Origin of the sequence: Pinirhizobacter soli (genome assembly GCF_015905305.1) — a bacterium.
GTDB classification, from domain to species: Bacteria; Pseudomonadota; Gammaproteobacteria; order Xanthomonadales; family Rhodanobacteraceae; genus Pinirhizobacter; species Pinirhizobacter soli.
The window spans coordinates 519043-576713 of the sequence record NZ_JADZLQ010000003.1 but is presented as its reverse complement, the minus strand read 5'-3'; the positions used below and the strand labels follow the sequence as shown (position 1 = coordinate 576713).

43 protein-coding genes (2 of these 43 only partly in view) are annotated in these 57671 nt (G+C 62.7%); 14 read left to right on the top strand and 29 right to left on the bottom strand.

Annotation, left to right across the window (positions count from 1 at the left end):
- The 7 genes from NDK18_RS15830 to NDK18_RS15800 form a co-directional block, all read right to left on the bottom strand.
- Positions 1-700, bottom strand: partial view of a DNA/RNA non-specific endonuclease gene (locus NDK18_RS15830; protein WP_250628329.1) — the 5' portion only. The gene continues 74 nt to the left of window position 1, outside the view; 700 of the gene's 774 nt are visible here — the first part of the coding sequence; the start codon lies at positions 698-700; the stop codon falls past the left edge of the window.
- 129 nt (positions 701-829) lie between these two features.
- Positions 830-1438, bottom strand: a complete 609-nt coding sequence (locus tag NDK18_RS15825; protein WP_250628328.1) for a 2OG-Fe(II) oxygenase — start codon at positions 1436-1438, stop codon at positions 830-832.
- Between the two features lie 91 nt (positions 1439-1529).
- On the bottom strand, positions 1530-1913 hold the full coding sequence (locus tag NDK18_RS15820) for a carboxymuconolactone decarboxylase family protein (protein WP_250628327.1): 384 nt from the start codon (positions 1911-1913) through the stop codon (positions 1530-1532).
- Between the two features lie 118 nt (positions 1914-2031).
- Entirely contained in the window at positions 2032-2775 is a 744-nt protein-coding gene (locus NDK18_RS15815; protein ID WP_250628326.1) for a nuclear transport factor 2 family protein, read from the bottom strand.
- An 84-nt stretch (positions 2776-2859) separates the two neighbouring features.
- Entirely contained in the window at positions 2860-3165 is a 306-nt protein-coding gene (locus NDK18_RS15810; RefSeq protein WP_250628325.1) for a hypothetical protein, read from the bottom strand.
- Complete coding sequence (locus NDK18_RS15805) at positions 3162-3368, bottom strand: tautomerase family protein (RefSeq protein WP_250628324.1); 207 nt, start codon at positions 3366-3368, stop codon at positions 3162-3164. The genes NDK18_RS15810 and NDK18_RS15805 overlap by 4 nt, the downstream gene beginning before the upstream one ends.
- Positions 3369-4252: 884 nt before the next feature.
- The gene (locus tag NDK18_RS15800) at positions 4253-5008 is read right to left on the bottom strand and encodes a DeoR/GlpR family DNA-binding transcription regulator (RefSeq protein ID WP_250628323.1); all 756 of its coding nucleotides are present in this window, start codon (positions 5006-5008) and stop codon (positions 4253-4255) included.
- Between the two features lie 81 nt (positions 5009-5089).
- Here NDK18_RS15800 and NDK18_RS15795 point away from each other — a divergent pair, with 81 nt between their 5' ends.
- Positions 5090-5677 carry an NUDIX hydrolase gene (locus NDK18_RS15795; RefSeq protein WP_250628322.1) on the top strand — a complete coding sequence of 196 codons (588 nt, stop codon included), beginning with the start codon at positions 5090-5092 and terminating at the stop codon, positions 5675-5677.
- Positions 5678-5703: 26 nt separating this feature from the next.
- Here the strand turns inward: NDK18_RS15795 and NDK18_RS15790 are convergent, their stop codons facing one another.
- Together NDK18_RS15790 and NDK18_RS15785 are read right to left on the bottom strand one after the other, a co-directional pair.
- On the bottom strand, positions 5704-6084 hold the full coding sequence (locus NDK18_RS15790; RefSeq protein WP_250628321.1) for a hypothetical protein: 381 nt from the start codon (positions 6082-6084) through the stop codon (positions 5704-5706).
- Between the two features lie 47 nt (positions 6085-6131).
- Positions 6132-7097 carry a helix-turn-helix transcriptional regulator gene (locus NDK18_RS15785; protein WP_250628320.1) on the bottom strand — a complete coding sequence of 322 codons (966 nt, stop codon included), beginning with the start codon at positions 7095-7097 and terminating at the stop codon, positions 6132-6134.
- 124 nt (positions 7098-7221) lie between these two features.
- Here NDK18_RS15785 and NDK18_RS15780 point away from each other — a divergent pair, with 124 nt between their 5' ends.
- Complete coding sequence (locus NDK18_RS15780) at positions 7222-7857, top strand: LysE family translocator (RefSeq protein WP_250628319.1); 636 nt, start codon at positions 7222-7224, stop codon at positions 7855-7857.
- On the opposite strand, the gene NDK18_RS15775 is transcribed toward NDK18_RS15780, so the two are convergent.
- Both NDK18_RS15775 and NDK18_RS15770 read right to left on the bottom strand, forming a co-directional pair.
- Positions 7858-8169 carry a hypothetical protein gene (locus NDK18_RS15775; RefSeq protein WP_250626373.1) on the bottom strand — a complete coding sequence of 104 codons (312 nt, stop codon included), beginning with the start codon at positions 8167-8169 and terminating at the stop codon, positions 7858-7860.
- 62 nt (positions 8170-8231) lie between these two features.
- Positions 8232-11213, bottom strand: a complete 2982-nt coding sequence (locus NDK18_RS15770; protein WP_250628318.1) for a beta-galactosidase — start codon at positions 11211-11213, stop codon at positions 8232-8234.
- 333 nt (positions 11214-11546) lie between these two features.
- Here NDK18_RS15770 and NDK18_RS15765 point away from each other — a divergent pair, with 333 nt between their 5' ends.
- From NDK18_RS15765 to NDK18_RS15755, 3 genes are read left to right on the top strand one after another with little or no spacing between them, the layout of a single operon-like run.
- Positions 11547-13523, top strand: a complete 1977-nt coding sequence (locus NDK18_RS15765) for a CocE/NonD family hydrolase (RefSeq protein WP_250626371.1) — start codon at positions 11547-11549, stop codon at positions 13521-13523.
- A 4-nt stretch (positions 13524-13527) separates the two neighbouring features.
- On the top strand, positions 13528-14709 hold the full coding sequence (locus NDK18_RS15760) for an FAD-dependent oxidoreductase (protein WP_250626370.1): 1182 nt from the start codon (positions 13528-13530) through the stop codon (positions 14707-14709).
- A gap of 16 nt (positions 14710-14725) precedes the next feature.
- On the top strand, positions 14726-15343 hold the full coding sequence (locus tag NDK18_RS15755; protein ID WP_250626369.1) for a DNA-3-methyladenine glycosylase: 618 nt from the start codon (positions 14726-14728) through the stop codon (positions 15341-15343).
- A gap of 4 nt (positions 15344-15347) precedes the next feature.
- Here NDK18_RS15755 and NDK18_RS15750 read toward each other — a convergent pair whose 3' ends face one another.
- Positions 15348-15827, bottom strand: a complete 480-nt coding sequence (locus NDK18_RS15750) for a nuclear transport factor 2 family protein (RefSeq protein WP_250628317.1) — start codon at positions 15825-15827, stop codon at positions 15348-15350.
- 11 nt (positions 15828-15838) lie between these two features.
- On the bottom strand, positions 15839-16318 hold the full coding sequence (locus NDK18_RS15745; protein ID WP_250628316.1) for a nuclear transport factor 2 family protein: 480 nt from the start codon (positions 16316-16318) through the stop codon (positions 15839-15841).
- Between the two features lie 205 nt (positions 16319-16523).
- On the opposite strand from NDK18_RS15745, the gene NDK18_RS15740 reads away from it, so the two are divergent.
- Positions 16524-18530, top strand: coding sequence for an OPT family oligopeptide transporter (locus tag NDK18_RS15740; RefSeq protein ID WP_250626366.1), 2007 nt, complete (start codon positions 16524-16526; stop codon positions 18528-18530).
- Here NDK18_RS15740 and NDK18_RS15735 read toward each other — a convergent pair.
- The 11 genes from NDK18_RS15735 to NDK18_RS15685 form a co-directional block, all read right to left on the bottom strand.
- Positions 18527-19669 (bottom strand): CaiB/BaiF CoA transferase family protein, encoded by a 1143-nt coding sequence (locus NDK18_RS15735; RefSeq protein ID WP_250628315.1) that lies wholly within the window; start codon positions 19667-19669, stop codon positions 18527-18529. The two genes, NDK18_RS15740 and NDK18_RS15735, sit on opposite strands and share 4 nt — an antisense overlap.
- A 121-nt stretch (positions 19670-19790) precedes the next feature.
- Positions 19791-21614 (bottom strand): glycoside hydrolase family 127 protein, encoded by a 1824-nt coding sequence (locus tag NDK18_RS15730; protein WP_250628314.1) that lies wholly within the window; start codon positions 21612-21614, stop codon positions 19791-19793.
- Positions 21611-24418, bottom strand: coding sequence for a ThuA domain-containing protein (locus NDK18_RS15725; protein ID WP_250628313.1), 2808 nt, complete (start codon positions 24416-24418; stop codon positions 21611-21613). The genes NDK18_RS15730 and NDK18_RS15725 overlap by 4 nt, the downstream gene beginning before the upstream one ends.
- A 47-nt stretch (positions 24419-24465) precedes the next feature.
- Positions 24466-26634: a formylglycine-generating enzyme family protein gene (locus tag NDK18_RS15720; protein WP_250628312.1), complete on the bottom strand. Its 2169-nt coding sequence runs from the start codon at positions 26632-26634 to the stop codon at positions 24466-24468.
- Positions 26631-27575 carry a ribokinase gene (locus tag NDK18_RS15715; protein ID WP_250628311.1) on the bottom strand — a complete coding sequence of 315 codons (945 nt, stop codon included), beginning with the start codon at positions 27573-27575 and terminating at the stop codon, positions 26631-26633. The genes NDK18_RS15720 and NDK18_RS15715 overlap by 4 nt, the downstream gene beginning before the upstream one ends.
- Entirely contained in the window at positions 27572-28816 is a 1245-nt protein-coding gene (locus NDK18_RS15710; RefSeq protein WP_250628310.1) for a serine hydrolase domain-containing protein, read from the bottom strand. The genes NDK18_RS15715 and NDK18_RS15710 overlap by 4 nt, the downstream gene beginning before the upstream one ends.
- Before the next feature lie 6 nt (positions 28817-28822).
- Positions 28823-31072, bottom strand: coding sequence for a TonB-dependent receptor (locus NDK18_RS15705; RefSeq protein WP_250628309.1), 2250 nt, complete (start codon positions 31070-31072; stop codon positions 28823-28825).
- A gap of 154 nt (positions 31073-31226) precedes the next feature.
- Positions 31227-32102 (bottom strand): LysR family transcriptional regulator, encoded by an 876-nt coding sequence (locus NDK18_RS15700; RefSeq protein ID WP_250628308.1) that lies wholly within the window; start codon positions 32100-32102, stop codon positions 31227-31229.
- Positions 32103-32169: 67 nt separating this feature from the next.
- Positions 32170-34593: a sodium:solute symporter gene (locus NDK18_RS15695; protein ID WP_250628307.1), complete on the bottom strand. Its 2424-nt coding sequence runs from the start codon at positions 34591-34593 to the stop codon at positions 32170-32172.
- A complete protein-coding gene (locus tag NDK18_RS15690) occupies positions 34590-35438 on the bottom strand; it encodes an HpcH/HpaI aldolase/citrate lyase family protein (RefSeq protein ID WP_250628306.1) in 849 nt (282 codons plus the stop codon). The genes NDK18_RS15695 and NDK18_RS15690 overlap by 4 nt, the downstream gene beginning before the upstream one ends.
- A gap of 208 nt (positions 35439-35646) precedes the next feature.
- Positions 35647-37863, bottom strand: coding sequence for a sensor domain-containing diguanylate cyclase (locus NDK18_RS15685; RefSeq protein WP_250628305.1), 2217 nt, complete (start codon positions 37861-37863; stop codon positions 35647-35649).
- Positions 37864-38074: 211 nt separating this feature from the next.
- Between NDK18_RS15685 and NDK18_RS15680 the strand changes: the two genes are divergently transcribed.
- The 3 genes from NDK18_RS15680 to NDK18_RS15670 all read left to right on the top strand — a co-directional run bounded on the left by NDK18_RS15680 (position 38075) and on the right by NDK18_RS15670 (position 41792).
- Positions 38075-39727, top strand: a complete 1653-nt coding sequence (locus NDK18_RS15680) for a putative bifunctional diguanylate cyclase/phosphodiesterase (RefSeq protein ID WP_250628304.1) — start codon at positions 38075-38077, stop codon at positions 39725-39727.
- A 143-nt stretch (positions 39728-39870) separates the two neighbouring features.
- A complete protein-coding gene (locus tag NDK18_RS15675; protein ID WP_250628303.1) occupies positions 39871-40425 on the top strand; it encodes a GNAT family N-acetyltransferase in 555 nt (184 codons plus the stop codon).
- 56 nt (positions 40426-40481) lie between these two features.
- Complete coding sequence (locus NDK18_RS15670) at positions 40482-41792, top strand: Nramp family divalent metal transporter (protein ID WP_250628302.1); 1311 nt, start codon at positions 40482-40484, stop codon at positions 41790-41792.
- Between the two features lie 39 nt (positions 41793-41831).
- Here NDK18_RS15670 and NDK18_RS15665 read toward each other — a convergent pair whose 3' ends face one another.
- Together NDK18_RS15665 and NDK18_RS15660 are read right to left on the bottom strand one after the other, a co-directional pair.
- Positions 41832-42266, bottom strand: coding sequence for a hypothetical protein (locus tag NDK18_RS15665; RefSeq protein WP_250628301.1), 435 nt, complete (start codon positions 42264-42266; stop codon positions 41832-41834).
- A 498-nt stretch (positions 42267-42764) separates the two neighbouring features.
- Positions 42765-43535 carry a HEPN domain-containing protein gene (locus NDK18_RS15660; RefSeq protein ID WP_250628300.1) on the bottom strand — a complete coding sequence of 257 codons (771 nt, stop codon included), beginning with the start codon at positions 43533-43535 and terminating at the stop codon, positions 42765-42767.
- Between the two features lie 634 nt (positions 43536-44169).
- Here NDK18_RS15660 and NDK18_RS15655 point away from each other — a divergent pair.
- A complete protein-coding gene (locus tag NDK18_RS15655) occupies positions 44170-46701 on the top strand; it encodes a hypothetical protein (protein ID WP_250628299.1) in 2532 nt (843 codons plus the stop codon).
- An 87-nt stretch (positions 46702-46788) separates the two neighbouring features.
- Here the strand turns inward: NDK18_RS15655 and NDK18_RS15650 are convergent, their stop codons facing one another.
- Positions 46789-47127 (bottom strand): helix-turn-helix domain-containing protein, encoded by a 339-nt coding sequence (locus NDK18_RS15650; protein ID WP_250626348.1) that lies wholly within the window; start codon positions 47125-47127, stop codon positions 46789-46791.
- Between the two features lie 267 nt (positions 47128-47394).
- Between NDK18_RS15650 and NDK18_RS15645 the strand changes: the two genes are divergently transcribed.
- On the top strand, positions 47395-48303 hold the full coding sequence (locus NDK18_RS15645; protein WP_250628298.1) for a hypothetical protein: 909 nt from the start codon (positions 47395-47397) through the stop codon (positions 48301-48303).
- A gap of 41 nt (positions 48304-48344) precedes the next feature.
- Here the strand turns inward: NDK18_RS15645 and NDK18_RS15640 are convergent, their stop codons facing one another.
- Positions 48345-49508, bottom strand: coding sequence for an MFS transporter (locus NDK18_RS15640; protein ID WP_250626346.1), 1164 nt, complete (start codon positions 49506-49508; stop codon positions 48345-48347).
- A gap of 113 nt (positions 49509-49621) precedes the next feature.
- On the opposite strand from NDK18_RS15640, the gene NDK18_RS15635 reads away from it, so the two are divergent.
- A complete protein-coding gene (locus NDK18_RS15635; RefSeq protein ID WP_250626345.1) occupies positions 49622-50530 on the top strand; it encodes a LysR family transcriptional regulator in 909 nt (302 codons plus the stop codon).
- 3 nt (positions 50531-50533) lie between these two features.
- Here the strand turns inward: NDK18_RS15635 and NDK18_RS15630 are convergent, their stop codons facing one another.
- Positions 50534-55309, bottom strand: coding sequence for a hypothetical protein (locus tag NDK18_RS15630; RefSeq protein WP_250628297.1), 4776 nt, complete (start codon positions 55307-55309; stop codon positions 50534-50536).
- A 721-nt stretch (positions 55310-56030) separates the two neighbouring features.
- On the opposite strand from NDK18_RS15630, the gene NDK18_RS15625 reads away from it, so the two are divergent.
- Together NDK18_RS15625 and NDK18_RS15620 are read left to right on the top strand one after the other, a co-directional pair.
- Positions 56031-56345, top strand: a complete 315-nt coding sequence (locus NDK18_RS15625) for a hypothetical protein (RefSeq protein WP_250628296.1) — start codon at positions 56031-56033, stop codon at positions 56343-56345.
- 4 nt (positions 56346-56349) lie between these two features.
- Positions 56350-57671 carry the 5' portion of a GGDEF domain-containing protein gene (locus NDK18_RS15620; RefSeq protein WP_250626342.1) on the top strand. 496 nt of this gene lie beyond the right edge of the window, so the window shows 1322 of its 1818 coding nt (coding positions 1-1322); the start codon lies at positions 56350-56352; its stop codon lies off the right edge, out of view.

Here is a 57671-nt window from a genome sequence, read left to right as displayed (position 1 = left end):
TTTCGTCGATGATCGCCTGCACGGAGACTACCTCGCAGGTGGGCACGTCGACGTTGGTGCACTCCCATGCCGCGGCGCCGCCCTGGTCGGCGTCGTAGATCGCCTTCCACGTGTAGTTGGGCACCACCACGGCATCGGCACCGATGGTGTCGGGCGTCGGTCCGTCGAAGGCGGGGCCGGTCACTACGTAGACCTCGCCATCGCTGGTGGCCATGTTGCGCACGGTTGTCTCGATGCGCTCCCACTTGCCGGTGTTCAACACGTGCGACTGCGGCACCATGTTGGCCAGCGAGAAGCTCTGTTTCTGCGAGGCGGCATCCGGCTCGTCGCCCGCTGGTGTCATATGGCCACGGTCGTAGCCGCTGCCTTTGTAATCGGCCAGTTCCGAACGGTCCGCCACCGGGATGCCGGTTTCGGCATGGAATGAATCCTTGCGCGAGATATTCCCGGCGTCGGCAATCTGTTCGGCGGTGAGGTGCTCGGCGGACCACAGCGGTCCCTTGGTGACGCCGGAGGCATCCATGGAATACGCGCCATAGCAGATGGTGGTGGTGCGCTCGGCGAGCGAGGTATCGATCAGGTCCGGGGCCTTGCCGCCCTGGAACAGCGATGGACAGTTGGTGTCGGCGGCGTGGCCGGCGAAAGGCAAGACGAGAAGCAACAGCGCCGCATGCACGACGCGAAGGTGACGCTTGGACATTGGCAGTTTCCCCACGCAAAATCCCCCTGCGTGATCGAGTGTGCCGCGCGAAGTGTTGCAGCCGGTTACGTATTCACCCGCGCATGTCCGCAGTTGGGACACGCGTCACATGATCGCAAGATCATGCGTTCAGCGATGTCGAGGACGTTGCCGCATCCAGCAGGCGATGCTCATCCGCGCGCGGGTGGCCGGCAGCACTTCGTGCAGAGTGTCCGAAGACATGAACAAGGCCAGCGTTCCCGCTCGCGGGAATATGTCGCGTGTGATGTTGCCGGCGAGGTGCAGTCGCAATGCGCCGCCTTCGTCGTCGAGCCAATCATCATTCAGGTAGAACACCGCCGATACCACCCGCTCGTCGGAATCGCGCAGGCGATCCACGTGGGGCACATAGCCCGTGCCGATGGCGTACACCGCATAGTGCGATTCGCTTTCCACCATGGTGAACATCAGGGCGCGGTTAAGCGAATGCATCAGTGCATCGATACGCGCCACGAAGACCGCCTGCGCGGACGTGGGCGCGAGCATGTCGAACCATTGCGTCACGTCGCCACGCAACAGGCCCGCACTATGCGAGGATCCCGTAGCCGCTACCCGCATGGCTCCACGCGCATGCTCGGCTGTGCATTCGACGCCCAGGGCACCGGTCTGCGCCGCCGTCAGCAGCCCGTCGGCCACGCACCACCCGTCGGTAGCCAGCGCCGCCGCCACAGGCGCAAAGCCATCCCGGGAGATATCCATGCCCGCAGTCTACGCCCAACCCACTAGGGGTCAGAGTTATCTCTCGTCTGACAGACACGTAGGCCGCCAGACACTGCAATGACTCTGACCCCTAGTGCGGTTCGGCGAGGATATCCTTCAGTTCCACCAGGCTGTTGCGCACGGACGGACCGCTGGCGTACAGCACCAGCTGCAGGATGGTCTCGGTGACCTGCTGGCGGGTGGCGCCCATTTTCAGCGCCGCTTCCGCGTGCGCCCGCAGCTGTGGCATGGCGTGGCCAAGCATCACGCAGGCCGCCACCAGGATCAGTTCGCGCGTGACCAGGTCCAGGCCCGGGCGGCTCATGATCGTGCCCATCGCCACGTCGACGGTGATTTCGGCAAAAGCGGGGCAGACATCGGCAACCTCGGCCATCATCGCCTCGCCGGCGTGGCCGCCATGCAGCTTGTCGATCAAGGCCAGGCCGCGGCGTCGAAGTTCGGTTTGCTCGGTCATGCGGGGGTGCTCCAGGGGACACCGCCAGCTTGCCCGTGACATCGAAGGCAATAAACTCAAGCCTGGTACGAATTCTTTGAACCAGGGGTTCGTAATACCGGACTGCGTGGCCAGCCGATCAGACTCGATCCTTCGTCAGTTTCAGATCGTTGAACTTGCGCCGCTCGATCAGCGCATCTATCTTGCCGTCCGCGCCACGATGGAAGATCAGAAGGTTTCGTTCGTCATCGCTGCCCATGAACACGTCGTGGGCGATGGGCTGCAAGATGTTGGGCGTGCCGCCAGCATGTGTGGTGTAGCTGACCACGCCGCCTTTGTTGACCACCGTCCACGCGCGGGTCGGCGCATAACGGAAAGAGCCCACGTAATCCTCCGGATGCATGTTTGCCACGGTGAGCTTGGGTGGATCGGTGGGCAACGTTGAATCGGCATAGCCGGCAAGCTTCCAGCCGTCAGCCTGTTTGACATAAGTCCATAGCGACTCGTAGCGCACCACGAGCTTTTGGCCGAACACCGTTTCCTGTTCGTATTCTTCCACCTGCAGCAAAGCGGTGTCGCCGTGAAGGGTCACGTGCGGATCGCGCAATTGGATGCTGCCGGCGAACCCGGGCGGGAAGGCGTGCAACGAATCGATGGTGTCGGCCTTGTGCGCGATGCGGCCGAATTCATCCACCAGCACTGCGTCGTCGGTCAACAGTCGCTGCCAGGTTGCCTTGTCGCCGGTGGGAAGGCCATCCACCAGCGCCTGGGTTGATGCGAGCAATTCCTTCTGCAAGGAAGCCGGGGCATCGGTGGCCGGTGTGGGCATGGCGATGGCCGCCGCGAGTAACCCAAGCGCAAGAACAGGCGTACGAACTGACATGGCGGCGTCTCCCCGGGGATGGCCGCGAGCATGCACCGCACTCGAGCATCGCTGCCCGTGCATGAAGTCACATGCCTTTTCTTGTCAGCCTTCCGGATGTCGGACCTTGCCGAAGTGAGAAGCCGTGTACAGGCCGATGGCGAGTGCGCCGAGCAGGGCCGTGACGTGCAATGTCCAGCCGCCAGCCAATACGGCCGAGAATTCGGCAATCGCCGCTGCCGCCATGACGTTGGCCAGCCCCCACAGCACGTTCACCACAGGCGACGACAAGCCTATGCCGCGAGGCTTGGCAAACGGCGTCTGGAAGGGTTCACCGCTCAGGCCATTGGCCAGGTGCGGGATGGCATTGCAGAGAAAGGCGCCGAGGAAGAAGGCAGCCACGTAGCTCATGAGCCGGATTTCTCCGCCTGCACCTCGGCCATTGTGCGCAAGCCTGTTCCCCAATGCGTGGGCTCGACTTCAGTGACCACGATGGTGACGGCGTGCTCAGGCACGCCCAGCACGCGGACGGTGGTTTCGGCCAGAGCCTTGATGTATTCGGTCTTTTTCTCAGGGGTTCGGCCGCTGAGCATCTGTATGGAGAGGACGGGCATGTTGGATTCCTTGAGGGGTGGGATCGGCGCACTTTAGCTTGTCGTGAGCCGATTTTGACGTGTGCGCAAGGCTTGGGCCCAGAGTGGCGCGCGGGCGCATTCTTCGCGCATGCGCGCGATCTCTGATTTCCACGGCCCAGTTCTTCGCACGAACGTGCGGCTTTCAGCACCTGGTGCACCAGGTCGTTACGCCGTTCACGGATGCGCTTCAGGCGCCGCAGCCAGCGGCGGAATTCCACCAGCGTCGTGTCGCGCCGGCTATACATGCCTTGCACCAACTCATTCAGGATCGCCAGTTGGTTGGTGAAGTTGAGCCTTCGCAGGACCGGCTCGGAAGCGACGGGACTGGTTTCGGGTAAGCAGGCGGCGATGCATGATTCCAGGCTCGCCTCGATGCGCGCGGAGAGCACCATGACCTCGCCGACCACGACGTAGATTTCGTTTTCTTCCATGACTGACATCGACACTCCAGGCGATGCGCCACCCTCGCGATGAGGGTGGCGGCGTGCCGGGTTCGAAAAGCCGTACGAAATGACAAGAACGGCCCGGGATAAGCCCGCACCGACACGCCGCCAGAGGCGACGTACGAGGCGCCGCGACACTTTCGCGGCGCCTTTATCAAATCAATTCGTAAACGGGTTTTCGAAGCCCGGTTGCCTCATTGAAGGCAACCCGTCGATGGTGCCGGCCGCGACGCTGACAGTCGATAGTAAGCGTCGCAAAGTTCGGTAGCTCTTTTCTATCGCACCTTTCTCAATCTGCTGGCACGTTCAACCATAACCACTAGGGGTCAGGGTCATAGTGCGCCATGCATTTCCTACTATTCACTATGACTCTGACCCCTAGTGGCTCTGACCCCTAGTGGCTCTTGTCTTGTGGCTTGATCAAGTGCGAACGATGCCAATGCCCAACGCCGCAAGGTCATTGGTGGCTGATGCCGGTGTATCGCGCTCGACCACGACGGTCGTGGCCATCGTGGCCGGGCCGATCACGAAAGGCGACGCGGCATTGATCTTCTCGCGCGAGGCCAGCACCACCACCTCGGCCGCGCGCGCGGCGAAGGCGCGCTTGACCAGGGCTTCTTCCAGGTCGCCGGTACTCAGGCCCGCGTCGGCGTGGACGCCGGTCACGCCCATGAAGTAGAAGTCCGCGCGGATGTCAGCGATCGCCTGGATGGTGGCGGCGCCCACCGACACCATCGAATGCTTAAAGAGCCGGCCGCCGATCAGGATCACCTCGATATGCGGGTGGTTCATCAGCTCAACGGCGACGCTCGGGCTGTGTGTCACCACCGTGGCGGCCAGCGACAGCGGCAGTTCCCTGGCCACGCAAACGCACGTGGTTCCGCCGTCCAGGATCACCACCTGCCCCGGCTGCACCATCCAGGCGGCGCGGCGGGCGATGGACGATTTATCAGCAGGATTAATGGCCTGCCGCTGCACGAAATCGCCGGTGGCTGGCGAAGCTGGCAGGGCGCCGCCATGCACGCGCTGCAGGTGGCCTTCGGCAGCCAATTCCCGCAGATCGCGGCGGATGGTGTCTTCGGAAAGGCCAAATTCCTCGCTGAGGGCCTTGGCCACGACCTGCCCGTCCCGGTGAAGCCGGGACAGGATCACTTGCTTGCGCTGGGTCGTTAGCATGGCATCTGCACGAAAATAATTGACATTGCACGCAACTGCACGATACGCTCCATCCCCCCGCTTGTCCATGGGAGCTTCGCCATGATTCCCACAGCCGACCGCGTGCGCGTGATCGACACCCAGATCCTGTCGAACGACTGGTACGTGCTGAAGAAGACCGTATTCGACTTCCAGCGGGCCGATGGCAGCTGGCAACGCCAACGGCGCGAAACCTACGACCGCGGCAATGGCGCCACCCTACTGCTATATCAGCTGGCAACGCGTCGGGTTGTGCTTACGCGCCAGTTCTGCTTCCCCGCCTTCGTCAACGGCCATCACGGCATGCTGGTGGAAGCCTGCGCGGGCCTGCTGGATCAGGCCACGCCGGAAGAGCGCATCCGCGCCGAAGTAGAAGAAGAAACCGGCTACCGCATCGGCCAGGTACAGAAGGTGTTCGAGGCCTTCATGAGCCCGGGCTCGGTAACGGAGAAGCTTTACTTCTTCGTCGCTGCCTACGACGCCTCGCACAAGGCCAGCGACGGGGGCGGCCTGGCGGAGGAAGGCGAGGATATCGAGGTACTGGAAATCCCCTTCGACGAAGCCATGGATATGGTCAGCCGCGGCGAGATCGTCGACGGCAAGACCATCATGCTTTTACAGCACGCGGCGCTGCATATCTTCAAACACTAAGGAAAACTTGGGGATCAGACATCTACCTAACCCATGCCCATTTGAATAACGAACGGCAGAAAGGGCGAGACCTTTGTGCTGATGCCGCGATATGTTTTCTTGAAGCACTGCGCCTTTGGGCTATCAGAGTCAGAGAGCACTTCCTCGACCAAGGCATAGTCCCCCTTGTCTCGGTGCGTGATCACAAGCATAAGTTGCACTGGCCCACCTGGAAGCGCGTAACAACCATCCTTTTCGTCGAGATGGTAGTGATTGTTGAACTGGGCAAACTCCCCTGCGTAAGTTTGGTAGTCCTTGCCACTATTCTTTTCCCAGTACGCACGCGCTTCGCTGTAGGTTGATACCGCAGGGCCTGCGGCAGCGGCGGTCGCTACAGACAAAGCCAGAATACTTATTTGGATTCGCATAGGTGCTCCCCTGGCGCCTGATTATTGATTGTACGTACACAGCTTACTCAATCCGCCGCCATTGCCATGGCGCGCAGCCGAACAGCCAGCCGCGCCAGCGCGGTGCGCAAGGTGTCCGGGGTAAGTATCTCGAAATCGAAGCCAAGCGACGCAAGTTGCCGCGCGAACCAGCCCATGTCGCTGTCGCTGGCGCTGCTGCGCAACAGCACGCCGCCGGCTACGGGCTCGAACAGGCCGATCGCCGGGGTGAAGGAGCGCCGGGCGGTGTCCAGGTCGGTGTGCAGAAGCACTTCGATCGTGCGGCCGTGCGGCAACGTGGCAATGTTGCGTATCAGCTGAGCGAGTGGATCGAAACCCTGCGGGCGTTGGAAGGTGATTTCCAGCGCCTGCACACCCACCACACGATCCACCCGGAAAGAGCGCAGGCCGCGCCTCAGGTGGCACATGCCCACGACATACCAGGCGCCCGCTCGCCAGGCCAGGCCATAAGGATCGAAGTCGCGCTCGGTTTTCCCGCCGCCGGGAGCGAGGTACCCAAGGTGCACGCGCTGGCGCGACTGTGCGGCGGCTATCAGCGTCATCAACGAGGCATTGCTCGAGGGCGTACTCAACGTGGGCAGGTGCTCGAGCTTCACCGTATCGGTGATGGCGCCCACCTGCCCTTTCAGGCGCGCAGGCATCACCCGCGTGAGTTTGGCATGCGCGCTTTCCAGGGCAGGCGCACCTTCGGCAAGGCCCAGGCCGCGCGCTGCCACCATGCCCACCGATAGCGCCACTGCTTCGTCGTTGGTGAACATCATCGGCGGCAGTTTGAAGCCGGCCACCAGCATGTACGCGCCGTGCCGTCCGCGCTCGGTGGTGATGGGGATCCCCAAGTCTTCCAGGGTGGTCATGTAGCGGCGCAAGGTGCGCACATCCACGCCCACCCGCGCCGCCAGCGCCGGCCCGCTCATGCGGCCGTGCGCCTGGAGCAACTCCAGGACGGCAAGTACGCGGGTGGTGGGAGCGGCCATGGGGCGATTCTAGGTCTGAATCAGGACGGAAATTGTCCTGATTATCACCTAGTGTCCTTCCCGACGGGGCGCCTGGCCTCGGGGGATACGGATCACTTCGATCCAATCAGGACAAAGGTGCGCCATGACCGACCCGAACCATCTTTGGCTGTTCGTACCGCTGGCTTTCGGCATCATCGTGCTGCCCGGCGTGGATATGGCTTTCATCGTCGGCAGCGCGATCACCGGCGGCCGCTCGCGCGGGATGATGGCGCTGGCCGGCATCGCCAGTGGCGGCGTGTGCCATGTGGTGATGACGTCGCTGGGCATCGGCATGCTGGTGAAGGTGCTGCCCGGTGCCTTCAACGCCTTGCTGATTGCCGGCGCCGCCTACATCGCATGGATCGGGATAAGCCTGCTGCGCAGCCGCCACGGCATCGCCATGCAGCCGGAACAGCAAGTGCGTGATGACTGGGCCACTTTCCGCCAGGGGCTTGCCACCAGCCTGATGAACCCAAAGGCTTACCTGTTCATGCTGGCCGTGTTCCCGCAATTCCTGCGCCCGGAATATGGCGGGGTGTGGATCCAGGCGCTGATCCTGTGGCTGGTGATCGCCGGCAACCAGTGCATCGTCTACGGTGGCTTGGTGTTGCTGGCCGGGCGTGTGCGCGGTTGGCTTCAGGGCAGGCCCGGTGCCAGCGCGCTGGCAGCGCGCTGCGTTGGCGTGCTTCTGGTGGGCACCGCGATGTTCACCGGGTTTACCGGATGGCAGCGGATCTAGTCAGGTGATTGCGATCGACTCGTGTTCGACCACTATCACGCCGTCAACCAGATAGATGTAAGTCGTTCCCGCCTGCAGCGCAGGTGACCAATAGTTGATGTTCCCGGCACTGGAATGATCCTCCATTGCGAGGAAATCCATATTCTGGGTGAACTGCTTCACGCCCTTGAAAAGCAAAGTTAGCTTGGTCCTGGTGTTGGGCGAGACGCCGACAAAGGCGCGGACGGAGACAGCAACCTCGCGCGCTGTGGGACGCACCTCCACGCCAGTGAGTTGTGCATCATGAAGTTCCAGGCCTTGGGCAGCAATCACGGGCACACTCCGTCCGGTGGAAACGGGCTTTGAATCTAGCACGCGAATTCATACCGGGCATGTCAGCGCCCGGACGACGCCTTCATCTTCCCCTCAAGATCCCGATAGCCCGGCGCCGCCACGTCGTCGATCTTCAACGACGTGATGACATTGCCCTGCACCACCAGTGACACCTTGCCCAGGCCACCGCCCGCCGCGGTACTCCACGACGCAATCGCAATGGTGTTCGGACCGTGCGCATGCAGCAGCCCCGCGGGCAATTCGAACTCATGTTGGGGGCCGACATCGGAGATATAACGCCCGACCTGCCAGCCATTGATGATGATCAACGCACGGTACGGACGTTCGGATGCGTCATCGATTTTCAGGGCGATGGGAATATCCTGGCCCGTCGGGAGGTCGAGGGTGACGTTCGTGCGATACCACTGCACGCCGGCCTCGGCCGCCGTTGCAGGCAATGTCGCATCCTTCCACGAACTGTCATCGAAGCCAGGCAACGACCAACCTTCGCGCTCGCCGTAGAGGCCACCGTCGTTGAAAGGTCCGCGCACGGCATCGACGCCGTCTTCGCCGCCCAGGTTCCCCTGGATGCTCCAGCTAATCGCTGCATCGGAGCCGAGGAACGTCGCCTTGTACAAGCCGTGCGGTTCCTTGCTGACGCCGTTGCGCTCTTCCTGGTTGTGGCCCATGTTGTCCACCAGCACGGCAAGCACGTTGTCCTTGCCTGGCTGCAGCCACGAAGGATCGATGTTGAAAAGCTGCGAACTGCTGGGGTTGCTGCCCAGATAGTGGCCATTGAGCCACACGGTGAACACACCATGGTTGCCAAGGTGCACGCCCATGTAGGCACCAAGGATGATGCCGGTTTCGTGGCCGGTGGCCTTGAAGTGGCCGCGGTACCACACCGCGCCATGATGGAAGCCGTAGTCGTCGCTGTTCCAGATCGGTGAGTGACCATCCCAGTAGGGGTTCTTGGTCGAGGCAAGATTGGCCCGCGCCCAGGTATGGTCGTCGAAGCGCGGCCCGGCTTCGGGACTGCCGGCGTGGGTCTTCCAGCGATCAAGCGTCGGCAGCGTCACCGGCAATGGACCATCCACCTGGGCCAGCAGGCTGCCAGACGGCGTCACGGACGTGCCAATGGCGCGGCCATTCCAGCTGAGCGATTTCACTGTTCCGGGATTGAAGAATTCCAGTTCACCCGGCCGGGTGGCGTCACCTTTCAGTGAGGCCGAGGCATCCGTCGTGGACACGGCTGCCTCGCGAACGAGGTAAGGGCCACGCACCAACACGGGGCCCTCGTTCGACGGCAGCTGCCAGAAAGTGGCGGCCGTAGCGTCATCGGCCAGGAGCAACAGCAACGAGGTTCCATCGGCACCGCCGATCAACACGCGGGCAAGGCCATCGTGGCGGTAGTTCAACCGGAGCGTTCCAGCCTTGGCGTCGAAGTGACTGGCCACCTGCCCCGCCAACACCCGTACCTGGGGAGCTGCCTTGTAGCGTAGGACGGTCTCGCCATCCTCACCATTACGTCCGTAGAGCAACGCAATATCCCGGCCGCCAGAACTAATCTGGGTCATCCATTCAGAGGTGGAATAGACCAGGTCCTGCGAACCGAAGCGGTAATGGGCCAGCAGGATCTTCGAATCTCGCCCGTTGATCCGCAATGCGGTATCGGGCTGTTGAGGCACCGAGGTGTAAACCACCTTACCACCTTCGGTTTCACCAGCGGCCAGGTTCATCCACACATGCGTACTGTCGTCGGCTTTCGATGCCGCGTCTGCGTGTCGGACGAAATGGAACTGCGTGCCATCGTCGGGATTGATGCGCGCATCGTCACGCAGACCCTGCTGCGTGGGTGGCCGAACAGGCAGGCGCTCGGTCTTCGCCAGCGGGGCCACCGATTGCACGAAGTAGCCCAACAGCTTCTGCTGGTCATACTTGGCGGTGAGCTTTCGGCTGGCCTCAATGGCGGCACCGTAATCGTACGAGGTATACACACCAGGCGAAGCCAGGTAACCCCAATTGATACCACCATAGGTCATGTAGAAATTCTGCATGGTCGAGCCGGCGGCGATATTGGCTTTGTAGAACACCCGCTCGAACGGCACGCCGGTGAGTTCGCGGCATTTCGCGTTGCCCGCTCCACCCCACTGATCGAAGGCGCCACCCTGGTATTCGGGGAAGAACAGCGGAGTGTCCTTCAACGCCATCCGCTCGCTGCTGAAGTCATACAGCTTGTTCCAGCGATCAGGTTGGGTGCAGTCGAAGTCCAGGGGGTACGAATCGAAGCCGGGAATCTGTGGCGCGCCCAACCCGGTAAGGAAATTATCGTTGTGGTTGCCCGTCAAAGGCACCGTGATGCCATCGGCGCGCGCCTTGTCGGCAATGTCCTGCATGTAACGGCGGGTGTCGTCGTTCTCGGTGTAGAGCTCGTTCTCCACCTGGTACAGCAGTACCGAGCCCGTGCCATTGGTGACCTGATGCCGGGCGATGATGGCATCGATGTGGGTGAGCCAGTCCTTGTATGCGGCGGTGTACTCCGGCGCGGTGGTACGGGGTTTTCCCGTCGTAGCGGCAAGCCAGGCCGGGAAGCCGCCGCCGTCGGTTTCGGCGTTGATATAGGGGCCGGGCCGGGCGATCACATAGATGCCCTCGTCACGCGCCATGTCCAGCAGCCGGTCCACGTCACGAATGCCAGAGAAATCATAGACGCCGGGCCGCGGCGAGTGGAAGCCCCAATGGAAGTAGATTTCCACGCCGTTGTACCCGGCGGCCTTCATCTTCTGCAGCACGTCTTTCCAGAGCGACGGGCTGGGCAGGCGCCAGTAGTGGAACGAGCCCGACCACAGGTAGATGCGCTTGCCGTCGACGAGGAGGGAATATCTGTCGTAGGTGACGGTATGCGATGCGCCGTTCGCCTGGAGAGGTGCGCCCTCCAGTGCCCGGGCCGGCATACACGGCGCCGTCGCCAGCAGGGCCAGCAGCACAATCCGTACGCACCAGCGTGCCCTTGGGCCGCCCAACGCTATCGAACCACTATCCATGCCCCACCTACCCATTTGGATCCTGGCCCCGCAGCGTGGGGTAATTTGTGTACTGTTGCAAGTATGGGTATTTTATTGAACGGTGCCGATCAGCTTTTGATCATGCAGAAGTTCGCTCTCGAACGTGATGACAAAGTCCGCGTACTTAGCGTTGCAATCACGGGTTCAAACCGCCGGCGCACCATTCAATCATTCGGCGAAAAAACGCATCGATGCTGTCCCGGCGCACATGAATAAAATTTCATCCCCCTGGGATCAACTTGTGCACTGGTGGTTTGCCTACCGCGTGAAGGACTGGCCATAATCGGACGATCCATTGGGGAGAACCTTAAGATGCGATCCAAGCGCCTGTCGTCCGCCGTGGCCTGCGCCGCGCCTTTCTCCGTTGCCCTGGCGTGCTTGCTCGCTTCGGCGGCATCGCCTGCGCAAAAGGCCGATCCCCAGGCAGAGTTGATCGCCAAGCGCAACGCGCTGGAGCAGCAGCTCGAATCGGTGGCCGTCATCGACCGCAAGGTGATGGTGAAGATGCGCGACGGCAAGCGCATGGCAGCGGATATCTACCGGCCCAAGGACGCCACCGGCAAGGTACCGATTATCTTTTCGCGCACCCCGTACAACTTCAACTTCTGGGATGTGAAGCTTGGTGCGCCGCGTGACATGAGCCGCGAGCTCGAGGCCGTGAAGGCCGGCTACGCCTACGTCAACATGAACGAGCGCGGGCACTATTTCTCCGAGGGCAATTACGACATCCTCGGCGCGCCGCTCACCGACGGCGTGGACGCGGTGAACTGGATGGCATCGCAGCCGTGGTCGAACGGCAAGGTAGGCACCACCGGGTGTTCCTCCACAGCCGAATGGCAGATGGCGGTGGTGGCGCAGGACGATCCTCACCTGGCGGCCTTCAACGTGCAGGGCTTCGGCGCCGGCGTGGGCAAGGTGGGCCCGTATTGGGAACAGGGCAACTGGTACCGCGGCGGCGCGGTGCAGATGCTGTTCATCGCCTGGATCTACGGCGAGCAGAACCAGGTGCGCCCGATGTTCCCGAAGGACGCCACCCAGGCCGAGTTGATCAACGCCTCGCGCATGTTCGACCTCGACCCGCAAATGCCCCCGGTGGACTGGGACAAAGCCTTCTGGCACCTGCCCGAGAACGGCATCATCGCCGCGGTGGACGGCCCCAAAGGCATCTTCGCCGACAAGATGCCGGTAGCCACCGGCGGCAACCTGATCGCCCGCGCACCGAACGATCCGGCGTGGCGCAAGGGCGGCCTGTGGAACGAGGACATGCCGATCAAGCGGCCTGGCCTGTGGTTCATGAGCTGGTTCGACGTGTCGGTGTCGCCCAACCTTGCCGCCTTCAACCACGTGCGCAAGACCGCGCCGAAAGACGTGGCCGACCAGCAGTACGCCGTGATCGCCCCGGTGCTGCATTGCGCCTATACGCGCGCCAGCGAGCACACCGTGGTGGGCGACCTGGACATGGGTGACGCCCGCTACGACTACATGAAGCTGATGATGGGCTTCTTCGACAAGTTCCTGAAGGGCGACGGCAAGGGCGGCATCGACCAGGCCAAGGTCACTTACTACGTGATGGGCGAGAACAAGTGGAAGACGTCCGATACCTGGCCGCCCGCCGGCGCCACCACGCAGACGCTTTATTTCACCAGCGGGGGAAAAGCCAACACGCTGTACGGTGACGGCAAGCTCACCTCCGCGCCAGCGGCCGAAGACAACCCGGACCAGTTCATCTACGACCCGGCCAACCCGGTTCCCACCTTCGGTGGCGGCGGCTGCTGCCAGGGCAATGCGGTGAAGTTCGGCTCGTTCGACCAGACTTCGCATGAAGTGCGCAACGATGTGTTGGTGTACGACTCGGAGCCCTTCAAGGAAGGCGTGGAAGTAAGCGGGCCGATCACGGTGAGCCTGTATGTATCCTCCAGCGCCAAGGACACCGACTTCACCTTCAAGGTGATCGACGTGCACCCGGACGGCAAGGCGTTCAACATCACCGAAAACATCCAGCGCATGCGCTACCGCAACGGCTACGACAAGCCGTTGGCATGGATGAAGCCCGGTGAGGTAACCAAGGTAACCTTCCAGCCAATCGACACCAGCAACTACTTCGGTGCAGGGCACAAGCTGCGCGTGGAAGTATCCAGCAGCAATTTCCCGCGCTTCGACCGCAATCTCAACACCGGCGGCAACAACTACGACGAGGCCAAGGGCGTGATCGCCAACAACGCGGTGCACCACGATGCCGGCCACCCGTCCTCGATCACCCTGACCGTGGTGCCGCGCACCGGTGGCTGAACGCATGAAGCACGATCGACGTCATTTCCTGCGCCAGGGCGCGACCCTGGCCGCGATGGCCTCGGCCGCCACCCTGTCCGGATGTGCAGTGCAGCCGCCCAGGCGGAGCGGCGTAACCCCCGCTGCGCTGATGGGTTCGGGCGTGCCGACACTGGCGCCGGTCAAGGCGAGCCCCGATCGCATCACCGGCATCTATGTATGCACGCGGCCCTTCCGCGCCGCCGGCCCGCGCATCGAGCTTGAAAAGATCGGCTCCAAGGCCGTGGTGCACAACTACGGCCATGGCGGCAGCGGCTGGTCGCTCTCGTGGGGCTCGGGCACGCTGGCACTGGAGCTGGCGATGCAGACAGGCGCCAGGGAGTTGGGCGTGATCGGTTGCGGCGCGCTTGGCCTAACCACGGCGATCCTTGCCCAGCGCGCGGGCCTGCCGGTAACGATCTACGCCAAGCAGTTGCCGCCGGATGTGTTCTCGATGCGAGCCTCGGGCCTGTGGACGCCCGACTCACGCATCTGCGACGACGCCCACGCACCGGCACTGGCCGATCGCTGGGAAACGATGGCGCGGACATCGTGGCGGAATTACCAGTCGATGCTGGGCCTGCCTGGCAACCCGATCCAGTGGATCGAGGGTTATTCGCTGTCCGACTACCCCCGTGGCCAGGCCCCACCTGATCCGGTGAATGACGAGCCGGACTATGGCGAATTCCACGAACGTGTGGCCGATCTCACCCCGCATTCGGTAGATCTTCCACCCGGAAGCCTGCCGTTCAAGCAGCATTACACGCGCCGCTACACCACGCTGATGTTCAACATCAGCACGTATGCGCACATGCTGGTGACCGATTTCCTTACCGCGGGCGGGAAAATCCAGGTGCGCGAGTTCCACCACCCCGGCGATCTGCTGGCGCTGCCCGAGGCGACCTTGGTCAACGCCACCGGTTACGGTGCGCGCGCGCTGTTCGGTGACGAATCGGTCATCCCCGTCCGCGGCCAGACAGCGCGGCTGATTCCGCAACCGGAAGTCACCTACGGCCTGCGCACCCCTCATGTGAGCATGGTGCCGCGAAGCGACGGACTGATGGTGCAGGTGCTGGACGACCACGGCCAGTTCAACAATGCCGACACCACGCCGGTGCGGGCGGTATCGGAAGAGGCCGTGCGCTCATTGGCGAGCCTCTTCGCCTGATGTTCCGATGAGCGCCATGAACAACGCGACTGCGCGCGTCCGGTGGCCAGGCAAACGCCTCGATCGCGCGTTCTTCGCACGTCCGGCGCCAGAAGTGGCGCCGGACCTGTTGCACAAGGTGCTGGCCTCACGCGACGGGCGTGCCGGACGCATCGTGGAAGTCGAAGCCTATGTCGGCGCCGTCGATCCGGCGGCGCATACCTATCGCGGCAAGACAGCACGCAACGCCACCATGTTCGGGCCGGCCGGCCATATGTATGTCTACTTCACCTACGGCATGCACTGGTGCTGCAACTGCGTGTGCGAAGGCGAAGGCCAGGGATCGGGTGTATTGATCCGCGCCCTGGAACCCTTGCACGGCATCGAACTGATGCGTGCGGCCAGGCGAGGCCTCAAGGCTGATCGCGACCTCTGCCGCGGCCCGGCCCGGCTAACCCAGGCCATGAGCATCACGGGCGCGCAGGACGGCATTGATCTGGTGCGGGGCACGGAAGGATTTGCCGTGCTCGACGATGGCGCGCCGCTGCCGGCGGCCATCGTCGCGGGACCACGCATCGGCATCCGCGTGGGACTGGACTTTCCATGGCGCTTCCATGTCGCCGGAAGTCGCTACGTGTCCGGACCTGCGCGTTGAGCGCCTAGAACACGCCGTTGCCGTTGGCGCTGGTCTCGGGGATATCCTGCACCGTTTCCCAATGCTCAACGATCTTGCCGCCGTCGAAGCGGAAGATATTGAAGAGCATCTGTCCCCGTGCATCAGGCGTCGGGCGGAGGTGGCTCATCAGCGTCACCAAGTTACCCTCGGCGATGATGTGTTTGATCTCATAGCTGATCTGCGGCGTCTGCGCGGCGATCTCGGCGATGGCGCGAGCCAGGCCCTCCTTGCCGTCGGCAACGTCCGTGGCGTGCTGGATGTATTCGGGCCCAAGGTAGCGGCTGGCCACCGCGATGTCGCGCGCGGTGAAGATGGCGGCGTAGAGGCTGCGCGCCGTCTGTATATTCGCCGCCTCCGCCGAGATCCCGGGCTCCGCTGCGGGTGCCGAAGCGGCGATAGCCGCGGCGGGAAGGGCCAGTACGAGCGTCATGGCCGTGCCAAGAATGCTTTTGGACAAGTTCATTGGCTTAGCTCCTAGATCAATCCATTGGCATTGAGGCTGGTGGCCGGGATCGGGTTGCCCACGGCCCAGTGCTCGGTGAGCACACCGTTCACCACCCGGTACATGTGGATCTGCACTTCGCCACGATCCCATGGGTTTGGCCTCTGCAACACATGGACGGTTACCAGTCCACCGGACGATATGGCTCGACGGATCTCGTACGAATATTGCGGATAGCTTGCGCGCAGGCGTTGGTGAAACCCGGCGAAACCGGCCACACCATCTTCCACGGCCGGGTCGTGCTGGATGAAGCTGGCGCCGAGATATTTCCGGGCCTCGTTCAGATCCAGGCGACCGAAGGCCGCCTCGTGGAACGCCAGGACCACCGCCTTGTCGGCGTCGCTGGAGGCTGGCGTGACGGCTGCGGTTGACGCCGGGCTGGAGGCTAGACCCGCGCCAGCGAGGGTCAACAAGCCCACGGTAAGCCCAAGGCGGACGAAAGGGTTTGGCATTCGTGACACTCCATGTCGGGGAAAGCCCATCGTTTCCCAGGACACCCACGGCCATCAATGTCAGCCTCAGGACGGATTGTGTCCGCCTTTGCATTGACCAGGCCGCCTTTTCCCGTATTTGGCTGTAGTCGTGTGCCCAGTGCTGGCGAGCAGGCGAGGCGATGGTTTACGCTCGACGGATCGATTCAAAGGGGAAAACACGCCAATGACACAGCCAGCCGTCCTACAGGACCACAGCACCGAACTCACCATCCGAGGCCTGGTGCTGGGCGTGGTGATCACCCTGTTGTTCACTGCCGCCAACGTGTTCTTCGGGCTGAAGGCCGGCCTGACCTTCGCCACCTCGATCCCCGCCGCGGTGATCTCCATGGCGGTGCTGCGTGCGGTGCGTGGGTCGACCATCCAGGAAAACAACATCGTGCAGACGGTAGCGTCTGCCGCCGGCACCCTGTCATCGATCATCTTCGTCCTGCCCGGCCTGATCATGGTGGGCTGGTGGACGGGCTTCCCCTTCTGGACGTCGTTCGCCATCTGCGCCCTGGGCGGCATCCTGGGCGTGATGTATTCCATCCCCCTGCGCCGTGCGCTGGTCACCAACTCCGATCTTCCCTATCCCGAAGGCGTCGCCTGCGCGGAAGTATTGAAGGTTGGCGGTGCGCACGATGAATCCAGCGGCCAGACCGCTGCGCAAGCCGCCGAGTCCAGCAGCGCGGGCCTGAAGGCCGTGGTCGTGGGCTCGGTGGTATCCGCCGTTTTTGCGTTGATCGTCGGCACGCAGATCTTTGCCAGTGATATCGCGCGCACCTTCGCCATCGGCCGCAAGGGTGCGCTGAGCAGTTTCGATTTCCAGCTGTCCTTCGCGCTGTTCGCCGTCGGCCACCTTGTGGGCCTGTGGGTGGGCATCGCCATGCTGGTGGGCTTCCTGATCTCCTGGGCCGGTATCGTGCCGTGGTTCACCAGCGGCCACGAGGTGGTGGGCAGCATCGCCGATACCGCACAGGCGGTGTGGACACACAAAGCACGCTTCATGGGCGCCGGTGTGATCGGCGTGGCGGCCATCTGGACGCTGGCGAAGCTGGTGAAACCCGTGGTGAGCGGGCTTGCCGCGGCAGCCGCTGCCGCTCGCGTGCGCAAGGCCGGTCAGGCCGCTACCCTGCCGCGCACCGAGCGCGATATTCCCATCCATATCGTGGGCATCATTTCGGTGGTTTGCCTGTTGCCGATCATCTGGCTGCTCTACGACTTCAGTGCGGTTGGTACGCTGGCCAGCCACGCCTGGCTGCTGGCGGTCAGCGGCCTGGTCTACATCGTGGTGATGAGCTTCTTCGTCTCGGCGGTATGCGGCTACATGGCAGGCCTGATCGGCTCGTCGAACAGCCCGCTGTCGGGCGTGGGCATCCTGGTGGTGATCGGTGCCGCCTTGTTGCTGGTATTCGGGGTGAAGCCCCTGCTCGGCGTCGACGCCGGCAAGGCCCTGGTGGCCTTCGCCCTGTTCGCCACGGCGGTGGTGTTTGCCGTGGCGACCATCGCCAACAACAACCTGCAGGACCTGAAAACCGGCCAGCTGGTGGATGCCACGCCGTGGCGTCAGCAGGTAGCGCTGATCGTCGGCGTGCTGGCGGGCGCGGCAGTGATTCCGCCGGTGCTGAATCTGATCAACCAGGCCTATGGGTTCGCCGGAGCGCCGGGTGTCGACCCCGCGCGCGCCTTGGCCGCCCCGCAGGCGGCCCTGATCTCGGCATTGGCCCAGGGCGTGATCGAAGGAAACCTGGACTGGTCCGTGCTTGGCCAGGGCGCGCTGATCGGCGTGGGTATCATCATCATCGATGCCATCCTCCGCCGTACTACCTCGGCCAGCCTGCCGCCGCTGGCGGTGGGCCTCGGGATCTATTTGCCCAGCTCCACCACACTGATGATCGTGGTCGGCGCAGTGGTGGGCTGGTGGTTCGATCGTCGTGCCGACCGTGGTCCCCGCGCCGAGCCAACCAAGCAACTGGGCGTCCTGCTGGCCTCGGGCATGATCGTCGGCGAAAGCCTGATCGGCGTGGCCCTGGCGGCGCTGGTGGTGTTCTCGAAAAAAGCCGCGCCGCTGGCGCTAGTGGGCGAGGGCTTTGGCACGGCCGCCCTGTGGATCGGCGGCATCGTCTTCACCGCCGTGATCACCGCGATGTACCTGTGGATCACCCGCCTGGCCAGGCGGCAGGTGGTCTAGCCCACCTCGTTGCCGTGCTGCCCCAGCACCGGGGCAGCGAAGGGCTCGGGACCAGGGGTGCGGCCGAACTTCACCGGATGGGTGACGCCGCGGTATTTCCCCACCACGGGATGCTCGAAGGTGGCGATCATCCCCTCGGCCGCCACCTGCGGATGGTCGAACATGTCCTCGATGCGCCGGGCCGCGGCGCTGGGCACTTCGTCACCGAAGATCGACTCCCATTCCAGCGCGGTGCGCGTGGATAGCGCCAGATGCAGCTTCGGCACGATCAGCGCGTGGTGTTCGGCGCGCTTGCGCACGGTGTCGAAGCGGGCGTCCTCGTGCAGGTCCAACCCGGTGCGTTCGCACAGCGCCTTCCAGAAGCGTGGCGTGTTGGCCGAGATATAGATGTAGCCCTCGCGCGTGGGATGGATGCCGGTGACGCCGCCCGAGCGCATGTCCCGGCCGATATCCAACGATTCACCTTCCGCCCAGATCATCCGCGCCGACTGCATGGTGAGCGCGCTGCGCAGCAACGACACGCCGACGAACTGCCCCAGCCCGCTGCGTTCGCGTTCGTACAGTGCGGAAGAAACGCCCGCGGCTAGTAACGCGGCAGCGTAATAATCCACCACCGAGCCATAGATCACTTCCGGCGGCCCACCGCGCTTGCCCTGCAGCGCGCACATGCCGGTCATGGTCTGTAGCACCTGGTCGTAGCCGGCCTTGTCCCGCATCGGGCCGTCCTCGCCATAGCCGGTGACGGCGCAGTAGACCAGGCGGGGATTGACCAGGTTCAGGCGATCGTGGTCGATGCCCAGCCGTGCGGGCACGCTGGGGCGGAAGTTGTGCACCAGCACGTCGGCATCGCGCACAAGCCGGAGCAACGCTGCATGATCTTCCGCGCGCTTCAGATCAAGCACGATGCCGCGCTTGCTGCGATTGACGCCCAGGAACGCACGGCTTTCCGTGGCAAGCGTCGAAGGATACTGCCGGAGGTTGTCGCCGCCGGGAGGCTCGATCTTGATCACGTCCGCGCCCTGGTCGGCGAGCAGCGTGCAGCCATAGGGACCGGCGATATACGCGGAAAGATCAAGTACTCGCACGCCCGCCAGCGGACCTGCCTGCGCGCGTGGCGCCTGTTGCCTGGGTGATTCCATGCGCTGCTCGTTCATCCGGTTGCCAACCCCTCGACGAGTCACTTTGCAATAGGCGGCCGGTGGGAAAAAGCAGCCGGGGATATGTTCTTAAGCGACAAATTCTTGTGTAACGAGGATGCCCTCATGAAACCGGGGTGGCCGGCGCCAATGGCAGCCAGGTGAGACGCCATGCGCCGTCCACGCGGCCACCGGCGGCGAAGTACGGGGTAAAGACCAGCGGTGGCCGGTAACCGAGCTCAACGGCAAGGCTCAGGACCGCTGCTTCGAGCCGCAGCCAGTCTTCAGGCGGGCTGTCTGGAAGACGCACGCTTTCACTCGCCTTGAAACCATCGATGAGCTCCGTGGCGTACACCAGCGGCCCGTGGGTGAATGCAACGTACTCCTCGTGGAGCACTTCCTGGCGTACCGGGCTGCCATCGGGGGCCAACGACTCCTGCACGTTGCGGTTCGTCCGGCGGTGCAGGAGTGGCCGCGCCGGGAAGTGAGCCTGGATTTCATCGCCATCGCACCACTGGCGCGTGAGGGCGACAAAGGTCCCGGCTTCCACGGCGCCATCCACCGCGTGGCCATTGACGGTGAGAGAGGGTGCGATGGCCCATGACGGTATGCGCACGCGCACGGTGAAACGCGCCTGGCCGTGCATGGCCACGCGGATGCGTATTTCCCCGTGGCGGGGATACGAGGTGAGCGACACCAGTCGTACCCCACCGGCGATGTCGAAACTCGCCTCGCCCGGCCCATGCACGTTTACGGCAAGTGTGTGATCGTCGACCTGGGTGAACGCGATATCGGGCAGTTCCTCAAGCGCCATCGCGCCACTGGACTTGCAGCAACGCCAATAAGTGGTATGCACGCGCCGGCCGTTGGGGAACACGTAGTAGCACCAGTCCTCGCCATCGGGTGCCTGCGCGGCGAGCAGGTCGTTATACGCGGAGCGCTCGATTTCCTCGGCGTACTTTGCCTCGCCACTTATGCGCAGCAACTCGCGATTGAGCTGGATCCACGCAAGCGTGGAGCAGGTTTCCACGTAGCCGTTCGGGCTGAACACGCCGGGCGGGTTGAAGCACTCGCGCGAGCGATGGGCCACGCCGCCCCAGGGACCTCCGCCAAGGGTAAGGTGGTGATCGCGGATGCTTTGCCAAAGCATTTCCACGGCGCGGCGATGCTCAGGCGAGCCCGTGGCGCGATAGAGCTTCGCCAGGCCCACGAGGTTCCACGCCAACTGATAAGCCTTGCCCGTGGCGATAAAAGCCGCGTCGATACCCGCCAGGGCATTCCGCACCAGGCCAAGCTCGCGGTGGGCATCGGCCTGGCGCAGTATTGTCTGCGCCAGCTCCAGATAGCGATCATTTCCCGTGACGAAGAAAAGCTCCACGGCCGGATCCAGCAACACCGTCGCCGACATGCCGTGGTGGTTGCCGAGGTCGGTGATATCGATGCCGCCATGGCCGAGCGTTTGCAGGCACAGATCGCCTATCTTGCAGGCAGCCGCCAGGCATGGCGGCGAACCGAACTGCCGGTGGACTTCCAGCAGTCCAAGCACCAGGTAGGCATGGGTCCAGATATCCCACGTGCGCATGCTGGGCGCGCCATCCCAGGTGCCGGGCTTGGGTGGCTGCGGTTGCATGAAGCGCCGGTCCACCGCATAGGTGCCGAGGTAACCGTCAGGTTCCTGCACCCCAACCAGGAATTCAGCCACGCGCAGTACACGGGCACGTAACGATGCGTCATGGCTGCGTGCCGCGGCACGCGCGGCGGCGACCAGCCACTTGCCAGCGTGTTCCCCGTACCAGTCGCCTTCGCGATTCTGCTCCCGGTGTGCCTGCGCGAAGATTGCGATCGCCGGACTTTGCTCGTCGACGATGAAGTGCGAAAGGCGACCGTGCAGGTTGGCCTCGAGCGCGTCGCCGAGCAAGCCACCCAGCCTGGTGGGGGATACAGTCATTTCAAGGCTCCAGCTACGGCTTTGATGTCTTGCGTGGTAAGGCCTGCCGCTTGCGCGCGCATCACGCCTTGCGTCAGCGCATGGATGATTTCCTCGCGCGGGCGCGACGCGATCCAGCTGCGCGGGGGAATATTGCCCTGCGGATGGTCGTGGCACATGGCGCAGCGCTGGCGGTAGATCGTCGCACCGTCCAGGCCGGATGAACGAGTGGGCGATGGATCTACCGTCACCGGTACGTGCGCCTCGGGGCGCGGCACGTGAACGAGATGGTCCGTACCTACACCGAATGCCTGGATACGATCGGTGCCGACTAGTACCTGGCCACCAGACACCGTCGGTTCGTTGTACTTGCCGCTGGTGAAAAGCTGCCCGGGCGCGCTCTTCCACAACAGCGCCAAGGTCCCCGCATCAAATGCATAGAGCCGTGGGGATGGGGCGCCATCGCCTGCCAGGGCGGCGGAACGACCGGCGTTTTCGTCCAGGACCCAGACGATCGCATCGCGCGAATCGTGGCTGGTGACCACGGGCGAGCCGGGGTTGCCGAACACCACGTCGGGCTGGCCCTGTTCGACACGCAACCATGCAGGCTTGCCGGGGGTGGTGACGACGGCAAGGCGAACCAGCGAGGGTGCGATGCCGGTCGCGGAGCCCTGGGCCGCCCTCGTGTTGCCGGTCATGTAGACATGGGTCGTACCATCCAGCGCGCGGAATACGGCAGGCACCGAGCGTGCTCGTGCGATGTCCATGGCGCCATCCTGCTCCGAATACGGTCCGAACACGTTCAGCGGGCCACGGCCGCCAAACTGCGGCTGGTTCTGAGCCGGCAGCAGCGACGTATCGCTGGCCGCGTCGCTGCTGCAGGGCGGCCGAAGGTCCAGCCGGCCAGGCATGTGATCGCGGTCAAGCAGATAGGCATTTCCCTGCTTGCCGCCGAGCACCAGCAAGCGTGGCGTCGCCGTCGAACCGGCATGGATCTCGGGCAACAGCGATGCGCCGCCCGAGCCTAGGTCGATATCCATCTTCGCCGTAACGCAATAATTGAAGGGCGTGTAGCTGCCTCGCAACCGCAACCCCTGTGGCGCGAGGTCGGAAAGCTCAAGGACCGACTGCGTCCAGTCATGCGCCTGGTCGGTATATCCGTCGAAGCCGCTCCCGGTGACGAGGAAGATGTTGCCCGCCTCGTCGACCGCAGGGCCACCCGCACCCCAGATGCCACCGCTGCCGCGCCGCGGCATGGCCACCGCGGCAAATGCACTCTCGATTCGCGGATGTACCGTGTCCACGGAGGCCAGCCATCCGGTTTCGGTCTCGCCAAAGACAACATACAGATGCGAACCGTCGGGGCTCAGGTTCAGGGCGCCGCGTTGCACGCGGAAGTCGAAGCGGCGTGTCGGTGACAGCAGCCTGGGCCCGGCGTTCCGGTTGACCACATTCATGCGCGTTTCGTCCAGCTGCACCGGCCAGCCGGGAAGCACAACGCCGCTGGCCAGATCCAGCGCATAAGCCTGCCAGCTCTTCTCCGGATCGCAGCTGGTGACGTAGATGCAGCCGCGCTTCACGTCGATGACGGGTGTGGCAAGTACGCCGGTCGGCACCGCGTCCAGCGGCGCCGGCTGCAGCCGGCACGGCATTGCCAGGCGCGTTCGCCACAGGATTCTGCCGGCCGCGACATCGCCCGCCTTCGCGGCGTTGATCGCATAGACGTAGCCGTTGTTGCTGGCGGCGATGACGACCGAAAACGTGCTGCCAGCATGCTGGCCCGCCGTGATCGCGACGCGGTCGACATACAGCGGCGACGCATACAGGTGCGCCGTTTGCCCGTCCACGCTGTCCAACGCAGGAGATTCCCACAGCAAGCCGAACGAGGGCCCGGACACGCTGGCGGGCGTCAGCGCGATCTCCTGGTCATTCCATCCGGTGCGCTCGGGGTCGTGATGGAACGACGGTACGTCGGGCGCGGCCACGTGTGCCGGCGAGGAATCAGGCGTGTCGCGCAGTTCGCCCTCGGCGATGCGCGTGGCGGCATCAGCGGAGCCCACGCTGACGCCACCCTGGGGCACGTCGGCATGTGCAGCCCAGAGGATGGCGTTCAAAAGCGTGCGGCGCAGCATCGTCTGGTCAAGCGCGACAAGGTAATGACCGCCGCTGAATCCGAACGATCTCCCGCCACCTGGTCGCTCGTATGCCCAGGCTACGGTCGCGTCCTCGGGTTTGTCTTCGACGATCCACTTGCCATCGCGATATTGCGGGTGGAGGGTCGCGGTAAGGATCGGCGTGATCTTCCCCCTGAATCGGATACCAGGGTAGAACTCGTCGCGATAGGTGAAATCTTGCACGCCGCGCGTCGCTGGCTGCGATGGCGAGGCCACGTGCAGCGTGGTGGTTTCCGTGGTGCGCTCGGCCATGCCCAAGCGCACGCCGCCAAGCCACCGCTGCAAGTGGATAGACGTATCGTTGGCAGGCACGGTGGACGCCTGGTGCAGGACGACCAGACCCGCATCCGCCCGCATCAGCGCTTCGAACGAATGGCGCCGACCCGCGTCGAGCAAGGGGTGCCTGGTATCGCCATCGAAATACAGCACCACCGCCGATGCGCCGTCGAGGACGTGCGGATCGGCGGGCCACCCATCTGGATAACTCGATATCGTCAACTTATCGCGCTGCCTTTCTGGCAGCGAGGCGAGGAACGAGGCGATGAGCCGGACCCCGTTGGCGTAGTCGTGCCTGGCCGGCCCTTCGCTCTTGCTGCCGCCGATCAGCACGATCTTTTTCGTGGCCTCCTGCGCGTGGCATGCCATGGCCATGAACAGCCCGACGGGGAGAAGCCACCGCCAGGCCCGGCACGCGAGCATCAGGTCGCGTCCACCACGCAACGAAAGCCCACGCAGCCGGAGCGGTCCTTGCTCGGCGACATCAACAGGTACTTGCCGTGCTGGTCCAGCCGGTGGGTCTGAGGGAAATACCAGTGCGACGTCTGCGGCAGGTAGCTGCTGCCACCGCGAAGCACCGCGGCACGCGTGTGCTCGTCGACGTACTCGTCCGTCCACTGCCAGACGTTGCCGACGAGGTCGAGCACACCGAACGGACTGGCGCCGCCCGGGTGCGCATCCACGTCGTCGGGCACGCGAAGCGTGCGGCCCCGGTTCGTGGCGGGCATCCTGGAGGGATCGGCATCGTTACCCCAGGGATAGCGCCTGCCATCGGTGCCCTGCGCTGCGTATTGCCATTCCCATTCGTGCGGCAGGCGCTTGCCGGCCCAGGCAGCGTAAGCACGGGCGTCTTCCAGGGCCACCCAGACGACGGGCTTGTTGCTTTCTCCGGGAAGAGGCGCGCCATTGCGCCAGTGATGCAGGAAGTTGTGCCGGTCGCGCGGCTTCCAACCGCTTTGATCGAGAAACGCCTTGAACTGCGCGTTGGTGACCGGCGTCCGGTCGATATGGAAAGCCGGGATTTCGATGCGGTGCCGGTGATTCCGCCGCGCGCTCGTTTCCCACGGGTACTGCACATCGTTGCCTTCCCAGCTCTGGCCTTCGATCTCGACGCCGCCGACAACGAAGTCGAACGTGGCGGCAGGAATGGCGACCATACCTTCGGGAACCGTCGCCGCGGGGCGCGTAGCGGCGATATCAACGATGGACTGCGGCAATGAACGCCACTGGCTGGACAAGGAATCCAGCCGTGTAGACGCGAGTAGCCTCATACCACCAAGGAAGGCATCCAGGTCATCTACAGCAACACCCGGTTCGATGGCGAACACGGCACCGAAGCCGGCTCCTTCCATCGGGAAGGCGACGACGGCATGCGCGCCTTCGATGCGTGGTTCGAGCGCCACGCCGTTCCACACGTCGAAGTAGCGGGCACCCTCGCGATGCGGCAGCCGGATCTGCTCGCCATCGATATCGTGCTCGTTGCGGTTGACCACCGTCCACAGCGTATAACCCGACGCGGGGAACCGGCTGGCGAAGACGCCCGCCTGCAAGGTGCGCTCGTAGGGCCGCCAATCCATGCTGGTCATCGCCGGTGCGAACTGGCGTTCGATGGTGGCGATGCGGCGCAGTGTCTCGGCATCTCGCGGGGTGAACTGGTTCCAGATGCCCCAGATGTTTTCCCAGGCGTTGTAGCCGATGCCGTTGAAGAAGATGTACTGCAGGTCGTGGTTGCGGTTCCGGCCCCAGCGGTTCTCGTAGTTGATCATGTGGCGAGGCTCGAGCCACTTGAACTTGGCCACCGGAGGCACAGGCTCGTTAGGCGCCTTCTTGCCCCAGCTCTGCACGTTCCAGATCAGCTGTTCCTCGGCGCTGATGGTGGATTCAGGCTGCAGCACCACCGGGTGCCCCAAGGCATCGCAGGCGTCGAAGAAGGCCCGAGGCACGCCGTTGTAGGTATCGCCGTTGATGCCATCGGCCCCGGTGGCTGCCACCAGTTCCGCCATGGCCTGCCAATCGGACACACCCAGCTCGCGCGTGCCGTTGTCCCAGGGCATGGTGGGCAGGAACACGCGCACGCTGCGGCGGTGGAAATCGTCCACCGCGCCGCGCAGGCCCTCGATGCCGCCGGGCATGTCATGGGCGAGGTCGATCTTGTTGCGGTCGTCGATGCCGATGTTCGGGTAAACGAACCAGATCAGCACGCTGTCGATGCCACCGAAGCGCTGCTGCAGGTCGTCCAGATAGCGATCGACGGTGTATTTACCCGTGGTCGCGTCGAAGAAGTAGCGATCCTCCACCATCATCTGCGCGTGGACGAAGTTCCGCTGGGCCCATTGCAATTCGGGCCGCCGGTAATTGGCGTCGTCGTAGCCGATGCGGGTCAGGTGCTCGCGCCGCCAGTCGCGCAGTTCGCGCACCCAATCGTCCACGCTGCCGTCGACGTCCATCTTCCAGTGGCCGATCTCGGCGAACGGCCAGCCCGGCGCCTTGCCTGGCGTGGGCAGGTAGCGACCGGTGGTGACGTGCGAGAACTTGAACTCGGTGCGGACGGGCTCGTCGTCGTTGTCGCCTGGGGGATGGGGTGCTGTCATGGGCTGGGTTGCCTGGATGCGATGGCACGATGGCCCGGTTGGATGGATGCCGCCAGCAGCCGCTCGACCTCGTCGAAGGACGGCATGCCAGCCTGCGCGCCCATCTTCGTACAGGCCAGCGCCGATGCGGCGGTGGCGCGACGCAGGGCGGACGCGAAGGCCTCGCCGCGCGACAACGCGGCCACCAGGGTTCCGCAGAATGTATCACCGGCTCCGGTGGTATCCACCGCGTCCACCGCGAACCCCGATTGCGACAGCGATTCTCCGCCGCGCCATGCACGGCACCCGCGTGAGCCGAGGGTTACCACCACGCATTCGACACCCAGGCTTTGCATCCGCGCATCGATATCGCCGTCGGACCCGGCCAGCATGGCCAATTCGCCTTCATTGACGATGAGCATGTCGATGCAACGCAACAATTCCTCGGGCAGAGTGGCGGCCGGCGCCGCGTTGAGCGCCACCACGACACCGGCCTCGCGCGCGGCCATCGCCCATGCCTGCACCACCGGCAAGGGCGTTTCCAGTTGCAGCAACAGATGGCTTACCTGGCCCAGGGGTGGCAGGTGCGCGGCGCGGAGGGTGGCATTCGCGCCCGGCGCCACGGTAATGGCGTTCTCTGCCGAATCCGCCACGCAGATGAAGGCCACGCCGGTGGCCTCGGAAGCCGCGCGCACGATGTCGAGCTTTACCCCGGCCGCCCGCAGCGATGCCTCGATGGGCTCGGCGTGCGCGTCGTTTCCCAGCGCCAACAGCATGCGCGTCGATGCCCCGCCGGCGCGGGCGGCGGCCACGGCCTGGTTGGCGCCCTTGCCACCGGGAAATGTCCTGAAGTCGCGGCCGAGGATGGTTTCCCCGGGTGCCGGCACGCGAGCGGCAGTCACCACGAAATCGAGGTTGGCCGAGCCCGCCACCAGCACCGTATGGCAACCTGCGACACTCATGGCATCGCCTGGTAGACGAGGTTGTAGAAGCTACGGCTGACATGCGCCAGATCGCGGCCGCCACCCTCGCGCGGGATATGCTGCAGGAAGAGCATGGCTACCAGATGTTCCTTCGGATCGATCGTGTAGTACGTGGACGCGGCACCGGACCAGCCGTACTGGCCATCCGATCCCAGCTGTCCGCGGCGCGCGGCGTCGATCACCACCGAGCCACCGATGCCGAAGCCTTCGGCCGGGCTGAACTGGGTCACCGGTGGATTAAGCATGCCCAGGTGGTTGCGCATCATCATCTCTACGGTCTTGCGGCCTAGAAGCTCCTTGCCGTCGAGCGCGCCACCGTCGAGTAACATCCGGGCGAAGCGGGCGTAGTCGCCGACGGTTGAATACAGCCCGCCGGCGCCACTGTCGTAGTGATTCAAGGCATCCCCGGGATGCCGCGCGCTCGGGCCGTCGGCGATGCGCAGATGGCCATCGTCACCCATGGTGGTGATGTCCACGACGCGATTGCGTTTGTTGGCCGGCACCGAGAACGAAGTGTCGACCATTCCCAGGGGCGTGAATATCCGCTTGTCCAGAAACGACGCGAAGGACTGGCCCGACACCACTTCCACGACGCGGGCGATGAGTTCGAGCGAGGCGCCGTCATAGCCGAAGCGCGTACCGGGATCGGCGGCCAGGTCCACGCGGCTCATGCGGTCGGCGAAGTCGCGAAGGTCGGAGGCACCGTGCGGATCGACGCGCTCCATCGCCTTCACCGCGGCTTCGTCGCCTTTCAGTCCCGCCGGATAGCCCGCCGTATGCGTCAGCAGGTCATGCAGGGTGACCTCGCGAGAGGCCGGCCTACGCGTGCCGTGGTCGAGTACCTGGGGATGGTCGAACCCCGGCAGATACCGCGACACCGGATCGTCAAGGCCTACCTTGCCTTCCTCTACCAGCATCATCAGCGCCACGGAGGTGACCGTCTTGGTCATCGAGTAGATGCGGAAGATGGAATCCGTCGTCATCGGCACGCGTCGGCCGAGGTCGCGGTGGCCATACGCTTTCACTTCGACAATGGCATCGTGCTGCATCACCAGGGTGACGCCACCGAGGTAACCATCACCATCGGTGGCCTTGTCCATGAAGGCGTGCAGCCGGGCCAGGCGATCAGGCGCCCAGCGCGGCGCATCGGCGGCGTGCACCGGCAACGCCGCCACGAACAGCATCCATGCGCACAGCCACGCGGTCCTTGCGCGTTCCATCACCGGCTAGAACGTGATGCTGTAGGTGAGCGAGGTCACCCGCCCACGGCCAGCCCAGTAGTTCTGGTAACCAGCCAACTGCGACCAGCTCAGGATGTACTGCTTGTTCAAAAGGTTCTCCACGCCCAGCGACAGCTTGCCGTAGTTTTCCAGGTCGTAGTTCGCGCCCAGGTCCCACAGGGTATAGCCGTGCGTGCGCTCGGAGTAGCTGAATTGCGCGCCGTCGTAGGCACGTACATCGCTACCCGACACATGGCGGCCGAACAGCGAGGTGGCGCCGAGCGTGGCATCGGCATGCGGCAGGAATTTCCAGGTGACGGAATACGCCAGCTTGTCCGGGTTGATATCCAGCACGCCCAGTGGCTTCTTGAGGCTGCCCGCGCTGTACCTGCCGCCCGGATCGGCCGACCAGAAGGAAGTCTTTCCGGTGATGTGCGAGTAGATCGCCGTGGCCTTCCAGTAGTCGTTGAATTTCCACTCGCCGGTGAGTTCAGTGCCTTCGATACGAACCGGCGCGCGCGACAGGATGAAGTCGGACGTATGCGGGTCGATGGCAAGGGACGAGCCGAAAGGCGACTTGGAGATGTAGTGCGTGGCACCGAAGGAACCCTGCTCGCCGCGCCAGTTGAAGCCTATTTCGTTGTTCTTGTAGATGATGGCGTTCAGGTCGCTGATGCGATCCACCGACTGGCCCGGTGTATTGATGTTGCGCAGCGGGATACCGATGTTGGGGAGCGTGAAGCCTTCGCTATAGGAAGCGAACACCGACCACTCATCGGTGATGCGCCAGATGCCGCCGATGTTCCGGAGGTTCTCCTTGTACTTCACGCTGCCACCCTGCACGGACACCCGGTTGTTGTAGTACGTGGTGGTGTAACTGTTGACGTTGAGCTTGTCGTCCTCGCGGCGATAGCCACCGCTGATGGTGATCGGCCCGATATCGTAGGAGAGCTGCGCATAGGGCGCGGTGCTCTTGTACTTCATCGGCGGCACCCACAGACGGTTGGTCAGTGCCAGGCGCTGCTGCGCCTCGTCGCGGGCCAGGTCCACGCCCACGTGCAGCTCAAGGCCGGTCAGCAGTAGATCGGGCCGCGTCCAGGATGTGCGCAGGCCCTTCTTGTGCGCATCGATCTCGGATTGGTCGTACAGGGTGCCCAACGGGGCGATCAGTGGATCCTGCTTGTCGTCGGCAAGCTCCGGCAGGTAGCGCATGGCTTGGTCCGCCTTGTAGGCGTTGATATCCAGCGAACCGCCAAAGAAGTTCTTGTGGGTGTACTCGGCGTTGTACTGCTTGAAATCGTTGAAGGCATCTTTCGAACCAAAGATATGACCCTTCTCCGAGGTATTGGTCACCGGCGTCGCACACGGCGGATCGTCGGTCGGGCCGCGGCAACCAAGCACCTGGATGTAGTCGCCCTTGCCGTTGATCTTGAAGCGGCTGTAGCTGGCCTGCAGGCGCTGGTCGTTGTCCTCGCCGAAGTTCCAGCCGACCTTGCCGAACAGGTTGTTCGATTCGGAATCGGACAGCGAGCCTGAGGTATTCAGGCCGATCCGGCGGCCGTTGCCGTCGTAGGTGATGCCGCGATCGATATGCGAGCCGGACAACAGGATGTCGTAGGAGTCCTCCTTGCGGGCGAACGTGATACCGGTCTTCCAGCTGCCGCTGTCGTCGTGACCCTGGGTCTGGTAGCGGGTGGTGATGGTGGTCTGGTTGCCTTCCTTGGTCGGCACCGCCGAGATGTAGTTGATGATGCCGCCGGCGGCGCCGATGCCCTCGGAGGCCGACGGGCCGTTGATCACTTCCACGCGGCCGACGATGCCCATGTCGGTGAAGGTGCCGTTGCGCGTGCCTTCGCGCAGAGGCGAACCCTGGGGCACGCCGTCGAACAGGCGAAGCGGGATGCGACCGCGCAGCGTCTCGCCGGTGTTGCTCATGGCCTGCGACGATTCAGCGTAACCGGGCACGGTGCGCGCCAATACCGCCGTGGCGTCCTCGGTCACCAGCAGCGTGTGGGCGATCTCTTCCTTGTTCACCACGGTGATGGCGCCGGGAATTTCGTCGATCGCCTTCGGCGTGCGGGTACCGGTGACGATCACCTGGTCAAGGTTCACCACCTTGCCGTCCTTGTCCTTCTTCGCCGGCACCGGCGTGTTGCTGTTGTCGGCGGGCGGAGCGCTTTCCTGCGCGAAGGCGGTGCCCGCGGCAAGGGCTGCAAAGAGGATGCCGCTGATGGCGGCGGTAAGTGGCTTGGTCATGGCGTGTGACGCTCTCCCCGGCGTGCGCACAACGTGAATAATTGCTGGCGAGCCTAGGGCGTTCGCATGCATCGTCAAACCGATGCGAACTATGTTCAGAGACTAGTTTTTGTTGTTACCGACGCGCGGGAACATGTTGCTTTGCAACATGTTTTCATCCTGCGACCATTGCCTTGCGGCCTTCCTGCAGCAGCACCGATACCAGCCGCACGCGCACGCTCGAGCGCGACCACACGATGCCGATGCGCCGCGGCACCGCCGGATGGGGCAGCGGAATGCGCGCGAGGTTCAGCCCCTCGGGCCAGGGCTTCGCCCAGTCGGGCACCAGCGACACGCCCAGGCCACGGTCGACCATCACCGCGATGGCATTGAGCGCGTTCAACTCGAATCGTTCGCGCGGCACGATGCCGTGTTCCCGAAGGTAGTCGTCGGCCTGACGACCGCCCCACTGGTTGCGGTCGTAGCGGATCAAGGGCTCGCTGGACAGCAGCTCGTGTGGGTCGCGGCCTTCCATCGAACGCGGCGCCAGCACGATCAACGGTTCCTCGCGCAACAGCTGCCACTGGCAGGTCTTGGGCAGCGGGAACGGTGCCTGCAACACGACGGCGGCATCAAGGTCGCCGGCCTCCACCGCGCGGTAGAGATCCACCGAATATCCCGGCTTGATGAATACATTGATGCCCGGAAACGTGTCGACCATCCGCGCCAGTACATCGGGCAACATGCCGGCCAATGCCGTCGGGCATGCGCCCAGGCGCAACTCGCCCGATACCCCGGTCTCGTTGGCCACGCTGCGCAGGTCCGCCACGTTGCGCAGCAGGTCGCGGGATCGTTCCAGGATGCGCGAGCCTTCCTCGGTGACGCTCACCGTGCGACCGACGCGGGCAATCAGGGTGGCGCCGATTTCCCGCTCAAGGGTACGTATCTGCTGTGCCACGGCGGCCGGGGTGATGTTGAGCACGCGCGCCGCGGCTGCCATGGATCCATGGTCGACGGTGGTGATGAAGGTATTGAGGAACTGGGTATCCAACGGTATCGGCCTTGGGAAGCATGGCGTCCATGGTAGGGCACGCGTGCCGGCGCCGGTGGCGCCCGGGCTATTTATGCCCGGGACCGTCGCGGTAGATGGTGAGCCCGCGCAGCGATTGCGTGGGTGCCGGGAAGAACAGGCTGGCCACGTAGCCTATGACGATGCACAGGAATATCGAGATGGCCAGGTAGAAGTAGGGATGGACCAGCTTGAAGATCCACGCAACGAAGGTCAGGCAGACGCTGCCCACGACGCCGATGGCAACCCCCGGCGCATTGGCCCGGCGGGTGAACATGCCCAGCGTATACGCCCCAGCGAAGCCGCCACCCAACAGGCCCGCCAGTTCGATGGAGACATCGAACAGCGAATGCACGTCGAAGCTGCTCAGTAGCAAGGCCAAGCCAATGCCCACCAGCCCGACCGCCACGGTGGTGAGTTCGGCAAACACCACGCTTTGCCGCGGCGTGGGGTTCTTCACCAGCTTGTCGAAGAAGTCCACCGATACCAGGGTCGCCACCGAATTCATGATGCCCGACAGCGTGGCCATGGCCGCGGCGAAGATGCCCGCGATGATCAGGCCCGTCACGCCCATCGGCAGTTCGGCTGCGATGAACAGCGGAAACGTGGCATCGATCGGCAGCAGCGGGTTCATCCGCTCAGGGTGCGCCTTGTAGAACACGAACAGGGCCGTACCGATCATGTAGAAGACGAACCCGCCGGGGATCATCATCGCGGCGAACGCCCAAATCGACCGCCCCGCTTCCTTGTCAGACCGCGTCGACAGCGTGCGCTGCATCAGTACCTGGTCTTTGGGGAAGGTCAGCACCACATCGAACAGCACCAGGAACATGAAGCCCCAGACCGTGGCCTTGGTTAGGTCGAAACTGAAGTCGAGCAGGTGCATCTTGTGCTCGGCCGTCGCGACGTGCCAGAACTGCCCCAGGCCGCCGTGAAGGCTCCAGATGATGAAGCCGATGGCGAATATGGCCCCGCCCATCTTCACGATCACCTGCACGAAATCGGTCCAGATCACCGCCTTCATGCCGCCCATGGCGGTGTAGATGATGGTGAAGCCGCCCATCAGGATCACGCTCCACGTCGTGCTGATGCCGGTAATGGTGGCAATCGCCAGCGCCGGCAGGAACAGGATCACGCTCATCCGGCTGCCTAGCTGGGTAAGGATGCACAGCGCGCTGGCGATCATGCGGATGGCGGGATGGAAGCGGGTTTCCAGGTACGAGAACACGCTCATCAGATCCAGCCGGCGCAGCAGCGGTACGATCCACACGGCCACGAACATCAGGCCAAACACGGCGATCAGGTTGTTGGTGAGGTACTGCCAATTGCTCTCGAAGGCCTTGGCTGGGATGGCAATGAAGCTGATGGAACTGGTGTTGGCGGCATACAGGCTTACGCCGGCCGCCCAGAACGGGATGCTGCGGCCACCGACGAAGAAGTTCGAGGTGGAGTTGCGTTTTTCCCGCAGGTAGAAATAAAGCCCGATGCCGATCATCGACGCCAGGTAGACCACGATGACGATCCAGTCCAGCCACTTCAGCAGCAGCTTGCCGCCCTGGAACTGGGCGGCGCTAAATGCCGTGCGGCCATCCACGGCGCTGGCCCAGGCGATACCGTCGTGCCACGGCATCACGGCCAAGGGCACCTGCGCCAGGTCGTTGCCCTGCACTTTCGTCCACGCGCTGGTGATGGTCTGGAAGGTCACCGGCGTGATGGGCGTGGCACCCGCGGCCGGTGCCAGCAGGTACAGCACGTGCGCCTGGCCGATCGCGCGCGGCGTGGCCGGCAGCACGCGCCCCGGCAGGCTGCCGCGCTGCAACCAGCCGCCATCGGCGGTGAACCGCCAGATCGCCTCGCCATCGCCTGACGGCACGGTGACGAACAGCGCACCGGTCTGCGCCACCATGGAAGAAACATTCGCAGGTCCCGGCCAAGCCGGTACCGGCGACCATGCCGGGTGTTCGATGGAGGGATCGATGCGGAAGATGCGGAAGGCGCCCGCCGCACTGCCGCCCACGTAAATCGCCGAATCGGAGATGGCCGCCATGGCGCCGTCCAGTGGCGTGGGCAACGCCGGCAACGATTGCATGGCAAGCCCTGCAGCCTGCGACAGCCCCAGGCGCGCCACGGTATCGACGTGACCGCCGTTGCCCGATAGCAGGTAACTGTTCTTGCCATCACTGGCGATCCCGGCCATGTCCGTCGGCGACATGCCCGCGGGCAAGGCCAGGCGACGCCAGGCCGTGGCGCCATCGTCCAGCGCCCAGGCGGCGGCGCCCACGATGGCTATCGCGGCGCCATCGACCATACCCATACGCGTGGGCGTAGCTACGGCCGGAAGCGTCGGAAGTGCCGATGTACGCATCGGTGTCAGCGCGTCGCGTGCGGGATCGGCGAAGGCCTGGCCTGCCGCCGCCAGCCACGCGGCTGACGCCAGCCCTACCACCATGACCCACCGGTACCAGCGCATCATCGGGCGGTAGCCATGATCGCCTGGGCACGCTTGAGGAACGGCAGGTCGATCATGCGGCCATCGACGGTGAAGGCGCCTCGCCCGGTTTCGCTCGCTTCGCGCGCCGCCGCCACCACGCGACGGGCCATCGCCAATTCCTCCGGCGACGGAGCGAAGACTGCATGGGCCAGCGCTATCTGGCGTGGATGAATGCAACTCTTGCCGATGAAGCCCAAGCGCCTTGCCATGCCCGCCTCCGCCATGAAACCTTCCGTATCATCGATGTCGGCGAAGGCGCCGTCGACCGCGAAGATACCTGCCCCGGCCGCCGCCATGCGCATGGTGAACATGGCCGCGTGCACGTTGGCCCGGTCGGCCCGGTCGATGCCATGCGGTTCGAACAGGTCGCCCAAGCCCAGTTGCAACCCGGCCACCCGCGGATCGGCGACGGCGATGGCGGCGGCATGGGCCAGCGCTCGCGGCGTCTCGATATTCACCAGCAACCGAATTGGCGTCGCTACGCCGTTTTCCTGTTCGGCCGCTTCGATGGCCTGCACCGCCTGGCGCAGTGCGGCGGCCGTTTCGATCTTGGGCAGGTTCAACAGCCCAAGGCCATCGCGGGCGACGGCGCGGATGTCGTCCTCGAAATATTCACCATCAGGAGAGTTCACCCGAACGATGATCAGTTTGGCGGCTTCGCGGGCCTCGTCGGAGGCAACAAACGCAGCGACATGCACCCGCGCCTGGGCTTTCATCGTGTCCAGGACTGAATCTTCCAGGTCCAGCGACAGCGCGTCGGCCGCTCCGGCCAATGCCTTGGCAAAGAGTTCCGGCCGCCCGCCGGGCACGAACAGCTTGCTACGCATGCGCCCTCCGGGCCGTTGGCGACGTCTTGATCGCGGCCGAGTGTGCGGCAAGACACCATGCGGATCGAGCCGGTTTCGCATGTTCACTCGATAGTTTTTCTATCCTTCGCGCCTGCTGCCCATGGCGACTTCAAGGGAACGAGGTGGACACGTCCGCTGGCGCCATCGTCGTGTTTAGTCCGACGATACGTGTTTCCACTGGCCCTGATCAAAGCGGTCCGGTCGGGCTCGCTTTGAGTTTGATCGCCTCCGATTGCGGCGCCAGCACCACCTGGTTCCGACCATTGGCTTTGGCGTGATAGAGGGCCTCGTCCGCCCTGGCGATGAATTCCATCGCGGTTTCGCCTGGCACCCATTGAGTGACCCCAAAGCTGCAGGTGATCGTACCGACGTCTTCGAATACGACTTGACCCACGGCGTCGCGTAGTTTCTCGGCCGCCTGGAATGCCATGGGGCCTCCGGATCCCGAAGCGAGAATAACGAACTCCTCGCCACCCCACCGGGCGAGAAAGTCCGTTGTGCGAATGAGGTTTGGTACGAATCGGGACAACTGGACCAGAACCTTGTCGCCGATCAGATGCCCGTAGCTGTCATTGACCCGTTTGAAGTGGTCGATGTCATAAAGGATCAGGGAGAGCGGCGTGCCATAGCGCTGCGAGCGTTCGATTTCACGGGCGAGCGCTTGATCGAAGTTCAGTCGATTGTGCAATCCGGTGAGGGGATCCGTGGTCGCCTTGACGCCCAGATCCTGCGTCAATTCCTGGAGCCGGACGCGATTGTCCGCGAGGACGTCGTCATGAATCCAGCGGCCCTTTCCCACCAGGTAGATCAGCGCCATGATTGTCACCAGCAGGGTGATGACAATACCCAGGAAACGCGTGGCGAAGATTTCCCGGGTGGGCTTCAGGATGACCAGGGACCATTGGCTATGGTCGGCAAAGCGACGGCGGACATATTCGCGTTCGGTGTCGACGGTGGCCCATGTTCCGTCGACCACCTCGCGCTCGAGCATCGGGTGATCGTCCACCTTGCCGAACTGGCGGGACAGCGAGGTCTTCACCGTGGCAGCCAGTGGCCAGAGGGTACGGTGGAGCGCCTCGGGGCGGTTCGTCATCGCGACCACTCCCTGCGGATCAATGAAGAAGTAAGGGCGACTGAACTCCCGCAGATCCGCTTCAAAGGCATCCAGTGACTTTGTGAGAACCGCGACCCCGACGATCTTGCCGTCGGCGGCGCGGATCGGCTGGCTCGCGTAGTAGTCGCGCGCGCCAGTCGCTGCATCGAACACGAACTGATAGCCACCGTCTCCAACGATGGATTGGCGAAAATAGACCGCGGTTCCGTAGCTGGGTTTTCCAGGCAGGACATCCCTTGGATTGGATGAAGCAACCACGGCGCCCGTCCCATCCAGTATGTAGCCGCGCCTGGCGCCCGATGCCTCGACAGCCAGATCGAGGAATGATTGGGCGGTGTTGTCGTCCGAGCGGCCGCTTCCGGTCAGGCGTGGCTGGATCGACGGGAACCCGGCCAGCGCCTTCACCATGGCATCGACCGAGGCCGTGTCACCGCTGAGCCGGCTTGCCAGCAGGTCGATGTCGCGACGCGATTCCTCCTGCACGTCCTGCCTGTAGATCCCGCCGAGGAATTCCGTGAGCGTCCATCCCGAAACGAGAATGGTCCCCATGGCGACCAGGGTCCAGATGAATTGCTGACGAACGAAAGTGGTGTATCTCGCCGAACGGAGTTGTCCGGCCAACTGCTGCACCCACATCGCCCAGATGGAAAACGCTATCCAGCACGCCAACAAACCGCGGAAGAGTTGAATCGGAGCACCCACCCAACTGACGAACCACCCGTGGTTGACGATGTTCGCAGGCCAGAAGGGCGCGGCCGGAACGATAGCGCCCGCAGCAAAGGCATACAGCAGAAACCCGATCGAGGCGCAGAGTCCGGCGTATCGGGCGCTGGCGGGAAGCGTCCTCGTTCCCCAGGTCAACACGAAGCTCGCGCCCAGCGCACCGGGGAATGCAAGCGCATAGCGTGCGGCAATGCTCGCCGCCGTGACGCCTCCGGTGACGCCGATCAACGCAACCAGCATCACCACGGGTACGTAGATCCATCGTCCAGGAAGGTTTACTCCGAGGCGGATGGCCTCCAGCCGCGCGAAGTCAAGCAATAGAACAAACGACACCGTCATGAGCATGACGCGAACGACTGCGAATGCCGCGCCATCGCCAACAATCAAGGCCGACAAATCCAGCCATTCACCCACGCCGTGGACAAACGCAAATCCGCTAAGCACAGCCCATGCTTCGCCACGATCTTTACTTCTTGCGATCGCCAAACAAGTGGTGCCGAGCAGGATAAATGCCAGACCGTAGAAGAAGAAAATGAAGTCGAGCTGGTTAATGAAGAAGGTCGACATTGCATGCCCCTGTGCGATGGGAAAATCCCATTCATGAGCGCGTTCGCCCCTATCCAGGGGCTCAATGGCGTGACGGACGCGTGACGACGCGAGTGTTCATACCTCATACCTGATCGAGCCGCACATACTGACGTGTCATGCAAACATGAATACGCCTGCCGCTCAGACTGACGTGCGGCCTTAAAAGTCAACCGAACCTGGGAGTCGGGTCATGATGACGTGGTTCGACCGGTGGGTTGCGTTGCATCGAACTGTCGTACGTTCTACATGGTTGCGCCGCGACGTTCGCGATGGCGCTCTCCTGCTGGCCATCGCTGGTATTGCTTATGCCCTTGCGCATTTCTTCGACCTGCCCCGGCGGATATTCGCCCTGGCACTGGCTTACCGAAAATGGGAAATGGATGATCTTCTATTTGTAGGCATGGTTCTTAGCGTGGCAGGGCCTGCCTACGGCATCCGCCGTTACAAAGACTTCAGCCGGGAAATGAAGGGGCGACTGCGCGCCGAGCGTGAAGCGCGCATGCTTTCCGGGCATGATCATTTGACCGGGCTTCCCAATGAACGCTTCTTCGCCGAGCGACTTGATGAAGGCCTTGGCGCCATGGCTGATGGAGACCGGGCAGCGACCCTGGTGGTGGTTATCGAAGGGTTCAAACGAGTCGTTGATCTACACGGTCATGTTGTCGGGGATAAGGTGCTCATCGATTTTGCCGGGCGGATGGCGGCATTGCTTCGCGAGGGCGTCATCCTGGCAAGGACAGGAGGTGATGCCTTCGCGATAGCCATGCCGAAAATTGACTCGCTGGACGAACCGGCGGGGCTTGCTCATCGCATTGTCGTGGCGATGTCACAGGCTTTCTCGATCAGCGATACCGCCGTGAATGTCGGCGTAAGCATTGGCATCGCCATTGCGCCGAACGACGGCGTGACATCGACGACGTTGATTCAACGTGCCGAACGCGCACTTTATCGGGCCAAGACCGAAGATCGATCATCCATCCGCTTCTTCGAGTCGGAAATGGACGCTCATATCGAGCGACGCATTCTTATGGAGGGAAGGTTGCGCAAGGCGGTAGAGCGTGATTCCATCGTCCCGCATTACCAGCCACTTGTCTCGTTGGACGACAATAGGATCGTCGGTTTCGAAGCGCTGGCGCGATGGAACGACGACATGCTCGGTGACGTACCCCCGGACATATTCATTCCGCTTTCGGAAGAGATCGGCCTGATCGGCATCCTCGGCGACCAGGTGTTTCGTCGCGCCTGTGCCGATACACGCGACTGGCCCGGCGATTTGTTCATGGCGTTCAATGTATCGGCCGTGCAACTCAGGGATCCAGAGCTCGCTCCTCGAATTCTGGCTGTGCTTGAGGAGTATGCGTTCAGTCCTCCCCGTCTGGAGATCGAAATCACGGAAAGCGCCCTGGTGGATCACGTCGATGACGCGCGATTCGCCATGGAGCACCTGCGCGGTCACGGGGTACATATCGTGATTGACGATTTCGGGACGGGCTATGCCACGCTGGCCCAACTCCTGTCATTCCCGCTGGACAAGATCAAGATCGACCGGCGCTTCGTCACGAATGTCGTCAACGACCACGACAGCCTCGTGGTCGTTCGCGCGATCGTGGGCCTGGCCAACGGTTTCGGTTTGACGTCCACTGCCGAGGGTATTGAGGATGCCGAACAACTGAGCTGCCTCAAACGAAACGGATGCGCACAAGGACAGGGCTATTGGTTTGGTCAGGCCGTGCCCGCCGCGGACATAGCGGCCCTTCTGGCGAAGAGTTCAACAAGACAGGCATCCCGACATCGCGCAGGTGGCTTGAAGGGTGGCGCAGGGAACGTGATGGAGCTCCCCTGATTCAGAGCACGCAGGTCAGCAGTGCCGCGAATGAAGCGGTTAACTCAATGACGCACGGAAACCTGACCTGCTCGTGGGTAGACTATTGCATCCAGTTGATTCGACCAGCAAACTTTGACTCATGCGAGCAACGAAAGATTTAGATGATCTCGACAGCTGGCGCCATCATCCAGACCACGCGCCTGATCCTGGATCCCTTGCGCGACGAAGACACTCCAACGGTGTTCGCCTACCGCAGCGATCCGGCTTCCAGTCGCTACCAGGGCTGGAAGCCGACCGACGAGGCCGAGGTTGCGCAGTTCATCGCCGACCAGCGGGCGCAACCTTTCGGCACGCCCGATAGCTGGTGCCAGTTGGCGATTCGCCACCGGGCATCGGGGGACCTGCTGGGAGACTTCGGAGCGCACTTCCCGCCTACCCTCCAAGACCCCATCGAGTTCGGCCTGTCGTTGCGGCCTGATGCCCAGCGCCAGGGCTTCGCACGCGAAAGCATGGAAGCGGCGATCGACATGGCTTTCAACCGATGGGGCTACCGGCGTGTTGTCGCCTCGGTGGATCCGCGCAACACGGCAAGCGCGGCGCTGTGCCGTGCCTTGGGCATGCGCCAGGAAGCCCACCACGTGGAAAGCTATCTTTTCCGCGGCGAATGGGTGGACGACGTGGTGTTCGCCCTGCTGGCACGCGAGTGGCGGAAATAAGCCCTTCACGTTCGACCCATTAGCGTCGGAACCTCCGAAGGCAGGGCTTGGCGCCGATGCGCGACACCGTAGGGCATCACGGCACGGACAACGCGGAGCGCACCCCCACCGGCGTCACACGCGACGCCGGGCAGGGCCGCCGCCGCGGCATAGGCGCGTTCTTGCCCTTCGCAGGCCCCGCCATGGTGGTGTCGGTGGCGTATATCGACCCGGGCAATTTCGCCACCAATATCGAAGGCGGCGCGCATTACGGCTATGCCCTGCTCTGGGTGGTGCTGATGGCCAACGTCATGGCCATGCTGTTCCAGTCGCTCTCGGCGCGCCTTGGCATCGTCACCGGCAAGAACCTGGCCGAACTTTGCCGCGCCCACTTCCCCGCTCCCCTGGTGTGGGTGATGTGGGTGGTGAGCGAGCTGGCCGCCATGGCCACCGACCTTGCCGAATTCTTAGGTTGTGCGATCGGATTGTCACAGCTGTTCCACATGCCGTTGATGGTGGGCATGGTGCTGACGGGCGTGGCCACCTACGCGCTGCTGATGCTGGAGCAGCGTGGCTTTCGTCGGCTGGAGATCGTCATCGGAGCCCTCGTCGGGGTAGTTGGCGTGTGTTACCTGCTGGAAGTGTTCATCGCTCCCGTCGACTGGGCGGCGGCAGGCTTCGGCCTGGTCACCCCGAAACTTCCCGATGGCGCCGCGCTGACCCTCGCCATGGCGATCATCGGCGCCACGGTGATGCCCCACGCATTGTTCCTGCATTCGGGACTTACCGCCCGGGCCTTGCGTGCGAAGGACGACATCGAGCGCCGCCAACGGGTGAAGTATTCGGACATCGAAGTAGTGATCGCGCTCGGCGTGGCCGGGTTGATCAACATCGCCATGGTGTTGATGGCGGCCGCGGCGTTCCATGCCGGCCATGCGGATGTGGCGAAGATCGAAACGGCTTATCACACGCTGCTTCCGTTGCTTGGCGGTGCGGCGGCCACGGTATTTCTGGTGTCCCTGGTGGCTTCGGGACTATCCAGCTCCGTCGTGGGCACGCTGGCCGGCCAGATGATCATGCAAGGCTTCGTCGATTTCCGCATCCCGGTCTGGGTACGTCGCCTGGTGACGATGCTCCCGGCTTTCGTGGTGGTGTGGATGGGCATCGATGCCACCCGCGCGCTGGTGACGAGCCAAGTAGTTCTGAGCATGGCGTTGCCGTTCCCCATGCTGGCGCTGCTGTGGTTCTCCACCCGCCGCGGGCTGATCGGCCATGCATGCGGCAAGGCCCTGCTGGCCGGCGCCATCATCGCGGGAATCGTGGTGCTGGCGTTGAACGTGGCGCTGTTGTTCCATGCGGCAGGCGTGTCGCTGCCAGGCGTTGGTTGAGGCGAGGCGGTTACCTGCGTCGAGCGTCATAGCTAGACTCTAGCTAACTCCCCAGTCCTGCGCGCTTTCCTTCTTCATAAGGCGAGGGGATATCTTCATATAGATGTCGTAGGCCTCGTTCCTAATAGCCAAGATCGACTGATTGAGCCACCCGTCATTGTCCTTCGCGTGGGGATGGTTAATCGCAAGAAATCCCTCTCGTTCCGCAAGCGCTCTCGAAGTATTGATCATCGTCGCTATGAGGTGCCGTACATCTTCTCCGATGTCTCCAAGCTCGCCCAGGCGTGTCATATACGAACGCATACTGTCTGTCGGTTCCACCTGTTTAGGAACGAGTTCTTCGGCAAGATTGTGCTCGGTAATACCAAAATCCAGGAAATATCCCAGACTCGTTTCAATCAAGCAGACATCCTCAAGCACAGCCAGCGCAAGGCTAGCCGCCGCTGCGGAGGATTTTGCACGAGCGAGGCGCATCTCCTCAGTCCTCTCGATTTTTCTCGAGCGGTCTTGCCATCCCGCGATCCCAATAGCGACCACCGCACCCACCAACGCCAGGAGGGCGCTCGCAACGGTTCCTATGGCTGACCACTTGGTCCAGAAGTCTGCCGCGGAAGAGTTGTTTGCGTTTACGAACTGTACGAGACCAGGGGCTATCACGTAAGTGAACCTCTAGAGTTGAAGGGGAAAGCACAATCAAAGGACGGAACAAAGCATTTCTTGCGGAATTGTGTGCAGCGGAATCGAGGCCGCAAGTGTGGCTTGGCACCCCTTGGGTGGTCCGTCGCATAAGTGGCCTAGGTCGAGACACTCCTAGCCGCAGTACTAGTTCACCATTACACGTCTGATGCGGGCTAGAGCAACTCGACCAGTCGCCGGCTAACGGCTTGGAGCACTACTTACGTAACGGGTGCGGCACCAAGACAGAGCTCACGAGGTCGAATGCGGGAACCGACCTCGGTCAAATGGTGACGCTCAAGGCGTAAAACCTCTTCGCACTGAGTCCCTATGTTGCTGCCACGCTTCGCGACTTCTCGGGTTTATTTTTATGAGACCAACAAGCTCATCGAGCATTTCAGGGTACAAATAGAGAGGCGAATTCACCATTTCCAAAAAGAGATCACCGTCCGCTGTAGGGGCCGGACTATCCCCGTAGACCGCATTCTTCCAAAGCAACGCGCTTTTCGATCGGTGGGTGGGGGCGTCGAGGATCTTTTCCAGTCGCCCCTGACAAATGCGAAAATCGCGCGCTTTAGCGACGTCGCTCGCTGCGAGCATACTTTGAAGATGAAGATAGTGAAGGTGCTCCCGCTCGGTGGACACGTCCATCCCCCCGTGGAGGATCTGACAGTACCGTCGCAACTCCCAGACCGTCTGATCAAGCTCATGCAGAGGCCAGCCAACAATGTCAAACGAGAATTCTAGGTAACGATCTACACCGCACTTTGCGATGTGACGAAAAAAATCCATCGAATTAGAGGTGAACGTTGGTGGGAATCGCACAGTCTTCGCGAGGTCGAGCGCCTTGAGAAGGTCATGCCCCACCGCCGCTGCAGGCACCCGGTTGACTAGCAAGATATACTTTAGATATTTTTCAAGAGCCTGCTGCGACGACCAGAGAAACTGGGCTACAAGTCCAGAACAAAAGGCGAGTCGCGCTGTCAAGTAGTCGCCGTCCGCGGTGTCACGAAAGCATCGCTCAGCAAAATTATTTATTTGCATAGTGATTTGTCGTCTGTCGGCCATGCTCCACCTCACGAACTGCCCAACAGGGCGTCTTCGGATAGCGTAGCGACATGCGTGGAAGTCGCAACCTGTGCGGATGCCACCGCGATGAGCGGTGGTTCGCAATGTTGCGCCACCCCAGAAAGCACTGTGCTATGGATACCTTCGCTTGATCGATTGTCGGATCGAAATCAGGTGTACGCTGATGTTGACAAATAAAAGAAGCTTCGGACTAAAAATCCGTTTGTGGTAACGCGGTGGGGTTCGATTTCCCCTCCCGGTATCGTGACCTAGAACGTTTTTTGAGAAATCCGTTCCGGCCCGCAACTGTTGGCGCAGCCCACAATACCGTGATCTTGAGCAAAAACTTTAACTCACGGGCCATTCTGCCGAGGCCGCGCCAATGGGGTCCAGCGATCTCCTTCTGCGATCAATGGCTGTCAGTAGGCCGAATTTCTAGGCGCGCGCCCTGCCCGTTCTTAGGTAAATTTAGAGTCCAAGGTGATTCGCTGCTGAAAGAAAGCCGTCGGCTCTAAAGTATTCTCCCATCGCCATCAAATCTAGGACTGATGGCCCCGTTAGACTTAAAGCGCCGAGGATTCGGGGGACTATTATGGAATCAATACAAACGCGGGTCCTCACTAGGCCGCGCCCCTTGCGCACCGCTTACTTCATACCCCTGTCAGAAGAATCGCATCCAATTCTTGATGCAATTTTTTCGCGCACTCATACCATGTGGGGCGGTCGCTTCTCGCTCATTATCCCATGTGTCGACGGTATTCCATCTGTTGCCTATTGGCCATGGCTCAAGACATTCGATCCAGACGTCATCTACTCTTACGTTCAATTGACGGATGCCCAGCAAGCCTCCATCCATGAAGAAATCTATCCTTCCGAACTCCGACTTCATGCAGATGGTCTCGATCCGCAAAATCCACGTTATGACCCGGACCTCCCGGTAGCACCTTTGTCTGTCAGCACGGTGCTGCCGTTTGCTGCAATGCCTACATTTCTAGATCAAAAACGCGGCATTCGAGTCGTGGGAACGATGGGGCGAACAGAAAACGACCGGTTTCTGATGGATAGCTTCGGATCTAATTTTCATATAAAGAACCTTCTTAGGGCCAGACTCGCCTCATTCGGATCGTCGTTGTTGGTCATAGATGACGCCGACCATCTGCCGCGGCACGCGTTTGTCGATCAGAGCGAAACCGTTGTTCCGGATAGTACCTCGCTCTTACGGATGATGGCCGACAACCCTCGCGACCGTGGGCTCGCTCAGCTATCTGCGGCCAATTGCCCACGCTTGGTGCTAGACGATCGAGTCTGGGCAAGCAGCTTCAATCTTGTTATCGGTTCGACCGTCGCGGACCGATTGATGTTTTGGAACGCGCGATTCTTTTCCGCCGGCTATCGGGATGGCCAGGACGTTGATCTTTGTATTCCACCTAAATGTCTTCGTGACGAAGCATTCACCGCCGCGCTAGGGGCGTTCCTGACTAGACGTAACTTCGTCAATGAAGGCTATGGAAACGGACCGAATCGCGTGACCATGAGATCCATCAGCCTAACGGGCGACGAATTGGACGCTCTTCTTCCACGTCTCTTGGGTGCCGTACCACATCAGAGTTTCACTAAGGAACACATAGGCGCCATTGATGCCTGCGTTCCGAATGTGCGAGCGTTAGAGTACGCGAATATTGCAGTGGGGCAGCATACCTTTAGACCCCCCTCGCTATGGAAGGAAAGTTACGCGTCGGGTCCAGAGCTTCGACTGATTCCACCATATCCTGAACACATGCGGTTGGTGCCGCCGGAGCAGGTCGACGCGGCCCTTGGCGCTTGGGCAGTTGACCTCGATATCGAGCGATCAACGGACCACTCACCCTATTCCAATGTCCGGCACCGGTGGCGATTACCTCGACGATTGAGGGTTACTCGTGCATTTACGCTGCACTATCAACTGAACGAGCCCAATGGCCAAGTTATTGGACCGCGCGTTGATTCCGGCGGCCTGCTCACTGTATTCGCTGTTCCAGATGCTGCGCTGCCATCCATAACCTTACCTACTGACTATGACGCGATTCGAATTGCGCTGGAAAAAGGCCGTGATTGGACGCCCGCTGACGGTCGCGGCCGATGGGATCAACTTCCCCAGCTTTGCTACGCAGCACAGCGCTCCGATGCGGGCCAACACTTCTTCGGCGTATTTCAAATGTTTGGAGATTTGAATGCAGCTCGATCGGTCATTCTTCATCGCTTTTGGCGCGATCAGCTAGCAAGGCTTGGTGCAACCGATCAACGAGCTCATCAACGCCATGATGTGGTGCTGCGACACATCGAACGTCGAATGAAAAAAGCCCCGCTAAACCTAGCCGAGTCGCAACAACGGATAACGCTTGCGAACATAGTTCTTCAAGCCGCTGACGCAGAGCGATTGAATACGCCGAGCCGCTCGTGGACCGGCCTCTTGGAGGATTTCGAGGCCCTAGTTGCCAATTTTAATGCCGAAAACCCGCTGCCCGATCAACCGGAGCGAGACAAAATTGAGGAGAAACGGATCACAGAACATGGACTACGCCGTCATGTACAACTTCTGTGCAAACTAGGCGTTCTCCATCAAGGTTATGAAATAAAGTGCTCCAAATGCCTACACAGAAACTGGATTGCCCTAGGTGACCTGAATCCTTCAATCATCTGTCAGGTATGTCACAACTCTACTAGAGCGCCAGTAGACCAACCTTGGCAATTCCAACTTAATGGCTTTCTTCGAGAAGCGCTTAGGAGACACGGCATAGGCCCACTATTTTGGGTTCTGAGTCGCTATCAACAGCACAACAGAGGCTCATTTTGGTTTACTGGGCCCATCAATATCTTTTTTGATGAGAATTCCTATCAAAAACGCATGCCTGAGACGGACATCGACTTGACCATGGTTGACCAGGGGCAGGTAATCATGTGCGAAGTTAAGCAGTCGGAGAGAGTTTTCGAGAAACCACTTGCCTTCGCGGAAGCAGTCAAAAAATTGAGGCCCGATGTCGCGCTTGTGGCCGTGATGGAACCATCGTCACCTGCTCTGGAAGCTAAGTATGAGCAGTTTAGGAATGCTTTGGCCGGCACTGGTATTGAGCCAAAGCTCATGACACTTAATGAAGATGAAGATATCTCCAATGAGCCATGGTTCTAAGCGATAACGTTGACCGTTATCTGCTGGCTCCCGGACGTCACCGGCAGTCCTGTAAAATTCTGTTATACGAGCATTCGGACACACAACTCAAAGGAGTTTCTTCGCCTTCGGCAACTTGCCCGTGAGGGACTTCTTTTCGCCGACCGCCCCACGGGTCCGGTCAACATCATCGAAAGCTTTCTCAACGGCCCCCATGAATGCGGCATAGCCCACACCGCAAGCCTTGAGCCAAAAATAGAGCTGTACTGGGTCTAGACGAACATCCCCAGCTTCCACGTGGGAAATGTATGGCTGCGAGAACCCGAGCGCACGGGCCAGCTCGACCTGCGTAAATTTTGCGCCAAGCCGAACTTCCACCAGCAGGGCTAGAAACCTGCGGTGTTCTTCCTTGTGTATCGACTTTCTGCCCGTTCCAGACTTCGGCATGACCAGCGCGCTCAGAGAATGAAGCGACGCTAAACATCTCTGCCTGATATTCCGTCTTCGAATATTCCATGTTGTTATATTGTCGCTAAGCAACCGTGAGGCCTCTGCGATGAAAACGCCGCCGATTGCAGCTTTACTCTCTGGGCGCCGCCCAGGCAAATGGAGCCACTTTGGTGGAGGCCTTGCCGCTGGCACGCGGTGCGCTCCTCTACTTCACCGGCTTCGACAAACACATCGCTGACTCGCACTGTTGAAAGGAATCGACGCATGTTTAACGACACCCTCATCGCCCTCGGCATCACCGTCGCCGGACTCATTGCCTTTACCGTCGTCATGGGACGCCGGGAGAAGGCGGCCATCATGGCCTTGGGGGCCGCTGGCCCCTTCCGCGTAAAAAGCTTTCAAGCGAACATCGACCGCGCGCGCAATGAAGTGCACATCTCTGTAGATGGCCACAGGACCTTTTGCGCCCCTTTAGGCCACCTAATTGTCGAACACAAGGTGGAAATCATAGCGGTGGCGCACGAGAAGAAGCCCAAGGGACCCTGGGGTAGCATCACCCTACCCTCAAACCCACGCCGGCTGTTGGCGACGGGCCGCTATGTGGCATCCCGTGACTGGGCAGAAACGATATGGACCTCGGTGGAAACCGGAAAGACCTGGGTGAAGCTTCGGGCTGTCTGCCTGCCCGCTTACTACGCCCAGCATTGGGCCGGCTGGGAGGAAGAACATGCCAATGTCCTGACGGACCGCATGGACGTGCCCCTGCCGAACAGCAGCGCTCGCGCATTCAAGTTATGGCTGGACCACCACAAGCGGGAGCTCTTCCCCGACCACGCAGCCGCGCGCGCAACATGGGACCAGACGTGTGTAGAACTGCTCCGAGCATGCCGGCAACAACGCGATCACCGCGGTAACTCTGCTGAAGCTTTTGAAACCTGGTCATTCTCCGCTCAACCCATGATTGCCTACCTCGTGATTGAGGCGGATGGTTCAGCCTTTTGGGCATGGGGCGAGACGCCGATGCTCGAGCCGGTGGACAAGCCCCGTTTCAAGTTGGCTGGAGACAGGCTGACCGTCGTCTCCGGTGACGATAACCGGTCGTTTCCCGTGCCGGCTGACCGGATAACAACTTTGCTGGCTTTGCGACGCCGAGGCGTTGTCCGGATGGGTTGAACTCCACCGTTCAGTTCCAGTCGCCAACCGCCTGCTTGGTCTCACGCCACGACAGCCACGCGCCGTGCGTGATGCCGACCGAGCAACACCAGCGCCAACCCGGAAGCGGCAAACACCGCGCCCATCATCGATACCGCGACATAGCCCAAACCCGCGGAAATCACCGCGCCACCGGCGGCGGCGCCCAGCGCATTGCCAAGGTTGAACGCGCCGATGTTCACAGACGAAGCCAAACCCGGCGCTTCGTGAGCCGCCTGCATCACACGCATCTGCACCGGTGGGACCACGGCGAACGCGGCAGCACCCCACAGCAGCATGGCGATGGTCGCGCCGACATGGCTGCCGGCAAGCACCGGCAGAGCGACCATCACCAGTGACAGCGCGATCAGGAAGGCGATCAGGCTACCGTCGAGGGAACGATCGGCGAGCTTGCCGCCGATGGCATTGCCGATGGTGAAACCGATGCCGATCACCACCAGCATGGCGGTGATGAAGCCGGCGCTGGCGTGGGTGATGTTGGTCAGCACCGGCGCGATGTAGGTGTACACGCTGAACATCGCCGCCGAACCCAACACCGTGGTGCCCAGCGCGCCAAGCACCGCCGGGCGCGCCAGCACCTTCAGCTCGCGCCGCACATCGGGCATCTTGCCGGCTTCACCCTTGGGCAAGGCCAGGGCCAGCGCCGCCATGGCCAGCACGCCCAGGCCCGCGGTGGCGGCAAAGGCCATGCGCCAACCGATCGCGTGGCCAAGCCATGCCGCCGCTGGTACGCCGCCGACGTTGGCGATGGTCAGGCCCATGAACATGGTGGCCACGGCACTGGCGCGCTTCTCGCGTGGCACCACGCTTGCGGCCACCACCGAGCCCAGGCCGAAGAAGGCACCGTGGTTCAGGCTGGTGACCAGGCGCGAGGCCAACAGCCAGCCGTAGCCGGGCGCCAGCGCAGACAGCAGGTTACCCACCGTGAAGATGCCCATCAGCGCGATCAATGCCGTGCGCGCCCGCACCCGGCCCAGGGCCAGCGTCATCAGCGGTGCACCGATCATCACGCCCACGGCATAGGCGCTGACCAGCATGCCGGCCGTGGGAATGGACACGTGCACGCCATCGGCGATGACCGGCAACAGGCCCATCGGGGCGAACTCAGTGGTGCCAATGCCGAACGCGCCGACGGCCAGCGCCAGCAGGGGCCAGTTGGTCTTCATGGGGTTTCCGTGAGGGAATAAGGATGCTGCATTGCAAGATGAACCATGCGGCCCGCCTTGACAATCCGCCCGTCGTTCCCATCACTAGTGAATCCAATTCACAGGTTTGCGCCATGGATAACCGAACCGGGGAAATGCAGGTATTCGTGCGCGTGGCGGAAACCGGGAGTTTTTCCGAGGCCGCGCGCAAGCTGCGAATGACGCCATCGACGGTGAGCAAACTGGTCTCACGCATCGAGGAACGCCTGGGCGTGCGCCTGGTGGAGCGTTCCACGCGCGCGCTGGCCCTTACCGCCGAGGGCGTGGCGTATTTCGAGCGCAGCCAAGCCCTGCTTGCGGAGCTGGACGACATCGAGAGCAGCCTGGGCCAGCATCACGCCCAACCGCAGGGCACGGTAACGGTCAATGCGTCCGTCGCGTTCGGCATCATGGCACTGGAGCCGATCCTGCCGGCCTTCTGGGCTCTCTATCCCGGCATCGTGGTCGACCTTTCCCTTTCCGACACCATCGTCGACCTTTACCTCGATCGCACTGACGTCGCCTTCCGCGTGGGCAAGTTGCAGGATTCAAACCTGCATGCCAGGCGCCTGGGACAGGCACGCCGGATGATCGTGGGCTCGCCCGACTACTTCGCCCGCCACGGCACGCCGCGCACCGTGCAGGACCTGGACCATCACAACTGCCTTGGCTTCAACTTCCGTCGCGCCGCGCCCATCTGGCCGATGAAGGATGGCGGCCGCGTGGTGGCGCGAACCCTGGGCGGCTCGCTGCTGGCCAACAATGGCGAGACCGTCCGCCGCATGGCGCTGGCAGGCGTAGGCCTGGCTCGGCTGGGTTCGTTCAATGTCACCGAGGATGTCGCCGCGGGCCGGCTGGTCGAAGTGCTTGAAGCATCAGGCGTGGACGATCGCGAGGAGATCAACGCCGTGTACCTGGGTGGCACGCGCATGGCGCCGCGGGTGGTTGCCTTCCTTGATTTCGTGGTGCCCCGGCTGCAGGCATTCCTCAAGGCACGCGCCTGAGCCTTAATCATCCGAAGACACCCAGCTGTTCGCGTTGCCGTCTTCGATTCGGCGCATCAAGGGGAAATACTCTTCCGCCGCTTCGACAACGGCGAGCTCGAGCGCTTCGTAGCGAATGTCATTGCGCTCGAGCACCCGCATTGCACCGATGAGCCCCGGGATCTCCGAAGCATGCTTCTTCAGCACGTCCTTGAGCACGCCTGGACCTGTGAGGTCCGACAGGTCACGCCCGTACTCCTCCGCGCCGCCGGGTCGGGGTTTGTTGAAAAATCCAGGCTTGAGCGCGGCGCGTTCAATCATCGTCTCCACGACACGATCCAGCAACGGATTTCCTGCGTGCGAACCGAGGTGGCTGGTGTTGATGTCCCAATCGAGTCCCAGCAAGGCCTGGCTGACCGGTCCACCGGACAACAGCTGGAAGGGGCCTGCCCGGAGCTCTCCGACGCTGACCCAATCATTGAGGATGACATCGTCCATGTCGACGTACAGACCGCCATGTCGCTTGAGTATCCAGCCGAATCGCAGAACGTCCATGGCCGCGGCATTACAGGGGTGGGTGCCGTCACGCGCGGCGGTGTACAGCTTGCCTGCTGGCGTCTTCAACCAGTCCAGGAACGCCGGATCCCGGCGCAGGTCGTTGACTTCGACATGGGCCGGCGCAAGCGTTGTCTTAAGCCCCTGTACCTTCGAAGCGTCGTTCAGATCAACGTGCAACTGGGAAGTCCATCCACTGTTGTCGTCGCGGGCTGTCGCGGCGTTCTCCGTGACCCTGGCAAGCCACGTCGCCGATGGCGGCTCACCGCCCGTCCACCCGTAGCCGATGGTTTTGGACAGCGGCCGCGCATCGATGGGCGGAGCGGGAATCGAGGGCACTTCGATAGTGGCAAATTTCGTCGGAGTATCGAGGACCACGGTAACCGCGCCTTCCTGCCATCGACCCCCAGCACGCCTGAACACACGAGCGGGTCGGTCGATGCTTCGCCAGGCCTGGAAATCAAAGTCGAACGCGACCTTGATCCGCTCACTCCCCGCCAGGAAACGTTCCATCGAACCATTAGCCGTGCTGCTTTCGATGCCGTCGATAGGCAACAGCAGCTTCGTCGGGCGCGAGAATCCGCCGCCGGGACCTTCCCAGTTGGCCAGTTCCTGTTTCGCAACATCCTCGATCCGAACCAGTCGCCAGTGTCCTTGGCGGTCCAGGCGAACAACTGGCGCATCGTCAAGCTCGGGATAAGCCTGGGTCAAGTGCGGAAGCAGGCGCGCCAGCTCCAGATCGCCCGTATCGGGAACTGCGCGGGCCATGATGCCGTCGACCTGGACAAAGCGTTGCGTCTGCCCTTGCAATACGGTGCTGTAGTAGCCATTGACCGAACCGGTTGGAAAGTCGTCTGGCGTGCTGGGTGTGACATAGTTGGCGGCTAGTGGTGCGGTTGCGCGAACACTTTGGGCGGCCACAGCGACCAGGACCTTATTCGTCGCCTGCATGTCCATGGAAGCCACGATGGACTTGGCATCGATCATTGCGGATGCCTGGAGCTTCTGGCGGTCGCTCGTTGGCAGCGCCTGGAGCACCTTGTCGACCAACGGTACGGCATGCGCCGCCGACGTCTGTGGGATCACGAGCGAGCCGACGGCTATGCCAGCCACCCGATGCGATCCGCCGGGCGTGCGGACCAGTATCACGGATGTGCCACCACGGCCGAACCGCGCCACCGACAGCCCGTGACTGATGACGTCCCCTGTCTGCGAATCCAGGCCACCCTGGAGCACCTCGATGGATCGATCGGCCGACCATGCTGCTAAGGATGTAAGCCCGGTCAATAGCAAGGCCTCGCTGTCTGCGTCGTACCGTCCGGAGAGCGCGCGGTAACGTGCCGCGATAACGCGGGAAAACATGCCAAGATCGCCCAACGCATCGGCGAGCCCGTCGGCGTCCGGCTCACCCCGCGCGAGCGGCCCAAGGGTCTGGTCGGCCAGCACCGCAATGGCATCGGCGCGTGTCAAGCCAGGATATCGATACTGAAGCTGTGCCATCGCCGCATCGTCGCGGGCATCGGGCGCTGGCAGGCGAGGTCCGGCCGCAACCTTGCCCGCGGCAAGGAAATCATCGGTCTGGAGGGAAGCCTCCAGGTCGAATGCGCGCAGGCATGCACGCTCGATCGCTTTTACGTGGCGCCTTACCCATGCGTCGCTGGCCTGGTTGACCAATTGGCGGCGCGCCTGCAGCGTCGCCACACCCGTCGACGGCACATGACTATTGCCTAAGGTCGGCTGTTCAGCCAACACTACGTCGAGGATGCCCGGGATGCCGACACGCTCTCCGCGCGGGGCATTCCGTGTCGCGCCGTAGAAGCCGCCCGGCTGGCGATGCAGGATGAACTCGCCACCATCGGGTACGGGCCCCGTCCTTGGATTGAGCCAATAGGCTGTTACGCCGTTGTCGTCTACCACGTGCACTTTCTTGCCTAAGGTATCGGCCAGGAATTGCGCATAGAACGCCTCGCCGATCGCATGCAGCGGCTCGTCGTGCCTCGGGAATGTCGACAGCATGCGGTTGAGGATGTCGCCGATGGCAACGCGGGTCGCGGCGCCATCGAACCAAGACGGTGGCGGTTCACCACCCCAGATGCGATCGAGGTCCGCACGCGTCACGCCGGTGATGTCCTGCAATCGCGTGATGGAGTCCTGCGTGCCGCGCCTGTCGGCCATGGAGAACGAACGCGACAGCAAGCCGGCGTCGTCCACGCCGGAAAAGTCATCCAGGTTAAGCGCCCAAAGGCTGCCGCTTCGCCGGATGGCTGGTGCGTACTCGGCAGCGTTGCTTGGGCGCAGGCGCCACGTGCCGTCGCCGCCGCGGCTGGCAGCCAGCACAGTCGTTTTGCCAGAAGGCAGTTCCAGCTGGACGAAAGACTGGCCAAGCACATGGATGATGCCGTCGTTGGAGGGTTGCTGGCCGGCCACCATGGCCGCCACGGGGCGGACCATGGCATCGGCGTCGAATCGCACCAGCCCATCGGGGGAAGTGCCGCTGAGGGGGACGAGTCGATATCCCGCCTGCCGGAGGCTCGCCTTCGCACCCGCCCGGCCTGAGTAAATGCCAAAAGCAAGGTCAAGTATGTCCACGCCCGCTCCAACGATGCCCGCGCCATCGCCCCGGCTGGCGTCGACGCCACCTCTGACCAGGCTTAGGCCGATGAAGCTGCCGAAGGCTACCGTGCGCATCCGGTTGAGGCCGGCCACGCCGCCAGGCACGGGCGTGATGAGCAGTTCCAGAATCTCCGAGGCCATCTCCAAACCGGCCTGCACGGCGTAGTCCCAGTCCCGTTCTCCACTAGGGGTTGCCAGGCGGGCCACATTGGCCCTTATCCGCGAGTGGGCGAAGTTCAAGCCTGGGGATGCCAGCTTCCATGGCAAGCGGACTATCGATGAAGCAACGCCGGACATTCGCGATGAAAACCGACTATCTACCACCAACTCGACGGCGGGTACCGGAAGAAGCGCCGACACGGTATCGCGAAGCAACGCCGCAACCGGGTTCAGGCCGGGTAGCGGCGCATCTGCCTGGGCGAGCGACGAACGCAGTGCAACCGCACGTTCCCGATCGTCTCCCGACAGCTGTGCCAGCAGCCATGGCGCTGTGAGGTCCGCCGTTGCATTTAGCCATGCCTCCGCTTGTGTCAGTTCGCTGAACACCCGCAAGGGTTGGTCAGGACGGCCCATGGCATGGGCGACAATGCCTACGCCCTCTACGCCGTAGGTGAAGAAGGGCAATTGCACCCATTGCCCCACGCCCAGCGCCGGCACCGCGATGCCAAACTCGGCCCGGTAGCGACGCCAGTCGCTGCTGTCTTGCGGCAGGGTCGTAGCGCTTTGAAGACGCTGCCGTGCCGCGGCATCGACGCCCGTCGTCGCCGGCGAGCGGCCAGCATCCATGATGTCAAATAGCAGGGTTTTGGTGTGCAAATCGCGCAGGCGACGGTTGGCCCCCGAATCTGCCTCAAGCAACTGGTCAACCAGCTGCCCTCCCCGCGCACCCGGATCGACCGTGCGTACGATTTCCGCGAAACGGGAGACGCCCAGCGCCCATACCGGCGAACGGCCGGCCTGATCCCTGCTGATGAACGATGCGGCGGCGAAATCCCGGCCGGCGCCAAAATTCCAGGCAACTGCGTAGGCAAAATTCTGGCGAGCTGAGTCCCAGAGCTTGACCGAACGGCGCTGTGGTACCAGCTCGCCTTCGGCCAGGGTCCGGGGCAGGCGGGAATTTACTGTGTAGTAGTCGGTGTGCAGCCAGGCGTCCCGGCAATCCAGCGGGCCATCTGCCTGCGGCCCGATCGCAGCGTCCATGGCGTTGTTGATCTCATCCACGCAACCGTCCTCCCAGGTCTGCACCCTGGCCTGGAAATCGGACGATATGGTGGTGGCAAGGTTGCGGATTTCCGTGCGGAGCTTGAGATAAGCCTGCCACTCATGCTGCGGAAGCGCGCCCATGAAATCCTTCAGCTGGTCCAACGCCACCCTGCTGACGACAGCATCGTTCCACGTCGCGGCATCGCCCAGGAAAGTTGGCGCGCCCGGTGGCGATGGCAGGCTTTGTGCCGGCGGAAAAATATTGATCTTCTTGACCCCGGAACCGGGCATCGAAGGTTTGGACCCCGCGGCCGCAAGCGACTGGCGTCTTGGCGCCCAGGTGATGCGCCTTTGCGGCACCAGTTCAGCGCCAGCGACAGGCAAGCAAAACATCGTGCACGTGGCCACCTCGTCAGTTGGCGGCAACATGCCAGCTCCATTGCCAATCGATTGCAGGGCACCCCCCAGGCCGGGGGCCGCCAGTGCGCACAGTACAGCCTGCACGGTGGTAAGCCGCTCCAGCTTAATCCCGGGAAATTCGCGAGGTATTTCCCTGGGCAGCCGCTCATAAAAGTCAGATTCACCCAGCAAATCGAGACGGGGCCCAGCGAAGGTCGACGTGCCACGGGACGTCGTGGGGAACTCGTCAAAATATGCGTCGGTGAACGGGAACATGGGCTCACCGGGCTGCCACCAGTCGCAAACCAGGTTCCGCAGGCCATGAAAGGCGCGCGCCACTACATTTGCACTTGTCGATGGGGCCACGGAAACCGCCGGACTGGCCACGGCGGTTACGTTCGGTGTGTCCATGCGGCGTCAGGTACCCTCTCGATTGAGGGCTGCGAGTCTACGAAGTCCGCATGTACTACTTTTGTGCAATTCATCCGCCGACACCGCCAGCCGCCGCCGACCGAGCTACAAGGCGGCCGCGGCGGACTGGCAGGGGTGGTGATCGACCCGAAACACCTTCCCCGGCTTTGCCGCCGCCCCGCCCGCCAACGCCTGACCCGGACATCCGCCGACGGCTGGAAGCCCTAGGCCGGACGTAAGGCGCTGGCGGCCCGCATTCGGCGTATGATCCTTCGCTGGGGCGGCCCTGGCGGACACGCTAAGGCCATAGCATCAGTGCTCACATTGCGGAGTCGTGGGGATGCCAGACATCATTGATTTTCTCGAGCGCATCGGGTGCGAAACCGGCCTGCGCGATCAGGGCGACTTTCTTGCGCAAGCGCTCGAAGACGCCGGTATTGAACCTGCGCAACGCGAGGCCGTGCTTGCCGGCGATGCCGAGATGCTGCGTTCGCAGCTAGGCGGCGGCGCCATGTTCGAGCTGCAGATGCCGGCTGAAGAGCAGCCCGACGACGAGCACGAGCCGGGCGAGGAAGACGAGGAAGACGATCGCCCCGGTGACGACGGCCGCACGCAATTGCGTGGGCGGGATGTCCCGATGGCCTGCCTGCCTTAAAACCATGAGCGCGGTACGCCTCAGGCGCCGCGCCTTCTGGTGCCCAGCGTTGCTGCTGGCGTGCCTGCTGTTCGCCGCCTGCGCCCTGGGCAAGGCCGCTGAGCCGGTGGATCCCGGCCAGCTGCTCGCCCACGCGGACAAAATCAAGACGATCGACCATCCGCGCTTCGTGCAGATCATCAACGATCTGGGGGCCAAGCCCAACAGCCTGCAACCGGCGCAACTGGGTTACCTCCGGTTCCTCGAAGCTTGGCAGGTGGCCTATTCGGGGGACTACGACCTCGGCGGACGTCTGCTCACCCAGGTGATCGACAAGTCGGACGATCCCGTACTTCGCTTCCGCGCCACGGCCACCCTGATCAACATCCTGGGCATCGGCCACCGCTACGACGATGCCTTCGCGCGCCTGGCGCAGCTCTTGGACCAACTGCCTACCGTCAACGACGCCACCGCCCGCTTCCAGGGACTTGGCGAAGCGGCCCAAGTGCTGATCGCCGCGGGCCAGTACGACCAGGCCGCCAGCTACGCCGAGCAGATGATCGCCGACTACCCGAAGGGCGAGACCACCTGCAAGGGCATGTTCTTCAAACTCCATGCGCTGTTCAAGAGCGGCCGGTTGCAGTCGCTCAGCCCCGACTTCGCCGAAGGCGTCAACACCTGCGTGGGTGCCGGCGAAGTACTGGTGGCCAATACGCTGCGCGCGGATATCGCCGCCTTCGACATCCAGCAGGGTGCCAGCCGCGAGGCTATCGCCTTGCTGCAAACCAACTATGCGGACGTGCGCCGCGACCAGTACCCCAGCCTGATGTCTCAGTTCGATGCCTTGATGGCGCAGGCCTATTGGGAAACCGGTGATTCCGACCACGCCCGCAAGTCCGCCATTTCGGCGATCAACATGTCGATCAAGAGCGAGTACACCGAGCCCTTGAGCATTGCCTACGACGTGCTGTACCGGATCGCCAAGGAAGAGGGCAACACGCGCGCGGCGCTGGACTACCACGAGCAGTTCATGGCCGCCGACAAGGGCCACCTCAACGACATCACGGCACGCACCCTGGCCTACCAGATGGTGCGCCAGCAGGTGGAAGACAAGAAAATCCAGCTGTTTGACTTGAGCCGCCGGAACCAGATCCTGCAACTGCAACAGGAACTGGACCGCGAGGCGGTGAAGACCAGCCGTACGTACATCGTGGCGCTATTGCTCCTGCTGGCATCGATTGGTTTCCTGCTCTACCGCCTGCGCCGCTCGCAGTTGCGCTTCATGCACCTGGCGCGGCGCGACGGCCTTACCGGCATCTGCAACCGCCAACACTTCGTCGAAGAAGC

What these genes read in the sequence shown, in the direction of transcription:
- NDK18_RS15825 (WP_250628328.1), bottom strand. Translation starts at nt 1,438, where the DNA reads ATGGATATCTCCCGGGATGGCTTTGCGCCTGTGGCGGCGGCGCTGGCT.
- NDK18_RS15820 (WP_250628327.1), bottom strand. Translation starts at nt 1,913, where the DNA reads ATGACCGAGCAAACCGAACTTCGACGCCGCGGCCTGGCCTTGATCGAC.
- NDK18_RS15815 (WP_250628326.1), bottom strand. Translation starts at nt 2,775, where the DNA reads ATGTCAGTTCGTACGCCTGTTCTTGCGCTTGGGTTACTCGCGGCGGCC.
- NDK18_RS15810 (WP_250628325.1), bottom strand. Translation starts at nt 3,165, where the DNA reads ATGAGCTACGTGGCTGCCTTCTTCCTCGGCGCCTTTCTCTGCAATGCC.
- NDK18_RS15805 (WP_250628324.1), bottom strand. Translation starts at nt 3,368, where the DNA reads ATGCCCGTCCTCTCCATACAGATGCTCAGCGGCCGAACCCCTGAGAAA.
- NDK18_RS15800 (WP_250628323.1), bottom strand. Translation starts at nt 5,008, where the DNA reads ATGCTAACGACCCAGCGCAAGCAAGTGATCCTGTCCCGGCTTCACCGG.
- NDK18_RS15795 (WP_250628322.1), top strand. Translation starts at nt 5,090, where the DNA reads ATGATTCCCACAGCCGACCGCGTGCGCGTGATCGACACCCAGATCCTG.
- NDK18_RS15790 (WP_250628321.1), bottom strand. Translation starts at nt 6,084, where the DNA reads ATGCGAATCCAAATAAGTATTCTGGCTTTGTCTGTAGCGACCGCCGCT.
- NDK18_RS15785 (WP_250628320.1), bottom strand. Translation starts at nt 7,097, where the DNA reads ATGGCCGCTCCCACCACCCGCGTACTTGCCGTCCTGGAGTTGCTCCAG.
- NDK18_RS15780 (WP_250628319.1), top strand. Translation starts at nt 7,222, where the DNA reads ATGACCGACCCGAACCATCTTTGGCTGTTCGTACCGCTGGCTTTCGGC.
- NDK18_RS15770 (WP_250628318.1), bottom strand. Translation starts at nt 11,213, where the DNA reads ATGGATAGTGGTTCGATAGCGTTGGGCGGCCCAAGGGCACGCTGGTGC.
- NDK18_RS15765 (WP_250626371.1), top strand. Translation starts at nt 11,547, where the DNA reads ATGCGATCCAAGCGCCTGTCGTCCGCCGTGGCCTGCGCCGCGCCTTTC.
- NDK18_RS15760 (WP_250626370.1), top strand. Translation starts at nt 13,528, where the DNA reads ATGAAGCACGATCGACGTCATTTCCTGCGCCAGGGCGCGACCCTGGCC.
- NDK18_RS15755 (WP_250626369.1), top strand. Translation starts at nt 14,726, where the DNA reads ATGAACAACGCGACTGCGCGCGTCCGGTGGCCAGGCAAACGCCTCGAT.
- NDK18_RS15750 (WP_250628317.1), bottom strand. Translation starts at nt 15,827, where the DNA reads ATGAACTTGTCCAAAAGCATTCTTGGCACGGCCATGACGCTCGTACTG.
- NDK18_RS15745 (WP_250628316.1), bottom strand. Translation starts at nt 16,318, where the DNA reads ATGCCAAACCCTTTCGTCCGCCTTGGGCTTACCGTGGGCTTGTTGACC.
- NDK18_RS15740 (WP_250626366.1), top strand. Translation starts at nt 16,524, where the DNA reads ATGACACAGCCAGCCGTCCTACAGGACCACAGCACCGAACTCACCATC.
- NDK18_RS15735 (WP_250628315.1), bottom strand. Translation starts at nt 19,669, where the DNA reads ATGGAATCACCCAGGCAACAGGCGCCACGCGCGCAGGCAGGTCCGCTG.
- NDK18_RS15730 (WP_250628314.1), bottom strand. Translation starts at nt 21,614, where the DNA reads ATGACTGTATCCCCCACCAGGCTGGGTGGCTTGCTCGGCGACGCGCTC.
- NDK18_RS15725 (WP_250628313.1), bottom strand. Translation starts at nt 24,418, where the DNA reads ATGGCCATGGCATGCCACGCGCAGGAGGCCACGAAAAAGATCGTGCTG.
- NDK18_RS15720 (WP_250628312.1), bottom strand. Translation starts at nt 26,634, where the DNA reads ATGACAGCACCCCATCCCCCAGGCGACAACGACGACGAGCCCGTCCGC.
- NDK18_RS15715 (WP_250628311.1), bottom strand. Translation starts at nt 27,575, where the DNA reads ATGAGTGTCGCAGGTTGCCATACGGTGCTGGTGGCGGGCTCGGCCAAC.
- NDK18_RS15710 (WP_250628310.1), bottom strand. Translation starts at nt 28,816, where the DNA reads ATGGAACGCGCAAGGACCGCGTGGCTGTGCGCATGGATGCTGTTCGTG.
- NDK18_RS15705 (WP_250628309.1), bottom strand. Translation starts at nt 31,072, where the DNA reads ATGACCAAGCCACTTACCGCCGCCATCAGCGGCATCCTCTTTGCAGCC.
- NDK18_RS15695 (WP_250628307.1), bottom strand. Translation starts at nt 34,593, where the DNA reads ATGATGCGCTGGTACCGGTGGGTCATGGTGGTAGGGCTGGCGTCAGCC.
- NDK18_RS15690 (WP_250628306.1), bottom strand. Translation starts at nt 35,438, where the DNA reads ATGCGTAGCAAGCTGTTCGTGCCCGGCGGGCGGCCGGAACTCTTTGCC.
- NDK18_RS15685 (WP_250628305.1), bottom strand. Translation starts at nt 37,863, where the DNA reads ATGTCGACCTTCTTCATTAACCAGCTCGACTTCATTTTCTTCTTCTAC.
- NDK18_RS15680 (WP_250628304.1), top strand. Translation starts at nt 38,075, where the DNA reads ATGATGACGTGGTTCGACCGGTGGGTTGCGTTGCATCGAACTGTCGTA.
- NDK18_RS15675 (WP_250628303.1), top strand. Translation starts at nt 39,871, where the DNA reads ATGATCTCGACAGCTGGCGCCATCATCCAGACCACGCGCCTGATCCTG.
- NDK18_RS15670 (WP_250628302.1), top strand. Translation starts at nt 40,482, where the DNA reads ATGCGCGACACCGTAGGGCATCACGGCACGGACAACGCGGAGCGCACC.
- NDK18_RS15665 (WP_250628301.1), bottom strand. Translation starts at nt 42,266, where the DNA reads ATGCGCCTCGCTCGTGCAAAATCCTCCGCAGCGGCGGCTAGCCTTGCG.
- NDK18_RS15660 (WP_250628300.1), bottom strand. Translation starts at nt 43,535, where the DNA reads ATGGCCGACAGACGACAAATCACTATGCAAATAAATAATTTTGCTGAG.
- NDK18_RS15650 (WP_250626348.1), bottom strand. Translation starts at nt 47,127, where the DNA reads ATGCCGAAGTCTGGAACGGGCAGAAAGTCGATACACAAGGAAGAACAC.
- NDK18_RS15645 (WP_250628298.1), top strand. Translation starts at nt 47,395, where the DNA reads ATGTTTAACGACACCCTCATCGCCCTCGGCATCACCGTCGCCGGACTC.
- NDK18_RS15640 (WP_250626346.1), bottom strand. Translation starts at nt 49,508, where the DNA reads ATGAAGACCAACTGGCCCCTGCTGGCGCTGGCCGTCGGCGCGTTCGGC.
- NDK18_RS15635 (WP_250626345.1), top strand. Translation starts at nt 49,622, where the DNA reads ATGGATAACCGAACCGGGGAAATGCAGGTATTCGTGCGCGTGGCGGAA.
- NDK18_RS15630 (WP_250628297.1), bottom strand. Translation starts at nt 55,309, where the DNA reads ATGTTGCCGCCAACTGACGAGGTGGCCACGTGCACGATGTTTTGCTTG.
- NDK18_RS15625 (WP_250628296.1), top strand. Translation starts at nt 56,031, where the DNA reads ATGCCAGACATCATTGATTTTCTCGAGCGCATCGGGTGCGAAACCGGC.